The 57134-nt window shown below is 65.7% G+C and carries 57 protein-coding genes and 1 pseudogene (1 of these 58 running past the window's edge); 33 read left to right on the plus strand and 25 right to left on the minus strand.

Features of this window, described 5'->3' with window-relative positions; genetic code table 11:
- The 3 genes from HQ354_RS19740 to HQ354_RS19750 all read left to right on the plus strand — a co-directional run.
- On the plus strand, positions 1-950 hold a 950-nt coding region (locus HQ354_RS19740; protein WP_222635396.1), incomplete at its 5' end, for a biotin/lipoyl-containing protein.
- A 43-nt stretch (positions 951-993) separates the two neighbouring features.
- Positions 994-1422 carry a DUF1707 domain-containing protein gene (locus tag HQ354_RS19745; RefSeq protein ID WP_222635397.1) on the plus strand — a complete coding sequence of 143 codons (429 nt, stop codon included), beginning with the start codon at positions 994-996 and terminating at the stop codon, positions 1420-1422.
- Positions 1419-2114, plus strand: coding sequence for a haloacid dehalogenase type II (locus HQ354_RS19750; RefSeq protein ID WP_114332414.1), 696 nt, complete (start codon positions 1419-1421; stop codon positions 2112-2114). Before HQ354_RS19745 ends, HQ354_RS19750 begins: the two co-directional genes overlap by 4 nt.
- 4 nt (positions 2115-2118) lie before the next feature.
- Here HQ354_RS19750 and HQ354_RS19755 read toward each other — a convergent pair whose 3' ends face one another.
- Positions 2119-2682, minus strand: coding sequence for an AAA family ATPase (locus HQ354_RS19755; RefSeq protein WP_308115278.1), 564 nt, complete (start codon positions 2680-2682; stop codon positions 2119-2121).
- Between the two features lie 101 nt (positions 2683-2783).
- A complete protein-coding gene (locus HQ354_RS19760; RefSeq protein ID WP_068431918.1) occupies positions 2784-3326 on the minus strand; it encodes an NTP transferase domain-containing protein in 543 nt (180 codons plus the stop codon).
- Positions 3327-3454: 128 nt separating this feature from the next.
- On the opposite strand from HQ354_RS19760, the gene uraD (HQ354_RS19765) reads away from it, so the two are divergent.
- The 4 genes from uraD (HQ354_RS19765) to pucL are packed head-to-tail and all read left to right on the plus strand — an operon-like array spanning position 3455 to position 7143.
- Entirely contained in the window at positions 3455-5359 is a 1905-nt protein-coding gene (gene uraD, locus HQ354_RS19765; RefSeq protein WP_068431921.1) for a 2-oxo-4-hydroxy-4-carboxy-5-ureidoimidazoline decarboxylase, read from the plus strand.
- A gap of 22 nt (positions 5360-5381) precedes the next feature.
- Positions 5382-5885 (plus strand): 2-oxo-4-hydroxy-4-carboxy-5-ureidoimidazoline decarboxylase, encoded by a 504-nt coding sequence (gene uraD / locus HQ354_RS19770; RefSeq protein WP_084424102.1) that lies wholly within the window; start codon positions 5382-5384, stop codon positions 5883-5885.
- Positions 5882-6205, plus strand: coding sequence for a hydroxyisourate hydrolase (gene uraH, locus HQ354_RS19775; RefSeq protein WP_068431924.1), 324 nt, complete (start codon positions 5882-5884; stop codon positions 6203-6205). The genes uraD (HQ354_RS19770) and uraH overlap by 4 nt, the downstream gene beginning before the upstream one ends.
- Before the next feature lie 17 nt (positions 6206-6222).
- Positions 6223-7143 (plus strand): factor-independent urate hydroxylase, encoded by a 921-nt coding sequence (pucL, locus tag HQ354_RS19780; protein WP_222635398.1) that lies wholly within the window; start codon positions 6223-6225, stop codon positions 7141-7143.
- 26 nt (positions 7144-7169) lie between these two features.
- Here pucL and HQ354_RS19785 read toward each other — a convergent pair whose 3' ends face one another.
- Complete coding sequence (locus HQ354_RS19785) at positions 7170-7799, minus strand: DUF2461 domain-containing protein (protein ID WP_222635399.1); 630 nt, start codon at positions 7797-7799, stop codon at positions 7170-7172.
- Between the two features lie 191 nt (positions 7800-7990).
- On the opposite strand from HQ354_RS19785, the gene HQ354_RS19790 reads away from it, so the two are divergent.
- Positions 7991-8818: a xanthine dehydrogenase family protein subunit M gene (locus tag HQ354_RS19790; protein WP_222635400.1), complete on the plus strand. Its 828-nt coding sequence runs from the start codon at positions 7991-7993 to the stop codon at positions 8816-8818.
- A complete protein-coding gene (locus HQ354_RS19795; protein ID WP_222635401.1) occupies positions 8815-11526 on the plus strand; it encodes a molybdopterin-dependent oxidoreductase in 2712 nt (903 codons plus the stop codon). Before HQ354_RS19790 ends, HQ354_RS19795 begins: the two co-directional genes overlap by 4 nt.
- Here the strand turns inward: HQ354_RS19795 and HQ354_RS19800 are convergent.
- Both HQ354_RS19800 and HQ354_RS19805 read right to left on the minus strand, forming a co-directional pair.
- Positions 11460-12554, minus strand: a complete 1095-nt coding sequence (locus HQ354_RS19800) for a YbhN family protein (RefSeq protein ID WP_222635402.1) — start codon at positions 12552-12554, stop codon at positions 11460-11462. The two genes, HQ354_RS19795 and HQ354_RS19800, sit on opposite strands and share 67 nt — an antisense overlap.
- Positions 12551-12988 (minus strand): Lrp/AsnC family transcriptional regulator, encoded by a 438-nt coding sequence (locus HQ354_RS19805; RefSeq protein WP_222635403.1) that lies wholly within the window; start codon positions 12986-12988, stop codon positions 12551-12553. The genes HQ354_RS19800 and HQ354_RS19805 overlap by 4 nt, the downstream gene beginning before the upstream one ends.
- 47 nt (positions 12989-13035) lie before the next feature.
- On the opposite strand from HQ354_RS19805, the gene HQ354_RS19810 reads away from it, so the two are divergent.
- The gene (locus tag HQ354_RS19810) at positions 13036-14079 is read left to right on the plus strand and encodes an acyl-CoA dehydrogenase family protein (RefSeq protein ID WP_068431944.1); all 1044 of its coding nucleotides are present in this window, start codon (positions 13036-13038) and stop codon (positions 14077-14079) included.
- Here the strand turns inward: HQ354_RS19810 and HQ354_RS19815 are convergent.
- Both HQ354_RS19815 and HQ354_RS19820 read right to left on the minus strand, forming a co-directional pair.
- Entirely contained in the window at positions 14059-14769 is a 711-nt protein-coding gene (locus HQ354_RS19815; protein WP_068431946.1) for a CPBP family intramembrane glutamic endopeptidase, read from the minus strand. The genes HQ354_RS19810 and HQ354_RS19815 overlap by 21 nt on opposite strands.
- Entirely contained in the window at positions 14769-15986 is a 1218-nt protein-coding gene (locus HQ354_RS19820) for an NAD(P)H-binding protein (RefSeq protein ID WP_222635404.1), read from the minus strand. Before HQ354_RS19820 ends, HQ354_RS19815 begins: the two co-directional genes overlap by 1 nt.
- A 96-nt stretch (positions 15987-16082) precedes the next feature.
- Between HQ354_RS19820 and HQ354_RS19825 the strand changes: the two genes are divergently transcribed.
- Positions 16083-16724, plus strand: coding sequence for a ribulose 1,5-bisphosphate carboxylase large subunit (locus tag HQ354_RS19825; protein ID WP_068431952.1), 642 nt, complete (start codon positions 16083-16085; stop codon positions 16722-16724).
- 6 nt (positions 16725-16730) lie between these two features.
- Here HQ354_RS19825 and HQ354_RS19830 read toward each other — a convergent pair whose 3' ends face one another.
- A complete protein-coding gene (locus HQ354_RS19830; protein ID WP_068431955.1) occupies positions 16731-17861 on the minus strand; it encodes an acyl-CoA dehydrogenase family protein in 1131 nt (376 codons plus the stop codon).
- Positions 17862-18210: 349 nt separating this feature from the next.
- On the opposite strand from HQ354_RS19830, the gene HQ354_RS19835 reads away from it, so the two are divergent.
- Together HQ354_RS19835 and HQ354_RS19840 are read left to right on the plus strand one after the other, a co-directional pair.
- On the plus strand, positions 18211-19452 hold the full coding sequence (locus HQ354_RS19835) for an aminotransferase class I/II-fold pyridoxal phosphate-dependent enzyme (RefSeq protein WP_222635405.1): 1242 nt from the start codon (positions 18211-18213) through the stop codon (positions 19450-19452).
- On the plus strand, positions 19449-21167 hold the full coding sequence (locus HQ354_RS19840; protein ID WP_308115279.1) for an NAD-dependent epimerase/dehydratase family protein: 1719 nt from the start codon (positions 19449-19451) through the stop codon (positions 21165-21167). Before HQ354_RS19835 ends, HQ354_RS19840 begins: the two co-directional genes overlap by 4 nt.
- 27 nt (positions 21168-21194) lie before the next feature.
- Here HQ354_RS19840 and HQ354_RS25935 read toward each other — a convergent pair.
- Positions 21195-21455, minus strand: a pseudogene (locus HQ354_RS25935) (DUF1992 domain-containing protein); the annotation flags it as partial.
- 7 nt (positions 21456-21462) lie between these two features.
- The gene (locus HQ354_RS19850) at positions 21463-21708 is read right to left on the minus strand and encodes a modification methylase HgiDII (RefSeq protein WP_068431965.1); all 246 of its coding nucleotides are present in this window, start codon (positions 21706-21708) and stop codon (positions 21463-21465) included.
- A gap of 77 nt (positions 21709-21785) precedes the next feature.
- Here HQ354_RS19850 and HQ354_RS19855 point away from each other — a divergent pair, with 77 nt between their 5' ends.
- From HQ354_RS19855 to HQ354_RS19865, 4 genes are read left to right on the plus strand one after another with little or no spacing between them, the layout of a single operon-like run.
- Positions 21786-26324 carry an ATP-dependent helicase gene (locus HQ354_RS19855; RefSeq protein WP_222635406.1) on the plus strand — a complete coding sequence of 1513 codons (4539 nt, stop codon included), beginning with the start codon at positions 21786-21788 and terminating at the stop codon, positions 26322-26324.
- 2 nt (positions 26325-26326) lie between these two features.
- The gene (locus HQ354_RS19860) at positions 26327-27109 is read left to right on the plus strand and encodes a DNA-formamidopyrimidine glycosylase family protein (RefSeq protein ID WP_222635407.1); all 783 of its coding nucleotides are present in this window, start codon (positions 26327-26329) and stop codon (positions 27107-27109) included.
- 29 nt (positions 27110-27138) lie between these two features.
- Positions 27139-27261, plus strand: a complete 123-nt coding sequence (locus HQ354_RS25670) for a hypothetical protein (protein WP_261769047.1) — start codon at positions 27139-27141, stop codon at positions 27259-27261.
- Between the two features lie 11 nt (positions 27262-27272).
- The gene (locus HQ354_RS19865) at positions 27273-27815 is read left to right on the plus strand and encodes a hypothetical protein (RefSeq protein ID WP_068431974.1); all 543 of its coding nucleotides are present in this window, start codon (positions 27273-27275) and stop codon (positions 27813-27815) included.
- Positions 27816-27828: 13 nt separating this feature from the next.
- Here the strand turns inward: HQ354_RS19865 and HQ354_RS19870 are convergent, their stop codons facing one another.
- Positions 27829-29565, minus strand: coding sequence for a glycerol-3-phosphate dehydrogenase/oxidase (locus HQ354_RS19870; RefSeq protein ID WP_068431977.1), 1737 nt, complete (start codon positions 29563-29565; stop codon positions 27829-27831).
- Between the two features lie 145 nt (positions 29566-29710).
- On the opposite strand from HQ354_RS19870, the gene glpK reads away from it, so the two are divergent.
- On the plus strand, positions 29711-31216 hold the full coding sequence (glpK, locus tag HQ354_RS19875) for a glycerol kinase GlpK (RefSeq protein ID WP_068431981.1): 1506 nt from the start codon (positions 29711-29713) through the stop codon (positions 31214-31216).
- Here the strand turns inward: glpK and HQ354_RS19880 are convergent.
- A complete protein-coding gene (locus tag HQ354_RS19880) occupies positions 31201-32394 on the minus strand; it encodes a PLP-dependent aminotransferase family protein (RefSeq protein WP_068431984.1) in 1194 nt (397 codons plus the stop codon). The two genes, glpK and HQ354_RS19880, sit on opposite strands and share 16 nt — an antisense overlap.
- 184 nt (positions 32395-32578) lie before the next feature.
- On the minus strand, positions 32579-33982 hold the full coding sequence (locus tag HQ354_RS19885) for an NAD(P)H-quinone dehydrogenase (RefSeq protein WP_068431986.1): 1404 nt from the start codon (positions 33980-33982) through the stop codon (positions 32579-32581).
- A 171-nt stretch (positions 33983-34153) separates the two neighbouring features.
- On the opposite strand from HQ354_RS19885, the gene HQ354_RS19890 reads away from it, so the two are divergent.
- Positions 34154-34615: a gamma-glutamylcyclotransferase gene (locus HQ354_RS19890; RefSeq protein ID WP_068431989.1), complete on the plus strand. Its 462-nt coding sequence runs from the start codon at positions 34154-34156 to the stop codon at positions 34613-34615.
- Positions 34616-34638: 23 nt separating this feature from the next.
- Here HQ354_RS19890 and HQ354_RS19895 read toward each other — a convergent pair whose 3' ends face one another.
- The 3 genes from HQ354_RS19895 to HQ354_RS19905 are packed head-to-tail and all read right to left on the minus strand — an operon-like array spanning position 34639 to position 37694.
- Positions 34639-35802, minus strand: a complete 1164-nt coding sequence (locus tag HQ354_RS19895) for a M20 family metallopeptidase (protein WP_222635408.1) — start codon at positions 35800-35802, stop codon at positions 34639-34641.
- Entirely contained in the window at positions 35799-36971 is a 1173-nt protein-coding gene (locus tag HQ354_RS19900) for a M20 family metallopeptidase (RefSeq protein ID WP_222635409.1), read from the minus strand. Before HQ354_RS19900 ends, HQ354_RS19895 begins: the two co-directional genes overlap by 4 nt.
- A gap of 15 nt (positions 36972-36986) precedes the next feature.
- On the minus strand, positions 36987-37694 hold the full coding sequence (locus HQ354_RS19905; RefSeq protein ID WP_068431997.1) for an enoyl-CoA hydratase/isomerase family protein: 708 nt from the start codon (positions 37692-37694) through the stop codon (positions 36987-36989).
- A gap of 165 nt (positions 37695-37859) precedes the next feature.
- Here HQ354_RS19905 and HQ354_RS19910 point away from each other — a divergent pair, with 165 nt between their 5' ends.
- Positions 37860-38687, plus strand: coding sequence for a purine-nucleoside phosphorylase (locus HQ354_RS19910; protein ID WP_068432000.1), 828 nt, complete (start codon positions 37860-37862; stop codon positions 38685-38687).
- Between the two features lie 17 nt (positions 38688-38704).
- Positions 38705-40309, plus strand: a complete 1605-nt coding sequence (locus HQ354_RS19915) for a phospho-sugar mutase (protein ID WP_157105442.1) — start codon at positions 38705-38707, stop codon at positions 40307-40309.
- Between the two features lie 23 nt (positions 40310-40332).
- Here HQ354_RS19915 and HQ354_RS25675 read toward each other — a convergent pair whose 3' ends face one another.
- Both HQ354_RS25675 and upp read right to left on the minus strand, forming a co-directional pair.
- Positions 40333-41154, minus strand: a complete 822-nt coding sequence (locus HQ354_RS25675) for a DUF2797 domain-containing protein (RefSeq protein ID WP_308115280.1) — start codon at positions 41152-41154, stop codon at positions 40333-40335.
- 68 nt (positions 41155-41222) lie between these two features.
- On the minus strand, positions 41223-41846 hold the full coding sequence (gene upp / locus HQ354_RS19925; RefSeq protein ID WP_222635410.1) for a uracil phosphoribosyltransferase: 624 nt from the start codon (positions 41844-41846) through the stop codon (positions 41223-41225).
- 91 nt (positions 41847-41937) lie between these two features.
- On the opposite strand from upp, the gene HQ354_RS19930 reads away from it, so the two are divergent.
- The 5 genes from HQ354_RS19930 to HQ354_RS19950 are packed head-to-tail and all read left to right on the plus strand — an operon-like array spanning position 41938 to position 45261.
- Entirely contained in the window at positions 41938-42237 is a 300-nt protein-coding gene (locus HQ354_RS19930) for a type VII secretion target (protein ID WP_222635411.1), read from the plus strand.
- Positions 42234-43361: a C40 family peptidase gene (locus HQ354_RS19935; RefSeq protein ID WP_222635412.1), complete on the plus strand. Its 1128-nt coding sequence runs from the start codon at positions 42234-42236 to the stop codon at positions 43359-43361. The genes HQ354_RS19930 and HQ354_RS19935 overlap by 4 nt, the downstream gene beginning before the upstream one ends.
- On the plus strand, positions 43358-43684 hold the full coding sequence (locus tag HQ354_RS19940; protein ID WP_222635413.1) for a hypothetical protein: 327 nt from the start codon (positions 43358-43360) through the stop codon (positions 43682-43684). The genes HQ354_RS19935 and HQ354_RS19940 overlap by 4 nt, the downstream gene beginning before the upstream one ends.
- Positions 43681-43983 carry a YbaB/EbfC family nucleoid-associated protein gene (locus tag HQ354_RS19945; protein WP_222635414.1) on the plus strand — a complete coding sequence of 101 codons (303 nt, stop codon included), beginning with the start codon at positions 43681-43683 and terminating at the stop codon, positions 43981-43983. Before HQ354_RS19940 ends, HQ354_RS19945 begins: the two co-directional genes overlap by 4 nt.
- A 15-nt stretch (positions 43984-43998) precedes the next feature.
- A complete protein-coding gene (locus HQ354_RS19950) occupies positions 43999-45261 on the plus strand; it encodes a primosomal protein (RefSeq protein WP_068428266.1) in 1263 nt (420 codons plus the stop codon).
- A gap of 22 nt (positions 45262-45283) precedes the next feature.
- On the opposite strand, the gene HQ354_RS19955 is transcribed toward HQ354_RS19950, so the two are convergent.
- From HQ354_RS19955 to HQ354_RS19965, 3 genes are read right to left on the minus strand one after another with little or no spacing between them, the layout of a single operon-like run.
- The gene (locus tag HQ354_RS19955; RefSeq protein WP_222635415.1) at positions 45284-46408 is read right to left on the minus strand and encodes an adenosine deaminase; all 1125 of its coding nucleotides are present in this window, start codon (positions 46406-46408) and stop codon (positions 45284-45286) included.
- A 37-nt stretch (positions 46409-46445) separates the two neighbouring features.
- Complete coding sequence (locus HQ354_RS19960) at positions 46446-47732, minus strand: thymidine phosphorylase (protein WP_222635416.1); 1287 nt, start codon at positions 47730-47732, stop codon at positions 46446-46448.
- Entirely contained in the window at positions 47725-48138 is a 414-nt protein-coding gene (locus tag HQ354_RS19965) for a cytidine deaminase (protein ID WP_222635417.1), read from the minus strand. The genes HQ354_RS19960 and HQ354_RS19965 overlap by 8 nt, the downstream gene beginning before the upstream one ends.
- Before the next feature lie 264 nt (positions 48139-48402).
- Here HQ354_RS19965 and sdhC point away from each other — a divergent pair, with 264 nt between their 5' ends.
- The 7 genes from sdhC (at position 48403) to HQ354_RS20000 (ending at position 54372) form a co-directional block, all read left to right on the plus strand.
- Positions 48403-48813: a succinate dehydrogenase, cytochrome b556 subunit gene (gene sdhC / locus HQ354_RS19970; protein WP_222635418.1), complete on the plus strand. Its 411-nt coding sequence runs from the start codon at positions 48403-48405 to the stop codon at positions 48811-48813.
- The gene (locus tag HQ354_RS19975; RefSeq protein WP_068428273.1) at positions 48813-49268 is read left to right on the plus strand and encodes a succinate dehydrogenase hydrophobic membrane anchor subunit; all 456 of its coding nucleotides are present in this window, start codon (positions 48813-48815) and stop codon (positions 49266-49268) included. The genes sdhC and HQ354_RS19975 overlap by 1 nt, the downstream gene beginning before the upstream one ends.
- A 16-nt stretch (positions 49269-49284) precedes the next feature.
- Positions 49285-51036, plus strand: coding sequence for a succinate dehydrogenase flavoprotein subunit (sdhA, locus tag HQ354_RS19980; protein ID WP_068428275.1), 1752 nt, complete (start codon positions 49285-49287; stop codon positions 51034-51036).
- Positions 51036-51818 (plus strand): succinate dehydrogenase iron-sulfur subunit, encoded by a 783-nt coding sequence (locus HQ354_RS19985; RefSeq protein ID WP_068428278.1) that lies wholly within the window; start codon positions 51036-51038, stop codon positions 51816-51818. Before sdhA ends, HQ354_RS19985 begins: the two co-directional genes overlap by 1 nt.
- Positions 51819-51964: 146 nt before the next feature.
- Complete coding sequence (locus tag HQ354_RS19990; RefSeq protein WP_222635419.1) at positions 51965-52267, plus strand: hypothetical protein; 303 nt, start codon at positions 51965-51967, stop codon at positions 52265-52267.
- A 6-nt stretch (positions 52268-52273) separates the two neighbouring features.
- Positions 52274-53716, plus strand: coding sequence for a HAMP domain-containing sensor histidine kinase (locus tag HQ354_RS19995; protein ID WP_222635420.1), 1443 nt, complete (start codon positions 52274-52276; stop codon positions 53714-53716).
- A complete protein-coding gene (locus tag HQ354_RS20000; RefSeq protein ID WP_222635421.1) occupies positions 53716-54372 on the plus strand; it encodes a response regulator transcription factor in 657 nt (218 codons plus the stop codon). The genes HQ354_RS19995 and HQ354_RS20000 overlap by 1 nt, the downstream gene beginning before the upstream one ends.
- 61 nt (positions 54373-54433) lie before the next feature.
- Here the strand turns inward: HQ354_RS20000 and HQ354_RS20005 are convergent, their stop codons facing one another.
- From HQ354_RS20005 to HQ354_RS20020, 4 genes are all read right to left on the minus strand, one after another.
- A complete protein-coding gene (locus tag HQ354_RS20005) occupies positions 54434-54757 on the minus strand; it encodes a hypothetical protein (RefSeq protein WP_222635422.1) in 324 nt (107 codons plus the stop codon).
- Positions 54758-54883: 126 nt separating this feature from the next.
- Positions 54884-56281: an MFS transporter gene (locus tag HQ354_RS20010; RefSeq protein ID WP_308115290.1), complete on the minus strand. Its 1398-nt coding sequence runs from the start codon at positions 56279-56281 to the stop codon at positions 54884-54886.
- Between the two features lie 8 nt (positions 56282-56289).
- On the minus strand, positions 56290-57117 hold the full coding sequence (locus HQ354_RS20015) for an aldo/keto reductase (RefSeq protein WP_222635423.1): 828 nt from the start codon (positions 57115-57117) through the stop codon (positions 56290-56292).
- A gap of 14 nt (positions 57118-57131) precedes the next feature.
- Positions 57132-57134, minus strand: partial view of a Gfo/Idh/MocA family oxidoreductase gene (locus HQ354_RS20020; RefSeq protein WP_222635424.1) — the end only. The gene runs 975 nt beyond the window's last position; only the last 3 of its 978 coding nucleotides appear in the window; its start codon lies off the right edge, out of view; it ends in the stop codon at positions 57132-57134.

Raw genomic sequence — 57134 nt, forward strand, 5'->3', positions numbered from 1 at the left:
TCGAATACCTCGTCGGCCAAGACGGCCTCGTGTCCTTCCTCGAGGTCAACACCCGCCTGCAGGTCGAGCACCCCGTCACCGAGGAAACCTCCGGCATCGACCTCGTGCTGCAGCAGTTCCGCATCGCCAACGGCGAAGAGTTGTCGATCACCGAAGATCCCGAACCGCGCGGACACTCCTTCGAGTTCCGCATCAACGGTGAAGACGCCGGCCGCGGCTTCCTGCCCGCACCCGGACCGGTCACCACCTTCATCGCCCCCGAAGGCCCCGGCGTCCGCGTCGATTCCGGTGTCGAGTCCGGCTCGGTGATCGGTGGCCAATTCGACTCCATGCTCGCCAAGCTCATCGTCACCGGCGCCACCCGCGAGGAAGCACTCGCCCGCAGCCGCCGCGCGCTGGCCGAGTTCAAGGTCGAAGGCCTCGCCACCGTCATCCCGTTCCACGCCGCAGTGGTCTCCGACCCCGCGTTCATCGGCGACGGAGAATCCTTCGACGTCCACACCCGGTGGATCGAAACCGAATGGGACAACCAAGTTCCCCCGTTCACCGCAGCAGACGCACTCGACGACGACGAAGCACTGCCGCGCCAGAACGTGGTCGTCGAGGTCGGCGGCAGGCGCATCGAGGTGTCCCTGCCCGGCCAGTTCTCCCTCGGCGGCGGCGCAGCATCCGATGGTGCGATCCGCCGCAAGCCCAAGCCGCGCAAGCGTGGCGGCGGCGGCGCCGGTGCCGCATCCGGTGACGCCGTCACCGCACCCATGCAGGGCACCGTCGTCAAGGTCGCCGTCGAAGAAGGACAAGAAGTCGCCGAAGGCGACCTCATCGCCGTCCTCGAAGCAATGAAAATGGAAAACCCCGTCAACGCCCACAAAGCAGGCGTCGTCACCGGCCTCGCCGTCACTCCCGGCTCGGCGATCACCCAAGGCACCGTCCTCGCAGAGCTGAAGTAAGAACCCCTCTGGGACCACGAACGTCCGGGTTAGTCTGTCTCTCATGGCAGACAACCCGGACGTTCGCATCGGTACGGCCGAGCGCGAGCAAGCACTCGAAGCGTTGAGCAGACATCTCGGCGACGGGCGCCTGACGTTGCCGGAGTTCGACGAACGTAGTTCCGTCGTCTCTTCCGCCACGACGCGCGGCCAACTCGACGCGGTATTCGCGGATCTGCCATCCACGACGGTCACTCCTTCCGTCTCGAAGCCGTTGGAGAGGACCGCGTCGCAAACACCTGCCGCGGAGTCGTCCGACGACGACGGCTGGGACTGGCGCAAAGCGGTCATGGCTGCGACGCCGATCGTTGCGCTCGTTCTGTTCTTCGTCGTTCCCGTGTCGAACAGTTGGTTGTTCTTCCTGTTGATTCCTTTGGTCGGTGCCGTGATCTTCGGCGGAGACCGGTCGAACCGGAAGCGGGATCGACGGTGACGGCGCCGAAGGCCCTGTTGTTCGACGTGTTCGGCACGGTCGTCGACTGGCGCACGAGTGTGGCTGCCGCAGTCTCGTCGGCGCTGCCCGAGCTGCAGGATCCATATTCGTTCGCCGATCGGTGGCGCAGCCTCTATCAACCGTCGATGGAAGAGGTCAGATCCGGGTCACGCGAGTTCGTCCGGCTGGATGAACTGCACCGTGAAAGTTTGCGAACAGTGTTGTCGGAGCAGGACATCGAGCTACCCGACGCCGCTGTCGACGACCTCAACCTTGCGTGGCATCGCCTCGATCCCTGGCCGGATTCGGTCGACGGCATCACGCGGTTGAAGGAGCATTTCGTCGTCGCGCCACTGTCCAACGGCAACATCTCTCTGCTGCTGGACATGGCGAAGAATGCGGGTATTCCGTGGGACGCGATCCTCGGAGCCGAACCGGTGCGCGCGTACAAGCCCACGCCCGACGCCTATCTTCGTACCGCCGACATCCTCGGATTGCGGCCCGACGAGTGCATGATGGTCGCTGCACACAACAGCGACCTCGACGCCGCTCGCAACTGCGGTTTCCGCACCGCGTTCGTCTGCAGGCCGAGTGAGCATGGGCCGCAACAAAATTCGGATATGCGGCCCGAATCCGATTGGTCGTACAGCGTCGAATCGATCACCGAGTTGGCGACGGCATTGCACTGCTGACTCGTCAGTTCACCTCGGTCAGTGCTCCCCCGACCCACTGTTCGACGGCAGCGCGAGACTGCAATTGGACTATCGAAAGTTCCGGCCTGCGCTCGGCCACCGCGAGGACACGTTCGCCCGTGAGCGAGTGCGTCCTCCAGGCCCAGCGGATGATGTGGTCTTCCTCCCGGAAGATGCTGCGCAGCGGCGGTTCGATGTTGCCGTTCCACAACACTTCTCGACGCAGCCGCCGCCCGATCGTGCGCTGCGACACCTGGCGCATGACCGTAGTTCGCGGTAAGTCGAGCCAGACGAGCAGATCGGCGCGGTCCGCCAGCTTGTCTCGAACCGAACCGTACTGCCACTCGGTCACCCACGACGGTCTCGACGAGAACTCGTCCACTTCGGCCTCGAACGACGGGCGGGGCGTCCAGCCTGGACCGTGGAACAAGCCGTCGATCTCGATGTGCTCGGTGCCGAGGACTCGAGCAATCCGTGAGGCCAACGTCGTTTTCCCGGAACCCGACGTGCCGGCGACTATTACTCTCGACGGTCTGCCGGTCAGCGTGTCGGCGGGTCCGAGGATCACCGAAACACCCTACCCGTGCGTGCGAATGTATAGCCCGCTATACATTCGCACGCACGACCGGCAGTAGCGTAGGAGCGCGCCGCCCGGCCGAGCCAGTTCGGTCACTGACGGTAATCCTGATCCACACCCGTCGCCCAGCGCGAACATTCGACAGCGACGACATCCGTCCGCCCACGGAGAAAGTCACGCGCACCGGAATCCCCGACGGCCGTGGAGATGACGTCGTCCCAGTGTTCGCGTCCGAACACGACCGGATGACCGGGTACGCCGTCGAATACTGCTCGTGCAAGGTGCGACGGCGCATCGCGAGCAGCGTCCAAGACTGCACCGACGACGTCGCTCCCCACATCCGGCGTGTCGACGACGTGGACGACCGCGAAGGAAGCGTCACCGGCTGCACCCAACCCCGCGCGCAACGATGCGCTCAGCCCCTCACGCCATTTCGGGGCGTGGACCGCCTCCGCGCCGAGAGGCACCGGCACCGACGCAGCCCCGAGTACGACGAGCACTCGGCCGCAGCCGCCGTCGACCAGCGCACGAACGGCCGCGTTCAGCCACGCCCCGTCGTGCGCGAGTACTTTCGGTGAGCCGTACCGAGTTCCAGCACCGGCGGCGAGAAGCACTCCGACCGCGTCAGACGTCATTCACCAGTCCTTTCCGACTGCACCATTCTGCCCGCTCGAGTCGCGGTAACGGCCGTCATGGTCGATCCTGTTACCACTCGCCTGCAGCGTCGCAGGACCCATTACCTGCTGCCACCTGCGAGGTACCCATGTCCGTTCTTCCCACGAAGCGTCGCCGTGTTCATCCCGTCGACGAGGTTCTCCCCGTCCCGAAACTCGCCGCGTACGGATTTCAGCACGTCGTTGCCTTCTATGCGGGCGCAGTGCTGGTTCCGATCATCATCGGCAGCGCGATCGGACTGACCGACGAACAACTGATTCACCTGATCAACGCGGATCTGTTCACGTGTGGGATCGCGTCGATCATCCAGTCGGTGGGCTTCTGGAAAATCGGCGTGCGACTTCCGTTGCTGCAGGGCGTGACCTTCGCGGGCGTGTCACCCGTCATCGCGATCGCCATGGCAAACGGCGGCGGGACCGAAGGCCTTCTGTACGTCTACGGCTCCGTCATCGTCGCAGGTCTCGTCACGTTCTTCATGGCCCCGTACTTCAGTAGACTCCTCAGATTCTTCCCGCCGGTCGTGACTGGAACGGTGATCACGATCATCGGCGTCGCGTTGCTGCCCGTCGCTGTCAACGACGCAGTGACGAATCCTGCTACGCACGAACAAGATCCGACCAACGGCCGCTGGATGGCCTACGCCATCGGAACGCTCCTCGTCATCGTGTTGATCCAACGATTCTTCAAGGGCTTCATGGCGACGATCGCCGTCCTGCTCGGGCTCGTCGCGGGCAGCGCAGTCGCATTCGTGCTCGGAGACATGAACTTCGACCGTACGGGCGAGGCGTCGTGGGTCGGCTTCACCCAGCCGTTCCTGTTCGGCGTACCGAAATTCAGTGTCGTCGCGATCATCTCGATGATCGTCGTCATGCTGATCATCGCGGTCGAGACCACCGGCAGCGTCTACGCGACGGGTGAGATCGTCGGCAAGCGCATCAAGAAGGACGACATCGCCGCGACGCTTCGGGCAGACGGCGTCGCCACGGTCGTCGGCGGCACGTTCAATTCGTTTCCGTACACGGCATTTTCGGAGAACGTCGGACTGGTGCGCCTCACCGGAGTGCGAAGCCGGTGGGTGGTGGCGTCGGCCGGCGTCATCATGATGCTGCTGGGATTGCTTCCGAAAACGGCCGCCGTCGTCGCGTCCATTCCACCACCGGTTCTCGGTGGGGCCGCTCTGGCGCTGTTCGCGACCGTCGCCGTCGTCGGCATTCAGACGCTGTCGGCCGTCGATTTCACCGACCATCGCAACTTGATCGTCGTGGCGACCAGCCTCGGACTGGCAATGCTGGTCACCATTCAACCGAGCGTCGCCGACGGCGTCCCGGACTGGCTGGAGATGCTGTTCGGAAGCGGCATCGTTCTCGGAGCCGTCACCGCGATCGTGTTGAACATCGTGTTCTTCCACATCGGCAATCGTGGTCAGACCGTCGCCGGCGGTCCGGGCGACGGCATCACGCTGGATCGTGTCAACACGATGACCCACGACGACTTCGCCTCGACGTTCGGAGGCCTCGTCCAGGGGACACCGTGGGTGGTCGATCGTGCATACCAGCAACGACCGTTTGCCGACGCGCACAGCCTGCGCGAGGCTTTCCAGGAGGCCCTGCTGGCAGGCACGACCGAGGAACAGCTCGAGCTCATCAACAGCTACCCGGACCTCGGGAGCGAAGATGACACCGGCATGCCCGAGGCGGCCGATCACACGGGCCTGTCGAATCTCGACGAGGACGAGCACGACGACATCGTCGAACTCGCCACCGAGTATCGCCGGCACTTCGGATTTCCCTTGGTCATCTGCGCCCGCGAAACGGAACGGTACGACCGAGTGCTGGCGAACGGCTGGTCTCGTATCGAGAACGCGCCCGCCGCCGAGCGTTCGTTTGCGATGATCGAAATCGCCAAGATCGCCAACTATCGTTTCGACGACCTCGTCGCCGACGCCAACCCCATCGCCGCAGCCAGGTTCGGACGGTTGACCGACCGTACGTAGCGAGATACGAAAGAGACACGCGGTGTTACACGAGAACACAGGCCTGGAGGGTTTCAACAGGCTGACCGACCGACAGGCGATGCATGCGCTGTTCGAATGCTGCTCCTCGTCGATCTGGGCGCGACGTGTCGCGTCCGGCCGACCGTTCGCCAGCCGGGAAATGCTGTTGGACAGAGCCGATCGTGTGTTGGCCGAACTCCCCGAAGCCGAGATCGACAGGGCGCTCGACGGCCACCCGCGCATCGGAGCACAGGCCGACAATCCGTCGTCGCGGCGGGAACAGGCGGCGGTGCAGACCGCGGGCTCGGACGTTCTCGACGTGCTGGCGAAAGCCAACCGGGCGTACGAGGACAAGTTCGGGCACGTGTATCTCGTCTGCGCGACTGGCAGGTCGGCCACCGAGTTGCTCGCTATTCTCGAGGAACGACTGGGCAACGATCCCGAAACCGAACGACGGGTGATGCGCGTGGAACTGGCCAAGATCAACCGGATTCGTCTGCATCGCTTGCTGGGAGAAGACACATGACCGGCATCAGCACCCATGTTCTCGACGCCGTGCGCGGCACACCCGCCGTGGGAGTTCGCGTCGAGCTGTTCACCAACGGAGTCGAGATCGCGTCGGCTCTCACCGACACCGACGGCCGTGTGCCCGAACTACTTCCGGGTCCCGTCGACGAGGGCACGTACCGCCTGTCGTTCGACACCGGAACGTATTTCGACACACTCGGCACTCGGACCTTCTACCCGGAGGTGTCGATCTCGTTCGCAGTCGCCGATTCCGGTGCGCACTATCACGTGCCGTTGTTGTTGTCTCCGTTCGCCTATTCCACCTACCGCGGCAGCTGAAAAGAGGATTTCGCACGATGACCGACCTCGACGGCAAGATCGTCCTCGGCGCCAACCAGTACGGGAAGGCAGAGAACCGCGTCGTACGCATCTACCGGGACAGCCCGCGTCACGAGATCCACGACATCAACGTCTCGAGCGCTCTGCGCGGGGATTTCGCACCGGCACACCTGGTGGGCGATCAATCGACCGTCCTCCCCACCGACACGCAGAAGCAGACGGCGTACACGTACGCGAAGACGAAAGGTCTTCTCCATCTCGAAAGTTACGGCCTTGACCTCGCGCGGCATTACGTCGACGACGTCGAACCCGTCGACGGCGCTCGCATCGAACTGGAGGAGTACGCGTGGCAGCGTGTCGTGATCGACGGCGTCGAACACGACCACACGTGGACTCGTAAGGGCGAGGAGACGCGCACGTCGGCGGTGACGGTCGAGGGAAAGGGTGACAGCCAGAAGACGTGGGTGATCAGCGGTTTCAAGGACCTGGTCATCCTCAAGTCGACCGGTTCGGAGTTCGCCGGTTTCCTCGAGGACGAGTTGACCGTGCTCGAGCCGACGCACGACCGCGTCATGGCCACGTCGTTGATCGCGCAGTGGCGCTACACCCACATCGACGTCGACTGGGACGGCGTGTATGCGGGTGTCAAGGCCGCGATGATCGAACGCTTCGCCAACCTGCAGTCGTTGGCGCTGCAGCAGACCCTGTTCGCGATGGGGGAGGCAGTATTGCAGAAGTATCCGTTCATCGCCGAGATCCGGATGTCGGCGCCCAACAAACATCACTTCCTGTACGACATCGGCCGGTTCGGGGTCACGAACGACAACGAGGTGTTCAACGCCGAAGACCGCCCCTACGGACTCATCCAGGCCACCGTCGAGCGAGAGGACGCACCCGACGCCGGTAGCGCCTGGCGGACCTACTCGGTCGTGGGTTGACGGCTCTCGCGGGCGATGCCTCCGCGCTATCGCATCACCTGCTCCGCCCATTCGACGAGCGGGACGAGCGTCCGCCACGCCGTGCGCACGTGGTCGGCCGCCGCAGCCGTTTCGAGCCACGGCGGTGAACCGAAGTGCGTGCTCGCCGTCAGCGACTTGTGGCGCAGCAGGTCGATGCGCGGGTGGTCGAGTTCGTAGCCTCGCGGCTTGGTCTTCAGTTTGTCCCCGCCGATGTCGAATCCGGCCTCGGTCAGCGTCGACACCAGCCCTTCGAGTTCGGTGCCGCGTACCTCGTTGTCGACGGCGTCGCGAAACAGTGCGATGCCGTCGGTCGTCGCACCGTAGAAACCACCCGCGACGAACAGTCCTGCAGGATCGATCTGCACGTAGAAACCCAGGCTCGGACCGCGGGCGACGAAGCCTCCCTGATGCGTCTTGTACGGCGTCTTGTCCTTGGAGAACCGGACGTCACGGTACGGCCGAAATACCTTGCCGCTGCCGAACTCGCCTTCCAACTCGGCCAACAATTCGACCATCGGCACCTTGACCGAATCCTCGTAGACATCCTTGTGCGCGTTCCACCACGGCTTGCTGTTGTCCGCTTCGAGATCCTCGTAGAAGTCGAGCGCCGCGAACGGGAATCCGGTGAAAGCCATGCGGCGAGTCTAGGTGGCACGGTGAGCCGGTCCAGATTCACTCCGCAGGCTCCGCTCCTGATGTTTCGTGCGAGTTTCCACTCGATCGACGAAGAACCCTTCGTTCGTAACACGAGCTGACTACTGTTCGGCACAGACAGTCGTGCAGGTGAACCACACCGGCAAACCGCAGCGCCGAGAGCAGGTGCGTCATGGACTTGGGAACCATCGAGGACGTCGTGATCCCCACCGATCGTTCCGGCCTGCCTCCCGGCGCGCCCGACACGGCCGTCATCGCAGGTGGCACGTGGTTGATGTCCGAGAAGCAGGATCACCTGACGCGGTTGGTGGACATCACGGCACTCGGCTGGCCTGCTCTCGACGCCGGGTACGACGAACATGCGAGCGACGGCCTCGAGATCGCCGCAACCTGCACCATCGGTGAGCTCGCGGAGGCACGTTTCGACCGCGACTGGCCCGCAACCGCCCTGTTCTCGCAGTGCGCGACCGCCCTGCTCGCGTCGTTCAAGATCTGGAGGGTCGCGACGGTCGGCGGCAACATCTGCATGTCGCTGCCCGCGGGCTCGATGATCTCCATGGCGGTCTCGTTGGACGCCGTAGCGACGGTGTGGTCGTCGGACGGTTCCGATTACCGAATCCCCGTGGTCGATCTCGTCACGGGACCGCACGAGAACGCACTGAACGTCGGCGACGTCGTACGCAGCATCCATGTCCCCCGTCACGCGCTCGAAGCGACAACGGCATTCAGGAAGACGGCGCTGTCGCCGCTCGGCCGTTCGGCGGCGGTCGTGATCGGGCGAGTAGACCGCGACGGCCAGTTCGTTCTGTCGGTGACGGCCGCTACGGTACGCCCCCATGTGGTTCGCTTCCCGACGACGCCGTCCCCATCCGAACTCGAAGCGGCACTGCGACAGTCGATTCCGGACGACTCCTGGTACGACGACCCGCACGGCGCACCGGATTGGCGTCGGCACATCAGCATTCTTTCGGCACTGGACATCCTCGGGGAGCTGTCGTGAGATTCACACTGAACGGCATCGACGCCGACCACACACCGCGCCCGGGACAGTGCCTGCGCACACTGCTGCGCGAGAACGCACACTTCGAGGTCAAGAAAGGCTGCGACGCAGGCGATTGCGGTGCGTGTTCGGTGCTCGTCGACGGCCACCCCGTCCACTCCTGCATCTACCCGGCCTATCGCGCCGCAGGCCGACGCGTCGTGACGGTGGCCGGTCTCGGCACACCGGACGACCTTCACCCGATGCAGCGACGGTTCGTCGACGCGGGCGGTTTCCAATGCGGATTCTGCACTGCGGGAATGGTTCTCACGGCATCGACACTCGACGACGACGCCATCGCCGAACTACCGCAGCGTCTGAAGGGAAACCTGTGCCGCTGCACCGGATATCGGTCGATCGACGACGCAGTCCACGGCGTCGTCAACACCGAGAAACCTCAGGGTGGTCCGTCGTGCGGTCGTTCGCTTGCTGCTCCGGCCGGAACACGCATCGTCACCGGCACCGAGCCGTACACGATGGACTTCGCTCCCCCTGGCCTTCTGCATGCCAGCGTGCTCGGAAGTCCCCATCCCCACGCTCGAGTGGTGGCGATCGATACTTCCGCAGCCGAGGCGATCGCGGGTGTCCGGTTGGTTCTGACAGCGGCGGACAGCCCCGATCGACTGTTCTCGACGGCCCGTCACGATCAACGAAACGACGACCCCGACGACACTCGCGTCATCGACACGGTGATGCGGTTCAAAGGTCAGCGTGTCGCCGTGGTGGTCGCCGAAACTCTCGCTGCTGCCGAGGCCGGATGCCGTGCCCTCGTCGTCGACTACGAGATACTGCCCGCGGTGTTCGACACCGAGGCCGCGTCGGCACCCGGGGCACCGAAGATCCACGGCGACAAGAAACACGACGCGAGGATCGCGGACGCGTCGCGCAACCTCGTTGCCGAAGTGCACGGCGGCACAGGCGATGTCGAGGAAGCTGTCGCAGCAGCCGATACCGTCGTGACCGGGCGATGGCGAACGGGCCGGATTCAACACGTACACCTCGAGACACACGGCACCATCGGCTGGCGCGCCGACGACGGTCGCCTGAATCTCCGTACCAGCACTCAGGTCCCGTTCCTCGTCCGCGACGAGGTCTGCGAGATCTTCGGCCTCGATCGCGACGAGGTCCGTGTGTTCACCGCCCGCGTCGGCGGGGGCTTCGGCGGCAAGCAAGAACTTCTGACCGAAGACATCGTGGCACTGGCCGTTCTGCGCACCGGTTCGCCCGTGCAGTTCGAATTCACACGCCGAGACGAGTTCACGGTGTCGCCGTGCCGCCACCCGTTCCAGGTCGACGTCACGGCTGCGGCGTCCGCGGACGGCACCCTGACGGCACTGGCGATCGACGTCGTCACGGACGCGGGCGCGTACGGCAACCACAGTCCAGGCGTGATGTTCCACGGCTGCGGCGAATCGATCGCCGTGTATCGGTGCGCGAACAAGCGCGTCGACGCGAAGAGCGTGTACACCAACAACATTCCGTCGGGTGCGTTCCGCGGCTACGGGCTCGGGCAGGTCATCTTCGCGGTCGAATCGGCGTTGGACGATCTCGCCCGCGACCTCGACATCGACCCGTTCGAGTTCCGTCGCCGCAACGTCGTCGTACCCGGTGACCCGCTCGTCGCAGCCCACGTCGAGGGCGACGACCTGGTCTACGGCAGTTACGGTCTCGACCAGTGCCTCGACCTGGCCGAACAGGCTCTCCGGCGAGGCAACGGAGTGGAACCGCCGGAGGGGTGGAAGGTCGGGGAGGGCATGGCCGTCGCGATGATCGCGACGATCCCGCCCCGAGGCCACCATTCCGAGGCGTCCGTCGCGTTGCAGCCGGACGGACGCTACGAGGTGCGCATCGGCACAGCCGAATTCGGCAACGGCACGACGACCGTGCACACCCAGATTGCCGCCACCGCACTCGGAACGTCACCGGACCGCATCGTCGTCCGCCAATCCGACACGGACGCCACGACGTACGACACCGGAGCCTTCGGATCCGCGGGAACCGTCGTCGCAGGCAAGGCACTGCACGCGGCGGCGACGCGTATGGCCGACCGCGTCGTGGACATCGGTGCGTCTGTGTCCGGTTGCCCTCGCGAGACGTGCACGCTCGGGCCGCAGGGCGTGCAGTGCGGTGACCGATTCGTCTCGCTCGACGACATTCTCGCCGCGTCGGGCGGAACCCTCGTCGCCGACGGTGACAGCGGCGGCGTCCCCCGATCACTCGCCTTCAACGTGCACGCATTCCGTGTCGCCGTCGACGAAGGGACCGGCACCGTCCGCATCCTGCAGTCCGTTCAGAGCGCCGACGCAGGCACCGTCATGAATCCGCAGCAATGCCGCGGGCAGGTCGAAGGCGGTGTGGCTCAGGGCATCGGAACCGCGATGTACGAGGAAATGAAGACCGACGGCGCCGGAACGGTCGTCACCGATTCGATTCGCAGCTACCACGTTCCGCAGTTCGCCGACATCCCGCGCACCGAGGTCTATTTCGCCGACACGTACGACACTCTTGGTCCGTTCGGCGCCAAATCGATGAGCGAATCGCCGTACAACCCGGTGGCCCCTGCCCTCGCGAACGCGATCAAGGACGCCGTCGGCTCCAGACTCTACGAGCTACCGTTGTCGTCCGATCGTGTCTGGAGGTCGCTCGGCGAGATGTCGACGGACGACTGAGCCGCGGGAACTTTCCAGTTCTTCGTCACCCTCCAGTACAGGTACGAGATCAGTCCGATCGGAATGGGCAGCAACCACGTCGCACATCGGAACAGTAGGACCGCGGCCACGAGTTGCGCCTGATCGCTCGCGACCAGTCCTGCGCCGAGCACCGCGACCAGCGCGGCTTCGGCGATTCCGAGTCCGCCCGGCGTCGGCGCGACGAACGCCGCGAGCCACATCGCACCGAACGCGACGACGATTCGATCCCACCCGACCACGTCCTGGCCGATGCCGCACATCCGTACCGCCACCCCGAGCACGAGTGCACCGAGCAGTTGGGACAGCAGCATCGTCGCAGTCAGCGACCGCCAGCAGGTGCGCACCCGATTGTTGACGTGCGCACGGAAATCCGACACGGCCTGTTCCATGTCTCTCGGATGTACCCGCGACAGGTGTCTGGCCGCGGCGTTGCGCATCCGCGTCAGCAGTCGACCTACTCGACGCGCGAATCCGTCGTCGACGATGATCGCCGCGATCAACAGGCACACGGCTGCCACGACGACGCACGACGCCACGGCGACCCATACAAGGGAACCGGACCCGGTACCGAACACCACGAGGATCACGAGCGCGATCGACATCAACACGTAGCGGGTGAGGTTCGTCCAGATGCCGACGGTGATGATCGACGTCGTGCTGTCGACGGCGCGAAAGCCCCACGACCGATACATGGCGAATGTCAAACCCGTTGCGACAGTGCCACCTTCGGGCACGGTGTTGGCCAGAGCAAGCGACGCGGTGCGAGCGACGCCGGCTTGCGCCGTCGTCAGTCCGGGGAGTGTGTACGCCATCGGCCGCAGCATCGACGCCAGGTACAGCAGCCCGAGCGCACACACGACGACCACCTCGGTCACGGTGATCCCGCCCACGGCCTCGGAAACCGCGCCTGTCTTGCCGACCGAGCGATAGAGCAGCCACATGACCAGCGCCACGACGCCGTACGACAATCCGGCCGACGCGATCTTTCGGACACCGATGCGGTTCATCGGGCGTAGAACGTCTGCAGAATGATCGTGCTGCGGGTCTGCACGTTGGCCGTCGCTCTGATCTCCTGCAGCAGGTGTTCGAGACTGCGCGGCGAGTCGACGCGCACCAACAACACGTAGCTCTCCTCGCCCGCCACGGAGTGGCACGAGTAGATCGCCGGGATGTGCTTCAGCCGCGCGGGAGCGTCGTCGGGCTGGGCAGGATCGATCGGCGTGATGGCCACGAACGCGGACAACGGTCGTCCCAACGCCTCGTCGTCGACCTGGGCCGTATAGCCGCGAATGACGCCGCGCGATTCGAGACGACGCACCCGCGACTGCACCGCGGACACCGACAGACTCGCTTTCTCCGCCAACGTCGCGAGGGTGGCACGGCCGTCGGCGACGAGTTCGTCGACGATCAATCGGTCGACCCGATCGAGATTTTCGCTCACCTGCGCAAATCTAGCTCAGAACGCGCAGTTCGGTTTACGATGCGTCGGTGACGTCCTGGCCGGAGCGAGCCCGAGACCTCGCCGACACGGTGCTCTTTCCCGCCGCCGACGCAGTCGACGCAGCGGGAGAAATTCCGCGCAGCCATTTCGATGCTCTTGCCGCCGCGGGCTTCTACGGCTTGGCGGCGCGCGACGACGGCCCCGACATGTCCGAACTGCCGGACATCTTCGAAACACTGTGCGGCGCCTGCCTTTCCACCGCGTTCACGTGGATGCAGCACGGCGGAGTCGTGATGTCCCTCGCGAACAGCCCGAACGAGGGGCTCAGAAACAAGTACTTCGACGAGCTCGTCGACGGCTCCATGACAGCAGGCGTCGCATTCGCCGGTGCCATTCCGAGGCCGCCCAAGTTGTACGCGCGCCGTGAGGCTTCCGGATACGTCCTCGACGGATCGGCACCTTTCGTATCCGGATGGGGCATCGTCGACGTGGTCCAGTTGTCGGCGCGCGACGAGTTCGACGATTCGATCGTCCATGCCATCGTTTCCGCACAGGCAGTCGACGGCACCGACACCGGTAGCCTGACCGTCGAGCCGCTGACGTTGATCGCCGCCGACGCGAGCAACACCGTGCGTCTGCGCTTCGAGAACTTCCACGTCGACGACGCGTCTGTCGTGTCGGTCGTCACGGACTCGCAGTTCCAGGCAGGTCAGCTCTACGGATCGTGGATCAACGGATGCATGGCGATGGGCATCGCACGACGCTGCATCCAGCAGATGGAGGAGTTGGGCGTCGACGTCGACGCGTACCGGCGGCTGCATGCCGGCGCTCGCGCGAACTTCGACGACGCGCTCGCGGGCCGGTACGACATGTTCTGCGCGCGGGCAGACGCGTCGGAACTGGCGGTGCGCACCGCGGCCGCGCTCGTCGCGGCTACCGGCAGCAGCGCGTTGGTCGGCCACGGGACCGCCGAACGACTGATGCGGGAGGCGACGTTCACGCTCGTCGCCGCGAGCAGGCCGCAGATGAAGACGGCGCTGCTGAAAGGGTTGTCAGGCGAACGGACGGGGTCAGGCGAAGAGCGGGGGTAGCACGAACACCATCACGGTCGACCAGGTGACATGCGTGATGATCGGCGCCAGGATGCCACCGGATGCACGCCGCTGCAGCGCGAGAACGAACCCGAGTGTGATGGCCGCGAACGCCAACATCGGATTGCCGCTGGCGAGCGTGACGACGGTGTAGACGAGCGTCGTGATGACGACGGCCTTGTTCCTGCCGATGGCGGCGTACAGCGCGCCGCGGAAGAAGATTTCCTCGGCGACGCCGTTGAGCAGCGTGATGAACACGATCAGCGCCAGCGAACCGAATCTGGCGTGGGCCAGGACGTTCTCGGTGAAGTCGGCCAACGGCGGAATCTCCCGCACGATCAGCGCGCCGACGACGAACACCGCGCCTGCCAGCAATCCGATGACGATCGGCGTGATGATCGGACGTCTCATCGATTCGTTGAAGCGAATCCGTCCGAGATGGAGCGGTCCGGACGCGAACCCTCCCACGATCCATGCAGCCGCGAGACCGAGCGTCAACGGGTAGAACGCGCTGTCTCCCGGCCTGACCGACAGTGAAACACCCAGAAGCGTCGCACCGACCACGAGAGTCACGACCACCACGATGCGTCGCCGCAGGAAGGCCTTGTCGGTTTCGTCGTGGTTTCTGTCGACCTTGTCGACGAGTGCGGATCGCATCACGTCGACGACGCTGGACTGCCAGCCCGGCATCAGACCTCCCCTGTTCGATCGTGACTCGCTCGGTCCTTCGTCGTGCGTCGCGCTGTCATCATGCGTCGCATTGCCGATCGTGCCCGTTCGGAAACGTCCTGCGCGACATCGAGGTGAGTGCGCACGACCGCCGCGACCGGCCACGAGTAGAGCAGCGTACGCGCGCCGAGGGCCTCGAGCAGGCTCCATGTCCGCCGTGACGACGCCGCGACGCCGTACCGGCGAATGCCGAGGGCGTCACCTCCGCTCCACGCCGCATCGGTGTTCGCGAGGCGTAACGGATCCTTGAGCGCCGCCACCCCAGGTGGCGTGCCGACACTGCCGCGAACGCTGCGGCGCATCGCGTCCTCGATCGTGGTCAGTCCACCGTCGGGCTCGCCTGCGATGTCGCGGATTCTGTTCTCGGACGTCGTCATCGTGTTGTGCAGCGACTCGACGAGATCTTCGGCCAACCCGTCGGGAACCGGAATGATCTTTCCGATGACGCGCCCTGCGAGGCTGGTCGGCACGCCGGGCGTCGGCACCCCGATGCGCGTCAGTCCGGCGGCATCGACGTAGGCGAACAACAGATCGCGGTACGGCACCGTGTCGGGGCCGCCGATGTCGTACGCGCCGGCCGGCACGGTGGATCGAGAGGCGAGCAGGTAGAACAACACGTCGTCGACCGCGATCGGTTGCACGGGGTGGTCCAGCCAGTCCGGCAACGGCAGGATCGGAAGTCGGTCGGCGAGGTACCGCAACATCTCGTACGACGTCGACCCTGCGCCGATGACGATCGCGGCTTTCAGCCAGACCACCTCGACATCGTCGACGGCGAGCGCTCGCCCCACGTCGGCGCGACCGGCGAGGTGTTCCGACAGCTCTTCGTCGTCGGGAACGAATCCGCCCAGATACACGATGCGCCGAACACCCGCTGCGGATGCGGCCTCTCCGAAGTGACGAGCCGCGCTCGTGTCCTGGGTACGGTAGTCGGCCTCACCGATGCCGTGGACGAGGTAGTAGGCGACGTCGACGGGTCCGGCTTCTCGAAACGCGGATTTCAGCGACACGGGGTCGCCTGCATCGAGTTCGACGGTGTCCACCCGGTCGCGCCAGTCGAACGCGTCGAGCGTTTCCGGGGTACGGGACGCCGCGCACACCGAGTCACCGGCCGCCAACAACGACGCGATCAACCGGGAACCGATGTAGCCACTCGCTCCGGTGACGAGAATGTTCATGACTCGAGGCTAGCGTCGAATGCGCGCGGAGGCCGTGGCGTTGCAGGCCGTCGCGTCGTCGGCTGCGGCGTTGTCGGCTGTGGCATTGTCGTGTGCATGGCACTGGTGCTGGCAGGCGTCCGACTCCCCGACCCCGTCGACGGAAAGTCGGCGGTCGGCTTCGGGATCGGCGTGGTGAAAGCGAGCGCCCGATGGGCCCGCGAGTCGGTGACGTTCGCGGTCGAACTGCCGGGACGCATCAGTGCGCTGCTCGACGAAGCCGCCGTGCTCGTCGCCCGGATAGACGCCGTCGTCGACGCCGCGCAGCGCCTGATCGACCGAACGGGAGGTGTCATCGATCGCGTGGACAGCGTCGTCGACGGGGCTGCGTCGACCACCCGAGCAGCGAACGACGTGGTGCTGACGGCCGGGGCGACCTCCACCACCGCACTCGAATTGGTGGAATTGTTCGATCCGATTGCTCAACAGTCCGCCCCGTTCGCCAAGAAATTCGTCGACCATCTGTCCGAGGACGAGGTCGACGCGGCCATCGAGATGGTCGACCAACTCCCCGGGCTCGTGAAACACATGGAAGCGGTCATTCCCATTCTGGCCACGCTCGACACCGTGTCGCCGGAAATTCACGAACTGCTCGCCGTCACGAAAGATGTTCGACGCGCAGTCATCGGCATCCCCGGGTTCAAGTTCTTCCGCAACCGAGGCGAGGAGAAGCTCGCCGACGAGGAAGACCACCACTAGATCCCCTCACACGAACGCGAATTCGTCACCGCCGTGATACTTGGTCAGCGTCTCGGAGATGGTACGGCGTGACGGCGGATGAAACGCGTACGCCTGAATGGCAGCCGCGAGGTACCCGATCTCGGGCGACTTGATGAATCCGATGCCGCCGAGCGACTCCATCGCAGCAGAGCTCGCACGCACCAGAGCGTCGCGAATCGCGATGCGGCAGAACAGAAGTCGGGCGGACAAATCCTGCCCCCGCGCCCCGGAATCGAATTCCCACGCCACGGATTCGATTGCAGCCATGCCGTTCTCGATATCGGCCGCCGCCCTGGTGTAGCCCTCGAAGTCGCCCTTGTCCGCCGCGAGGAGTTTCTCCAGCAGCATCGACGCGGCGCCGAGGTAGTTGGCCGTGATCAGCATGCCGAACCACAGGTAGCCCGTCATCTCGTGAATGCCGTCGGGATCGTCGTCGATGTTGAGCAGCACGAAACTTGCCGGCACCTCGACGTCGTCGAGCTTCACCTCGTCGCTCTGCGCGCCGGCGAGGATGTCGGTGTCCCAGAACCGGTTCACGGTCACCCCGTCCAGATTGGACGGAATCAACGCGACTGCACGCTCGCCGTCCTTGTCGCCGACGCCTTCGACCTCGACACTCGCGGTCAACAGATCCATCGAACCCGACAAGCTACAGGGCTTCTTGCTGCCGTTGATGATGTACGTATCCCCCCGCTTCGTCGCCTTCATCGTGGGGATGAACACGCTGCCGCCCGGATTTCCCTCGGAGAAGCCCGATGCGATGACGGCTCGCTGCTCGACGAGCGCCGCGATCAACGCACGGTCGTCGTCGGACGCCTCCTGCGCGAATTCGTTCAGCGACGCAATGGACAGATGATGCATGGTCGTCGCCGCACCGAGCGACGGCGACCGCGACCCGATGGCCCGCTGCGCGCGGACCGCGTCGAGTGCCGTCGCACCCAACCCCCCGAGATTCTTCGGAACGATGAGGGCGGTACCCCCGGCTTCTCGGAATTTTGCAATGGCATCACCGCTACGACCTTCGAGATCGGCCAAGGGCGTTTCGTCCAAATAGTCCAGAAGACCCGGAAGATATTTCTCCAGAATTTCGCGTTCTCGAACCATCAATGCAGTCATGTTTCTCCTTCGATGAATACAAGAGTGATATGCACACGAGCGGTTCGCACCGTGGGCATGACTGAACAGCGACAATCGAATTCGCAACCGGACGGCGATCTACCCGCAGTCTCACCTGCCGAAACCTCCGGTTCGAGGTTTTTTGTGTCGATGGAAACCGGGTTGCGAGTTTGTTTTGTCCGTAAAAAGAGTTTCGATCTGCGGAAATGGAAATTTCCGCTCCGAATTCGTTCTCCACACCCATCCGATTACGCACCCGCGCCGAACTACTTCTCGAGTTCGCGACCATCGAATCTACGTAGTGCTCGACTTCCGTGCACCCGACGATGCCCTAGGAGACCAGGGACAGATGACCGTAAACCGATTGATCAAGAGACTCGACGGCGACGACCGCGTCGAATTGCTTCGCTCCGTTCGTGACGCCGACGTCAGCCCCTATTTCCGCGTCATGGAATCGGCAACCGCGCCCGTCGTACAGGTCGAAGGCGTGGACAAGATCATGTTGGGTTCCAACAACTATCTGGGACTCGCCGATCACCCCGACATCAAACGCGGCGCCCGAGAGGCGCTGGACACCTTCGGCTCCGCCATCACCGGGAGCCGACTGCTCAACGGCACGATGGATCTCCACCTCGAATTGGAGAACGAGATCGCCGAATGGCATGGCACCGAGGGGGCCATGGTGTTCACCACCGGCTATCAGACGAACGTCGGCACGATCAGCGCTGTCGTCGGCAAACAGGACGTCATCGTCGTCGACTCCGCAGCGCACGCGTCGATTCGCGACGGAAGCCAGCTGTCCGGTGCCCGAATTCGCAAGTTCGCACACAACGACCTGCAGGATCTCGAAGCCAAGCTGCAGGAACCGGTCGACGGCGACGGTGCCGTCCTGGTCATCGTCGACGGTCTGTATTCGATGGAAGGTGATCTCGCTCCGCTCGACGAGATCACCGCCCTGTGCACGAAATACGGTGCAGCACTGATGGTCGACGAGGCACACAGTCTCGGCGTATACGGCGACCGACTGACCGGCGCCGCCGAACTGTTCGGAACCGAGAACGACACCGACATCCGTATGGCCTCGCTGTCGAAGAGTCCCAGTTCCACCGGCGGATTCATCGCAGGCTCGAACGACCTGCTCGACACACTGCGCATCCACGCCCGCGCCTTTCTGTTCACGACGTCGGGGGTGCCGGCAGCAGTGGGCGCTTCCCTCGCGTCGGTCAAACTCATCCGCAGCGACGAAGGTCGTCAACGCGCCGACCGCGTACTGCACAACGCAGAAACACTACGAAAAGGACTGGCCGACGCCGGTCTCGACGTCGGCGCGCGATCGAGGACACCGGGCGGTGACGCCGCGTCTCCGATCGTGTCACTGCACGTCGGCGACGATCTCGTCGCAATGAGCCTGTGGCGCACACTGTTCGACCGAGGCATCTTCACCAGCGCGGCTCTGCACCCTGCAGTCCCACGCGACGGGGCCCTGTTGCGGCTGTGCGCGATGGCGTCGCACACGGATTCGCACATCAGGACCGCGATCGAGACCATCACCGACACGGTCGCCGAAAGCCGCGCGGAGCTGCCGTCGTGACACTTCGCATCGCGGTGACCGGAGCGACGAGCGACTTCGCTCGGGCGATACTCCCTGGCTTGCTCGACGACGACGACGTCGAGTCGGTCGTGGGAATCGCGCGTCGACGGACCCCCCTCGTGCACCCCAAATTGCAGTCCGTTCGGTCCGACATCCGATCTCCGGAGATGGAACACATCTTTCGGGGGTGCGACGTCGTCGTCCATCTCGCGTTCGTCGTGGAGGAGCTGCGCGACAAACGAACGACACACGACATCAACCAGCGCGGATCGCGCAACGTGCTCGACAGCGCGTACCGCGCAGGCGTACGACGCATGGTCATCGCGTCGAGCATCAACGCGTACGGCCCGGACATCCACGACGAGCCTCTGACCGAGAAGGACTATCCCGCAGGCGATCCCGACCGGTACTACTTCCACGACAAGGCCGAGGTCGAGCACTACGCGGAATGGTGGCTGCGGCGACACCCGGGCGAGATGGCTGTCAGCATGCTCCGGCCGACGTACATCATCGGTCCCGACTTCTCCAACGACGGCATCGATCAGTTCACGTCCACGATCGGCGCATTCCCACAGGCTGATCGCGCGTCGTACCAGTTCCTGCATCAACACGACCTCGCCGACGCGTTCCACCGGGCGGTGAAACAGAATCTCGACGGACCGTACAACGTCGGGCCACGCGACTGGACAGGCGTGCGTGAACTCGCTGCGATGCAGGGTCAGAGGCTGTTCGACGTGCCTGAACGTGCGGCCGTCGTCGCCGCGAACATCGCCTTCCGTCTGGGCCTCACGCCGTTCTCGGGCCAATGGGTGACGGCAGGCGAACCCGTCGTCGACTCTACGGCCCTGCACACGGCCACCGGATGGTCGCCGACGCTGACGTCGCGAGAATGCGCGGCAATCATGATCCTGCTGCAGGGACGGCCGATTCTCCTGCCCGAATACGCTCTCGAACGCGACGCCGCGTGTGAGGCAGCCCTGGCACCGGCATCGGCAGTCGTGGGCGTCGCCGCAGGTGAACACGTTCAACTGCGGACACCCGACGGAAGTGTGCACTGCGAAGTGCATCGTGGGGGTGGGCGCAGGACGATCGTCCTGCCTGCCCGACCTGGCTCACACGCTCGCTATTGCACTCCGCTGGCCGTGGAACTGCGAGAGCGCGGGTACGACGTCGTCGCGGTCGATCCACCGGGGCACGGGCTCAGCACCGGCCCTCGCGGCCGCGTCGACCAGGCGCAGTTCGACAGGGCTGTCACCGAAGCCGTCGAATATGCGCGGCGCACGTTCGGTGGACCGATATCCATCGTCGTCGACGAGGGCACCCGCTCGCCGTCACCCGACGACCCCTTGGTCCCGACGCGTGTGCGGGGCCGCGTGTCCGTCGCGACCTACAGACGGCACGCACGATCGACGACGTCATCGCGCACATCGGGCCCGCAGGCGCTGCCACCAGCCAGGCCGCGCCGTCGGCGCCGCAGACGATTCGGGGCTAGACGCACGGGAGGCCCGGGCAGCGGCGTCGACTGCGGCCCGGTTCACCCGCCACTGCTCGACCCACGCGTCGACGTCGACCGGAGAGATGGGAATCAACGGAGGCGACGGCACCCGAATCCAGGCGACGACGCGGGCGTTCAGATCGCGCAGATGGCTGCGGACCGACTCCTCGAGCCGCATGTCGATCAGGACGGCCGGAAGTTTCTCGATTTCCTTGCGTAGCTGCAACGATTCGGGCAGGAGCGCATCGGTGGACAGGTTCTCTCGTTTCAGATAGCCCTTGATCCACCACAACTCGTCGTGCGGACCGGTCCCCTTCGGGATCGGCTTGCCTGCGCCCTCGAGGTTCTCGAACGCGCCCTGCTCCTGCGCTTCTCGAATCTGCTTGTCGACGAACGACTCGAAAGTGACGCCGTGCTTCTTTCTTTCCGTCACACATCGATGATGCCTGTCGGGCGCCTTCGGCGCACGTGAGTACTTATGTAGAGCAGGCTCTACATAAGTACTCACATGGGGCTCAGCCGTACTGCTCGACCAGGCGATCGAACTCGGCCCGGTCGATCAGCTGCGGCTCGCCGATGGCCAGTGCCTGCGCGTACTTCGCGGCCAGGTGGTAGTCCCGCCCGAGGGGACCCCGCTCACCGTCGTCTTCCTGAACGCTGGCCCCCGGCGGAACTTCGTTCTGCAGGCCGTTGGTTTCCTTGCCCAGTCGAGCGTCGAGTTCTGCGGTGATCTTCTGCATGATCTCTTGGTCGTCGGTCATGGCTGGTCCAGTACCCAGCGAGCGCCGTCCCCACACGTTCGAGGTTCGTTGTCGGTGCCTCGGGGCATCATGGTCGAATGGCCCGAAAAGTAGAGACCGACGCGACGGCGGCACTCGCGCGTTTCTCCGCGCCGACGCAGGAGTGGTTCGCCGGCGCGTTCCACAGTCCGACGTCCGCGCAGGCAGGGGCCTGGGAAGCAATCTCGAGCGGTCGCCACACGTTGGTCGTCGCGCCGACCGGTTCGGGCAAGACGCTGTCGGCGTTCCTGTGGTCCATCGATCAGCTGGCCACCCGGGACGTTCAGGCCGAACGCAAGACGAAAGTTCTCTACATCTCGCCGCTGAAGGCCCTTGCGGTCGACGTCGAACGCAACCTGCGCGCACCGCTCGTCGGTGTCACGCAGACGGCCAAGCGTCTCGGCCTCGAACCGCCGGACATCTCCGTCGGTGTCCGATCGGGCGACACGAGTCAGGCAGACCGCCGCACCATGATCAAGACTCCCCCGGACATCCTCATCACCACCCCGGAGTCACTGTTTTTGATGCTGACGTCGTCGGCGCGCGAGGCTCTGACGCTCGTCGACACCGTCATCGTCGACGAGGTCCATGCCGTCGCAGGCACGAAGCGCGGGTCGCACCTCGCGCTCTCGCTCGAACGCCTCGACCTGATGCTGCCGAAACCCGCGCAACGCATCGGCCTGTCCGCGACGGTCCGGCCGCACGAGGAGGTCGGCCGATTCCTCACCGGCGCTGCGCCGATCGAGATCGTCGCCCCGCCTGCGCCGAAGACGTTCGACCTCACGGTGCAGGTGCCGGTCGAGGACATGACCGAGCTCGGTGTCACCACGCCCGCCGAAGGAGACGCGTCGGCCGCGCCGCAGCAGGGGTCCATCTGGCCACACGTCGAGGAGAAGATGGTCGATCTGATCCTCGACCACAAGTCGTGCATCGTCTTCGCCAACTCGCGTCGCCTGGCCGAACGTCTGACGGCCCGACTCAACGAGGTGTACGCCGAGCGACTCGGCGACGGAATCGACACCGCACACGGGCCCGCATCGCAGCTCGGCAGCTCGGGCGAGGTCAATCACGGGGCCGAGCCGCTTCTCGCACGCGCCCATCACGGCAGCGTCAGCAAGGATCAGCGCGCCCTCATCGAGGACGACCTCAAATCCGGCCGACTGCGATGCGTCGTCGCCACCAGCAGTCTCGAGCTCGGAATCGACATGGGCGCAGTCGATCTCGTCGTCCAGGTCGAAGCACCCCCGTCCGTGGCGAGCGGACTCCAGCGCGTCGGACGCGCCGGCCACCAGGTGGGTGAGATCTCGAAAGGCGTGCTCTTCCCGAAGCATCGCACCGATCTGATCCACTGCGCCGTCACCGTCGAGCGGATGACGACCGGCAAGATCGAAGCGCTTGCCGTACCGGCCAATCCGTTGGACATCCTCGCGCAGCAGACCGTTGCGGCGTGTGCACTCGAGCCCATCGACGCACACGACTGGTTCGACGCGGTCCGGCGCACCGGCAGCTTCGCGACCCTGCCGCGCTCGGCCTACGAGTCGACGCTCGACCTGCTGTCCGGTCGCTATCCGTCGGACGAATTCGCCGAACTACGTCCTCGCCTGGTGTGGGATCGCGACGCCAACACCCTCACCGGCCGTCCCGGGTCGCAGCGGCTTGCCGTCACGTCCGGCGGTTCGATCCCCGACCGCGGACTGTTCACGGTGTACATGGTCGGCGAAAAGGCCTCTCGCGTAGGCGAACTCGACGAGGAAATGGTCTACGAATCGCGCGTCGGGGATGTGTTCGCACTCGGCGCCACCAGTTGGCGCATCGAGGAGATCACCCACGACCGCGTGCTCGTCAGCCCCGCGTACGGTCAGCCCGGGCGTCTGCCGTTCTGGCACGGCGACGGCCTCGGCCGTCCCGCCGAACTGGGTCGGGCTCTCGGCGAGTTCCTCCGCAGTACGTCCGAACGCGAGGGCCTCGACGCGCGACTGAGCGGCGACGGTCTCGACGCCAACGCGGTCACCAACCTGATCTCGCTTCTCGACGAACAGAAGGAGACGACCGGGCAACTTCCCACGGACCGCACGATGATCGTCGAACGGTTCCGCGACGAACTGGGCGATTGGCGCCTCGTGCTGCACTCGACCTACGGCCAGCAAGTGCATGCCCCGTGGGCACTCGCGATCGGCGCGCGGCTGATCGAGCGCTACGGCATCGACGCGGCACCGACGGCGTCCGACGACGGCATCATCGTCCGACTCCCCGACACCGACGACAATCCGCCCGGCGCCGACCTGTTCGTGTTCGACAGCGACGAGATCGCCGACATCGTCACCGAGCAGGTCGGTGGTTCGGCGCTGTTCGCATCGCGCTTCCGTGAATGTGCCGCGCGCGCACTGCTTCTTCCCCGACGCAATCCGGGAAAGCGTGCACCCCTGTGGCAGCAGCGACAGCGCGCGTCGCAACTGCTCGATGTCGCCCGCCGCTATCCGACATTCCCGATCCTGCTCGAGACCGTGCGCGAATGCCTGCAGGACGTGTACGACCTCCCTGCTCTCGAAGAGATCCTTGCGCAGATCGGGCGTCGGCAGATCCGGATCGTCGAGGTCGAGACACCGTCGCCGTCGCCGTTCGCCAACTCGTTGCTGTTCAACTACGTCGGCGCATTCATGTACGAGGGCGACAGTCCGCTCGCCGAACGTCGTGCGCAGGCATTGTCGCTGGACTCCGCGCTGCTCGCCGAGTTGCTCGGACGCGTCGAACTGCGGGAACTGCTCGATCAGTCGGTCATCGAGACCACCGAACTCGAACTGCAACGCCTCGTGCCCGATCGGCGCGCGAAGGACATCGAAGGCGTCGCCGACCTCCTGCGTTTGCTCGGCCCGCTCACCGCCGACGAGGTCGATGCCAGGACCCACGGCGACGAGTCGCGACTCTGGCTGGACGAACTGGTCTCGGCCAGACGAGCGTTGGAGGTCACGTACGCCGGGAACACGTGGTGGGCCGCGATCGAAGACGCCAGCCGCCTGCGCGACGCGCTCGGTGTACCCCTTCCGATCGGAACGCCCAACGCGTTCATCGAACCGGTCGACGACCCGATGACCGATCTGATCAGCCGCTACGCCCGTACGCACGGACCGTTCTCGGTCGACGACGTCGCAGCACGGTTCGGTATCGGAACCGCCGTCGTACGTGGTGTATTGGCAACCCTCGGCGCCGACAAGCGCGTCGTCGAAGGCGAGTTCCGGCCCGAGAAGACCGGAAGTGAGTGGTGCGACGCCGAGGTGCTGCGCAGGCTCCGCCGACGGTCTCTCGCGGCCGCTCGACAGGAAGTGGAACCTGTCGGCACCGCGACCCTCGGACGCTTCCTCCCGGCGTGGCAACACGTCGACAGTCGCCAGCTCAGTGGCATCGACGGAGTGGCGTCGGTCGTGGAACAGCTTGCGGGAGTGCCCATTCCGGCGTCGGCGTGGGAGTCGCTCGTTCTGTCGTCGCGCGTGCGCGACTACTCCCCCGCGATGCTCGACGAACTGACCTCCACCGGTGAGGTGGTCTGGTCCGGCCACGGGTCCATCAGCTCGAAGGACGGCTGGGTCTGTCTGCACATGGCCGACACGGCGCCCCTGACATTGGCGCCGCCTGCCGAAGCCGACCTGTCGGAGTTGCAGATCAACGTGCTCGACGCCGTCGCGGCAGGCGGCGCGTACTTCTTCCGCCAACTGTCCGACACCGTCGGCAGCACCGACGACGACAGCCTGGTCGCAGCATTGTGGGAGCTCGTCTGGGCCGGCCGCCTCAGCAACGACACGTTCGCGCCGTTGCGCGCCCTGCTGAACGCCACCACCACCAGGTCGGCGCCGAGCCACCGGGCGCCCAGACGCACACCGCGTCTGCGGTCGTATCGGCGATTCGAACGTCCGACGCTGCCGTCACGCAGCGGTCCGCCGACGGCAGGCGGACGCTGGTCCCGTGTCCCCGAACTCGAACCGGATCCGACCGTTCGCGCGCACGCGACCGCCGACGTGCTGCTCGAACGGTACGGCGTCGTGACGCGGGGTTCCGTCATGAACGAGGGAATCCCGGGCGGGTTCGCGACGATGTACAAGGTGCTGACGACATTCGAGGATTCCGGTCGCAGCCGACGCGGCTACTTCGTGGATTCGCTCGGCGGCGCACAGTTCTCGACATCCGAGGTCGTCGACCGGTTGCGCAGCTACGACGAGCGGGAGAAGACGGGCGCCGTCGTTCTGGCTGCGTGTGATCCCGCCAACCCGTACGGCGCCGCGCTGCCGTGGCCGAAGCCCGACGACGACGTCGACACCCCGCGACACCGACCGGGGCGCAAAGCAGGTGCACTCGTTGTCCTGCACGAGGGCGAACTCACTCTGTTCGTCGAACGAGGAGGAAAGACCGTGTTGACGTTTTCCGACGACGAGGAGGTCACCGCGACGGCCGCACAGGCATTGGCCGCGACGGTGAAGCGCGGCGGCGTCGACAAGCTGCTCGTCGAACGCGTCGACGGACACGACATCCACGGCACCGACTTCTCGAAAACGCTTGTCGCAGCAGGTTTCTCTGCGACGCCGCGCGGCCTCAGGCTGCGGGGGTAGCCGTGCCCGAGGGCGACACCGTCTATCGTGCTGCGAACAAACTTCGCGCCGCACTCGAAGGAAAAGTGCTCACTCGCTGCGACATTCGTGTGCCGCGTTATGCCACAGTCGACTTCACCGGTCAGACCGTCGACTCGGTCGCATCGCGCGGCAAGCATCTGTTGATCCGTGTGGCAGGTCATTCGGTTCACAGCCATCTGAAGATGGAAGGGACGTGGCAGGTCTATCCCCACGGCGCGAAGTGGCGGCGACCCGCATTCCAGGCGCGGGCGATTCTCGAGAACGACGACGCGACGGCAGTGGGCTTCGAACTCGGCGTTCTCGAGATTCTCGAGAACGAGGACGAGGCCGTCGGCTACCTCGGTCCCGATCTGCTCGGCGACGACTGGGATGCAGGCACAGCCGTCGCGAACATCTCCGCCGATCCCGACCGCGCCGTCGGTCTCGCGCTGCTCGATCAACGCAACCTCGCCGGCTTGGGCAACGTGTACCGCAACGAGATCTGCTTCCTTCGCGGCGTCGACCCACGTACCCCGGTGCGCGAGGCAGGCAACATCGGCAAGATGGTCGACCTGTCGTATCGAACGATCTGGGCCAACAAGGACCGCAACCAGCGCGTTACCACCGGCGACCGTCGGGCGGGCCGCCACTTCTGGGTGTACGGCCGAGAAGGAAAACCGTGCAGGCGATGTGGCACGACGATCGAGTTCGGGCTCCTCGGCGACAATCCGATGGAAGAGCGGCAGATCTATTACTGCCCGTACTGCCAGCCCAGTCCCAGCTGATCCACAGGAAGTCGCGCCAGGATCGAATCATGATCTTCTTGGCGATACTCACCCTCGTCGCGATGGCCGCGTCGGGCCCGATGGCAGCACGTGCTCCTCGGTCGCTCGTCCGTACCCGAGAACAGCAGATGGTCCGCGCCGCGCCGCACTAGGCTCCCTCACCATGGCGCCGAATCTGCGACACCTGCTGCATCGCCCGCTGCTGTCGCGCACCGACCCGCTCGACCGCGAGAACGCGGCCAGCCGGATCAGCGCCTACGTGTACGGCAACATCCTGATTCTCGCTGCGCTGATTCCCCTTACGTCACCGGAGGAACACACGTTTCAGGGAGTCGCGATCGTCGTGGGCACCGGAGTGTCGACCTTCGTGGCGCACGCGTTCGCCGAAGGGGTAGGGCAGACCGTGCGCACCGGCTCGCATCTGTCGCGCGCGGGACGGTGGGAGCAACTACGCGACTCGGTGCCGATCCTCAGCGCAACGGTCCTGCCCGCAGCTCTGCTCGCCGTCGGCTGGTGGGGACTGCTCGACCCGGCGATCGGTCAGATCGCCGCCGAGGTCGTCATCATCGCGCGCATCGCGTCGACCAATTTCGTCATCGGCCGCTTGCGCGGCGAGAAACCAACGCGCGGAACGCTGCTCGGATCCATCGCGTTGGCCGTCGCGGCTGCGCTCATCGTGTCCGTCAAGATAGTGCTGACGCACTGACGGAAGGCACAGGTCAGTGCGTTCCGGGCTGCACCGGTTCGAGGATCTCCTGACGCGCCTCCGGGGCGACGACGCGCAGTGCATCCGCAGAATCGTCGTCCGGTTGCATCTGTGATTTGATCTCAGCCTCCACGCGCGCCGTGTAGGTGGTCACCTCTCGATCGACGTCCGACGCATCCCATCCGAGAATGGGCGCCACCAGTCCCGCGACCTGCTCGGCACAGTTGACGCCGCGGTGCGAGTATTCGATGGAGATGCGTGTGCGACGCGCCAGGATGTCCTCGAGGTGCAACGCGCCCTCGGCCACCGCCGCGTAAACGACCTCGACCTGCAGGTAGCTGGGCGCGTCGGTGATGGGCTGCAGCAGATACGGCTTGTCGGCTGCCAGCGCGAGAACGTCGTCGATCAGCGAACCGTACCGATCGAGCAGATGCGTGACCCGATAGGGATGCAGACCGTACATCTGGGCGAGGTGGTGGGTCTGGTTGACCAGCGCGAAGTAGCCGTCGGCACCGAGCAGCGGCACCTTCTCGGTGATCGACGACGCGACGCGCGCCGGAATGTCGTCGGACGCGAGGTCGACGGCGTCCTTGGCCATGACCCGGTACGTCGTGTACTTGCCGCCCGCGATGGCGACGAGTCCGGGCGCAACGCGCGCGACGGCGTGTTCACGGGACAACTTCGACGTCTCGTCGCTCTCCCCCGCCAGCAGCGGCCGCAATCCGGCGTAGACACCGTCGATGTCCTCGTGCGTCAACGGCGTCACCAGAACCGTGTTGACCTCGCCGAGGATGTAGTCGATGTCGGCTTTCGTCGCCGCCGGATGGGCGAGATCGAGCTTCCAGTCGGTGTCGGTGGTGCCGATGATCCAATGAGCACCCCACGGGATGATGAACAGCACGGACTTCTCGGTGCGCAGAATGATGGCCGCCTCGCTGACGATGCGATCGCGCGGGACGACGATGTGCACGCCCTTGGATGCGCGAACACGGAACCTACCGCGTTGCGACGACAACGCCTGGATCTCGTCGGTCCACACACCCGTCGCGTTGATGACGACGTGGCCGCGTACCTCGGTGGTGGCACCGTTCTCCGAGTCCCGCACCCGCACGCCCGACACTCGATCGGCTTCGCGCAGGAATCCGACGACCTGCGTCGACGTCCGAACGACGGCCCCGTACTGAGCCGCCGTCCGCGCGACGGTCATCGTGTGCCTCGCGTCGTCGACGACGGTGTCGTAGTAGCGAATTCCGCCGATCAGCGACTTGCGCTTCATGCCGGGAGCCATCCGCAGCGCGCCGGAGCGCGTCAGATGTTTCTGCGCGGGAACGGACTTGGCGCCGCCCATTCGGTCGTACAGAAAGATTCCCGACGCGATGTAGGGACGTTCCCAGACACGATGCGTCAGCGGGAACAGGAATTTCAGCGGTTTGACCAGGTGGGGAGCAAGTGTCGACAGCGACAGCTCGCGCTCGTGCAGAGCCTCACGCACCAGCCCGAACTCGAGCTGCTCGAGGTAGCGCAGACCGCCGTGGAACATCTTCGACGAGCGACTCGACGTACCGGACGCGAAGTCACGTGCCTCGACGAGCGCCACCTTGAGCCCACGCGTCGCCGCGTCGAGTGCCGCTCCGGCTCCGACCACGCCACCGCCGACGACCACGACGTCGAACTGTTCGGATCCCAGCTGCTCCCACGCGTCGTCGCGCGCCTGTGGCCCGAGGGATGTGGTGTTCGACTTGTTGCTCAAGAACTCGCTCCCGTGTCGCGTGGATTCGAAGCAGCCGTGCTCTACCCGGATGTCGTGCTTCTCCGAGATTCACCGCAAGGCTACCGTTCGTCACGTATACCCGCGCGACCCGAAACGATAGATCCGGCCGAACAAGGGAGCTTTGGTGACGTCCGACACCTTCATCGCATCGATCGACCAGGGAACCACCTCGAGCAGGTGCATCATCTTCGGACACGACGGCAAACCCGTCGGCTCGGCGCAGAAGGAGCACCGGCAGATCTTCCCTCGCGCAGGCTGGGTCGAGCACGACGCGGAGGAAATCTGGGTGGGCGTGCGTGAGGTCGTCGGCGCCGCGCTCGGAAACGCCGACGTCAAGGCGCAGGACATCGCCGCCGTCGGCATCACCAACCAACGCGAGACCGCGCTCGTCTGGGACAGGGCAACGGGCAAACCCGTGTACAACGCCATCGTGTGGCAGGACACGCGCACCGACGAACTGTGCAGGAAGCTCGCGGGCGACGCGGGTGCGGACCGATACCAGAGCGTCACCGGGCTTCCCCTGTCGACGTACTTCGCCGGCCCGAAGGTGCGGTGGATTCTCGACAACGTGGACGGGGCACGCGAGCGTGCCGATGCGGGAGAACTGTGTTTCGGCACGATGGACTCGTGGGTGCTGTGGAACCTGACCGGCGGCACGAACGGCGGCAAGCACATCACCGACGTCACGAACGCGTCGCGCACGTTGCTGATGGACATCGAGACGCTGCAGTGGCGCGAGGACATCTGCGCGGACTTCGAGATCCCGATGTCGATGCTGCCCGAGATCAAGACGTCGTCGGAGATCTACGGTGAGGTTCGGCCGCGAGGCGTGCTGGCAGGAGTGCCCATCTCGGGGATCCTGGGTGATCAGCAGGCCGCGACCTTCGGGCAGGCGTGTCTGTCTCCCGGCGAAGCGAAGAACACCTACGGCACCGGAAACTTCTTGTTGCTCAACACGGGAACGACACCGGTCCGCAGCGAGCACGGACTGCTCACCACCGTCTGCTACAAACTCGGCGACGCGGACACCGTCTACGCGCTCGAAGGATCCGTCGCGGTGACGGGCTCGCTCGTGCAGTGGTTGCGCGACAATCTCGGCATCATCCGCGACGCCCGAGAAATCGAAGAATTGGCGGACACCGTCGACGACAACGGCGGTGTCTACTTCGTGCCTGCGTTCTCCGGTCTGTTCGCGCCGCGGTGGCGTCCGGATGCCCGCGGCGTCATCTCCGGACTCACTCGTTTCGCGAACAAGGGGCACATCGCCCGAGCAGCATTGGAGGCCACTGCATTTCAGACCCGCGAGGTCATCGACGCGATGAACGCGGATTCCGACGTGACGCTGACGACGCTCAAGGTCGACGGCGGCATGGTCGTCAACGAGCTCCTCATGCAGTTCCAATCCGACGTGCTCGGCGTTCCCGTCGTGCGACCGGTCGTCAACGAGACCACCGCGCTGGGCGCAGCCTATGCCGCGGGCCTCGCCGTCGGCTACTGGAACGGCGAGGACGACATCCGCGCCAATTGGGCCGCCGACAAGACGTGGGAACCCGATCTCGACGAGGATGTCCGCGAAGAGATGTACCGAACCTGGAACCGCGCCGTCGAACGCACCTACGACAGCGTGTGAGCCGTGTCGGCGTGAGCCGACTTCAGACGTCGAACTGCTTCCTGCAGAACGGGTTCCGCTGAACTCGCGAAACAGAGCCGCGCCGCACCGGAGTACTGCGGCGCGTCGGCGAACGCTCGACCGGGCACGAACGCCACCCCGTTCTCCAGCGCCGTGGGGAGCAGTGCGGTCGTGTCCGTGCCGTCACGGAACGTCAGCCAGACGAACATTCCGCCGTCGGCGGGCGAGATGTGCACTCGATCGTCGAACTCTGCTTCCACTGCAGTCCGCAGCGCGGTCGCGCGCTGTCCGTACGCACTGCGCAGACGTTCCAGATGCATCCCGAGCCACGATGTGTCCGACAGCATCTCGGCCGTCATCTGCTGCGTCATCGACGAGCCGCACAGGTCCGCACCCTGCTTGAGCAGTTCGACAGCGTCGCACACTCTCTTCGGCGCGACCATCCAGCCGACCCGTAGCGCCGGTGCCAGGATCTTCGACGCACTCGACAGTCGGACGACACGGTCCGAGTGCGCCGCGATCGGCGGCGACGGCGGCGCGTCGAACCAGATCTCGCCGTAGGGGTCGTCCTCGAGAATCCAGAATCCGTAGCGATCGGCCAACGCCGCGAGATGCGCTCGCTTGTCGTGCGACATCGTGACGCCACGAGGATTGTGGAAGTTGGCGACCGTATGGACCAGGGCTGGGCGCAGACCGGCCGCGAGACGGCGCTCGAGCTCGTACGTGTCCATGCCGTCGGCCGCGATCGGAATTGCGTGGATGTCGGCACCGGCGATCGAAAACACTTGCAGCGCACCGGTATACGCGGGTTCGTCGACCACGACCACTGTGCCGGGGTCCACCAGAGCCTGCGCCACCAGAGTCAGCGCCTGTTGCGAGCCGTGCGTCACGACGACGTTCGATGGATCGACGACGCGTCCGATCGCGTCGGACTCACGTCCGGCGATGACCTCGCGCAGCCCCCGCCATCCCGGGGTCTCGCCGTACTGAACGGCCTGAGGTTCGGACAGCACCGCAGCCGCGGCTTCTCGAACCCGTTGCGCTGGAATGAGTTCCGTGGCCGGAAGCCCACCGGCGAGCGAGATGACATCGTCGCGCGCAGTCAACGCGAGCAGGTCGCGAATCGCCGAACTCTGCACGGAATCGAGGCGACGAGCCAACGACGGAATGGTTGTCATGGATTTCTCCCAGCAGCGAAATACGGATGTACGAGCTACCCGAGGATCGACTGGGGTGCGAAGTGTGCCGGATGGTGGTCGGCACACGCCAGTATGTCATGACAACTCGACGTGCGGCTACGCCACCCGTGCCTGGATAGTTGCAACCCGGGCCAACTTTCCGCGCACGGGTGGCGAAGCCGCACTAGTCCAGATCGTCGTGACGCATGAGCTGCCGCGCCGCCTCGGTGATCGACCCCGTCAGCGACGGGTACACCGAGAAGGTCGCAGCCAAGTCGTTGACCGACAGGTTGTTCTGCACGGCCATCGCGATCGGGAGGATCAGCTCGGACGCGGTCGGCGCGACGACGACGCCACCGATGACGACGCCGGTGGCCGGACGGCAGAAAATCTTCACGAAACCGCGCTTGAGACCGGACATCTTGGCGCGCGGGTTGGTGGCGAGCGGCAACATGACCGTGCGCGCCGGAACCTCGCCCTTGTCGATGGCCGATTGACTGACGCCGACCGACGCGATCTCGGGGCGCGTGAACACCGCCGACGCGACGGTCTTGAGCTTGATCGGCGTGACGCCCTCACCGAGTGCGTGGTACATCGCGATGCGTCCCTGCATCGCCGCAACCGATGCCAGCGGCAGGAGGCCGGTGCAGTCACCGGCGGCGTAGATACCCGACACGGACGTTCGCGAGACGCGGTCGACGCGCAGGTATCCGCCGCGGTCGAGTTCGATGCCGACCTTCTCGAGACCGAGGCCCGACGTGTTCGGGACCGAGCCGACCGTCATCAACGCGTGGCTGCCCTCGACGGTTCGGCCGTCGGCGAGCGTGACGATCACGCCGGAGTCGGTGCGCTGAACGGACTCGGCTCGGGCGTGCTTGACCAGCGTGACACCACGCTCGTTGAACGCCTCCTCCAGCACGAGCGCTGCATCCTCGTCCTCGTGCGGCAGCACGCGGTCGCGGCTCGACACGGCGGTCACCTTGACGCCCATCTCTGTGTACGCCGACACGAACTCGGCACCGGTGACACCGGATCCGACGACGATCAGGTGCTCGGGTAGCGCGTCGAGGTCGTACAGCTGACGCCAGTTGAGGATGCGCTCACCGTCCGGTTCGGCACCCTTCAGAACCCGCGGGCTCGCACCCGTCGAGATCAGGACGACGTCGGCGTCGAGGATGCGTTCGCTGCCGTCGGCGAGGGTGGCACGCACCTGGTGGGCAGCCATTCCGACCTGGCTGTCGATCATCTCGCCGCGTCCGGACAGCAGTTCGACGCCGACCGAGCGCACGCGCGCCGCGATGTCCGCCGACTGGGCCTGCGCCAAGCTCTTCACACGCTCGTTGATCTGCGGGAGCGCGACGGTGGCCTTCGACGGATCGAGCGAGATACCGAGATCGGTCGCGCGTCGCATCTCCGTCCTGATGCCGGTCGACGCGATGAACGTCTTCGACGGCACGCAGTCCCACAGAACGCAGGCGCCACCCACTCCTTCCGAATCGACGAGAGTGACGGTGCCCCCGTGTTGTGCTGCCACCAGCGCTGCCTCGTACCCTGCGGGTCCGCCACCGATGATCACGATCCGGGTCATTGAGCCTCTTCCTTGTGGGAGTGAGTTCGAGCGCCTGTGGGTTCAAACTTATTCCCTTCGCGAAGTCTCTGCATCGGTAAGGATTACTTCACTTGCCCTCGACCTGCCGAAACGCCCGATTCGGGGCTTCCGACGCATGGCAGACACACCCGACGGTTTAGGCTTGCCGACGTGCCGATCTATGCCGCTTACGGATCCAACATGCATCCGGAGCAGATGTTGCAGCGTTGCCCGCACTCTCCGATCTCCGGAACCGGGTGGCTGCACGGCTGGCGATTGACGTTCGCCGGTGGCGACATCGGCTGGGAAGGTGCACTGGCCACCGTCGTCGAGGACGCCGATTCCAAGGTCTTCGTCGTGCTCTACGACGTTCCGGTCGAGGACGAAGAGCGCCTCGACCGCTGGGAGGGATCCGAACTCGGCTTCCACCGCAAGATCCGCCTGCGCATCGACACCGAGGACGGTCCCGTCCTGGCCTGGCTGTATGTGGTCGACGCGTACGAGGGTGGCCTGCCGTCGGCTCGCTACCTCGGCGTCATGGCCGACGCCGCCGAAATCGCCGGTGCGCCCGCCGACTACGTGCGCGGACTCCGCACCCGCAACAGCCGTAACGTCGGGCCGGGGACTACCTGACGTGTACGGAAGTACATAGCCCGCTAGTTCGGGTCGAGCGCGATGCTCGTCATCACCTTGACGCCGACGGCGAGGGCTCGCTCGTCGAGATCGAACGTCGGCTGGTGAATGTCGAGCTGCGGACCTGATCCGGACCACACACCGAGCCTCGCCATGGATCCCGGGATGTCCTCGAGGTACCACGAGAAATCCTCCCCGCCACCGGATTGCGCGGTGTCGGCGAGCGCCGCGGGTCCGACCCGGTGAATCGCCTTCTCGAAGACGCGCGTCGCGGCCTCGTCGTTGACGACGGGTGGGACCCCGCGCCGGTAGTGCAGCTCGTACTGCACACCCGTCGGCGCAAGTAATCCGGCGACGATCTCGTGCACCATCGGTTCGAGCAACGCCCACGTGTCGTGATCGCCGGTACGGACCGTTCCGGTCAGCATGCCGGTCTGCGGGATCGCGTTGGGTGCCTGGCCCGCGACGACCGCTCCCCACACCATGACGGTGCTGGTCCTGGGGTCGATTCGGCGACTGAGCATCCCGGGCAATCCGGTGATGACCGTGCCGAGCGCGTACACGAGGTCGGTCGTCAGGTGCGGCCGCGACGTGTGCCCACCCGGTGAGTCCAACCGCAGCTCGACGGTATCGGCGGCCGACGTGATCGCGCCGACGCGCACACCGACCTTGCCGACCTCCAGTCGCGGATCGCAGTGCAGCGCGAAGATCTTCGTCAGGTCCTTCAGCGCACCTGCCGCAACGACGTCGAGCGCACCTCCCGGCATGACCTCCTCCGCCGGCTGGAAGATCAGTCGAACACCGAACGGCAGAGCGGGAAGCGACGCGAGCGCGAGCGCGGTACCGAGCAGAACCGTCGTATGCGCGTCGTGGCCGCACGCGTGCGAGACGCCGGGGACCGTCGACGAATACGCCGCGCCGGTGAATTCCTGCAACGGCAACGCATCCATGTCGGCACGCAGCCCGACGCGCGGGCCGTCCGGGCCGATGTCGCACGTCAGGCCGGTGCCTCCCGGCAACAGCTTGGGCGTCAATCCGGCGGATTCGAGCTGTTCGACGACGAACGCCGTCGTGGCGAATTCACGCCGTGCCAGTTCGGGATTCGCGTGGATGTGACGACGCCACTGCGACAGCTCGTCCGCGTGCTCGAGAATCCATTTGTCGACGAGCGCGAAGTTCTCGATCATCGTGCAGCCGCCCGCGCTTCGACGCCGCCGAGCAGACGTGCACGCACCTCGGCATCGGTCACCGCGCGAACCGTCGTCCGCGAGAGGAGCTGTGCGCCGTCGAGCACCGCCCTGTCCGCGGACTCGGTGACGCAGGCCGCGGCGAACTCCGGTTGATGCGTCACGGCCCCACCGGAATCGAGTCCGATGATCGGGTGGATGCCGGGTAGAACATTCGTCACGTTTCCCATGTCCGTACTGCCCAGTGGGCGAAATCCTTCCAACTCCGGTGCGAGCGGTGTGCGTCCGATCGACTCCGCTTCGCGGCGATAGGCGGCCGAGAGCCACGGATCCGGCGTCAACTCCGCATAGGTCGGCGAGACCGTTCTGATCTCGTGCGTGCACCCGGTCGCGATCGCGCCTGCCTCGAAACAGGCGTACGCCTTCTTCGTGAGCGCCTCGAGCGACTCCGACGTCGTGGCCCGCAGGTAGTAGAGCAGCTCGGCGTGGCCGGGCACGATGTTGGGCGCGAGGCCGCCGTCGCTGACGATGCCGTGCACCTGCTGACCCGGTGACAGATGCTGGCGCATCAGACCGAGCGCCACCTGGCTCACGGTGACGGCGTCAGCAGCGTTGATGCCCCACTCGGGCGCAGCCGACGCGTGTGCCGCGCGTCCGGTGAACGACACGGCGATGTCCGACAATGCCAGCGACGTCGCGCCGACGATGTCGAACGGGCCCGGGTGAACCATGATCGCCGTTGCGACGTCGTCGAACACGCCTCGCTCCAGCATGAGGACCTTGCCGCCACCGGTCTCCTCGGCGGGCGTCCCCAGAACCCGAACAGTGATGCCGAGCCGGTCGGCGACGGGTGCGAGCGCCAACGCCGCGCCTACCGCCGACGCCGCGATGATGTTGTGGCCACACGCGTGCCCGATCTCCGGCAACGCGTCGTACTCGGCACAGATTCCGACGACCAGTTCGCCACTGCCGAAGCTCGCCGTGAACGCGGTCGGCATGTCCGCGACACCGACCTCGACGTCGAAATCGGCCGCTCGCAGAAGCTCCATCACCTTCGCGGCACTCTTGTGCTCTTCGAACGCCAGTTCCGGCTCGGAATGAATCGAGTGCGAGAGCTCTATCAGGTCGGTTGCAGCGCTGTGCACACCTGCATCGGTCTCATCGATCACCGACCCAGTCTGTCACTACTGGTTTCCGAAGCTGAAGTTGCTCTCGCCCGTCGGAGTGTTCAGTGCTGCGAGGACGTCGGCGTGAATGCCCCGTTTGATGCCCGCGAGGTTCGGTCCGCGGGTGCCGGTCAGCGCCGCCGCACGCGCGACGGCGTCCGGCAGTACACGATCCACGTCGGCCACCGCGTCGGCGATTCCGGCGGCAACCGCGTCGGGACCGCCGTAGCGCTTGCCCGTGGTCATGGCCTCGACGGCCGTCTGCTTCGGCAGCCTGCCGGTGATCAGGGCGGACATGCCGATCGTGAACGGCATGTTCAGCGACACCTCGGGGAGGCAGTAGAAGCCACGATCGGCGCGCACGACGCGGAAGTCGTGGGCCGTCGCGAGCATCGCGCCTGCACCGAATGCGTGCCCCTGCACCGCGGCGACGGTCGCCATCGGGAACGTGAGCAGCCGCGTGTACAGGGTGTGGACGCGGTCGAGGTACGAAGTGATCTTGTCGAGGTTCGCGAACAGCCAATCGGTGTCGAGGCCGTTGGTGAAGAACTTGCCGGTCGCCGACGTCACCAACGCAGACGGACCCGAGATCGCCTCGACCTCGTCGAGCAGCGAGTGGACGCTGTCGATCCAGTCGGGGTGAAACCGATTCTCGGAGTCCTCGGTCGACCCCTCGGGACCGAGAAACAGGATGTGCACGTCGCCGTCGCGTTCGAGGTAAGGCATGAGCCGGATACTACCCGGCAGTAACTTATTCGGTAGTGGGCATGGTGTACCAGTCTCGGCGCCGACGATGCGGGATCCCGCGTGCCGGACATCGACAGTGGAACACCATGCCCACCCGCGGTGTAGCTGAGACGGGAACGGCCCTATCTCCTAGGGTTGAACCCCGTGGGAACTACAGACGAGCAGCGACCCGACCCGACCACCGACCCGACCGGCGCAGCGTCCGCCGCTGCCGCCGCGATCGCAGACGCCACCGGAGTCTCCTCGCATTCGGTCGCGATCGTGCTCGGGTCCGGATGGCAGGCTGCGGCAGAACCTTTCGGCACTCCGACGGCAACGCTCCGGATGGCCGACCTGCCCGGGTTCGCAGCGCCGTCCGCGTCGGGTCATTCGGGCACCATCACGTCGGTGAACGTCGGCGGCACCCACACCCTGCTACTGCAGGGCCGCACCCACGCGTACGAGGGCCACGATCTGCGACGCGTCGTGCATCCGGTCCGGTCGGCCATCGCGACCGGAGTGAAGACGGTCGTGTTGACGAACGCCGCGGGCGGCATCCGGGAGGGCATGAGCGTCGGACAACCCGTGCTGATCTCGGACCACCTCAATCTCACGGCTCGGTCGCCGCTCGTCGGTGCCGAATTCGTCGATCTGGTCGACGCGTACTCCTCCGATCTGCGCGATCTCGCCCGCGAGATCGACCCGTCGCTCGAAGACGGCGTGTACGCCGGTCTGCCCGGTCCGCACTACGAGACGCCCGCCGAAATTCGCATGCTGCGCACGCTCGGTGCCGATCTCGTCGGTATGTCGACCGTCCACGAGACCATCGCTGCCCGCGCACAGGGCGCACGCGTGCTCGGTATCTCGCTCGTGACCAATCTGGCCGCGGGCATGACGGGTGAGCACCTGAACCACGCCGAAGTTCTCGAGGCGGGCAAGGCATCCGCGTCGCGGATGGGTGATCTGCTGCACCGCCTGGTGACGTCGCTGTGACGTCCGAGCCATCGGCGCTGGCCGAGCAGGTTGCCGCGTGGATCGCCGGCGACCCGGACCCGTCGACGCGCGAGGAACTGTCCGAGCTGACGGACGACGAACTGGCCGAACGCTTTCGCGCTCCTCTCTCGTTCGGCACCGCAGGCCTGCGCGGCGAGGTGCGTGCGGGACCGAACGGGATGAACGTCGCCGTCGTCGTTCGGACGTCGGCAGGCATCGGTGCGTGGTTGCAGAAGAAGTGCCTGGGCGGATCGACGGTCGTCGTCGGTCGCGACGCGCGGCACGGCTCCGAGACGTTCGCGACCGCGGCGGCGGAAACCTTGGCCGCTCAGGGGTTTTCGGTCGTTCTCCTGCCCCGGCCGCTGCCGACGCCTGTGCTCGCGTTCGCGGTGCGAGCGTTGGGCGCCGATCTCGGCGTGCAGATCACCGCGTCGCACAATCCGGCGGCGGACAACGGGTACAAGGTCTATCTCCGCGGCGGCGCACAACTCGTTCCGCCCGCCGACAAGGAGATCGAAGCGGAGATCGCGGCTGTCGGCCCCGCAGTCGACGTACCCCGGACACAGGTGTCGCCCGGTGGATCCGACGTCGCGGCCCGCTATCTCGACACGTTGCCCGCGCTCGTCCGTTCCCCGCGTCGCGCGATCAGAATTGCCCTGACGCCCTTGCACGGCGTCGGCGGCGAGCTCGCGCTGACGGCGTTGCGGGGACTCGGTTTTCGAGACATCCACGTCGTCGAGAGTCAATTCGCGCCCGACCCCGAGTTTCCGACCGTCGCGTTCCCCAACCCCGAGGAATCGGGCGCGGCCGATGCCGTGCTCGCACTCGCCGCGGAGGTGAACGCCGACCTCGCGATCGCACTCGATCCCGACGCCGACCGATGTGCGATCGGCATTCCCGGACCGACGGGATGGCGCATGCTCACCGGCGACGAGACCGGCGCACTGCTGGCCGATCACATTCTGACGACGGCACCGCCGAACTCGTTGGTGGCCAACACGATCGTGTCGTCGCAGTTGTTGGCAGCGCTCGCTCCCGCCCGCGGTGCGCGGTACGCCCGGACCTTGACCGGGTTCAAATGGCTCGTCCGAGCCGGGCAGGGCCTGGTCTACGCCTACGAGGAAGCGATCGGCCACTGCGTGGACCCAGAGCACGTCCTGGACAAGGACGGCATCTCCGGCGCCGTCGTTCTCGCCGACCTCACGGCGCTGTGCGCGGCGGACGGGCGGACCCTGCAGAACATGCTCGACGACCTGGCCGTCGAATTCGGTGTCCACGCGGGAGCTCAGGTGTCGAAGCGCGTGACCGACCTGGACGACATCGCGTCGATGATGAAGGCGCTGCGTGCGACGCCTCCCACGGAGCTCGCGGGCATCGATGTCACCGTCACCGACTTCCTCTCCCAACGCGGACCCCTGCGTACCGACGCCGTCGAACTCGCCGGGGACGGCATTCGCGTCGTCGTGCGACCGTCCGGCACCGAGCCGAAGGTGAAGGCCTACCTCGAAGCCGTGGTGCCCGTCGCCGATCGAGCCGGGTTGGCGGACGCCCGCGCCGCCGCCGAGTCGACGCTGGAGGCGTTGAAGAAGGCGACTTCGTCACTCGTGCGCGCGAATGTATAGCCCGCTACATATTCGCGCGCACGTCAGAAGAGTGCAGACTGCACGGCGGGCAGCGTCGAGTCGTAGTCACCGAACCGCACCCGACGACCGGTGAGCTCGTGGAGGTCGACGACGTAGGACTCGCCGTCGATGTCGACGACGGCCGTCTGGCCGATACAGGCATCGACGGTGAATCCGTGTGTGCCCGAGTCAAGTCGGCTGGGATAGGCAACCCGATTGCCGGACGCCAGATCCCGGAAGCCCGCGACACGCCACGCCTCGTCGACGGTGTGGAAGCTGTCGTCGCCGGGACCGAGAATGTCGCGGACCCTCCCTGCCAACGCAGCCGTCGCCGCGTCGAGGCGAGCGGTGTCGACCGGCAACGCCAGCGCCGCAGCCTTGGCCGACGACCGCACCGACTGCCGCACCTGCAGCACCTCGGTGACCTTGTCTTCGAGCACACGGATCACCTTGCCGTCCGTGGCCCAGGCGACGTACTGCGCACAGATCGCGCCCTGCTCGGCGAGCCGACCCCACTTACGCGTGTTCGCCGCGGTGCCGACCTTGTGCACACCGTTCGCGAACGTCGCGATGTACAACCAATGTGGTTGCATCACATGCGCTTCGAGGTCACGCGAGACGAAACCTCCACGGTGCACGGTGTGGACGAACCGAAACGGGTCCTTCGATTCGCACACCTCGCACTGCGCACCGACCTCGGCGGGCGATTGCGTCGGGCAGGGAACGTATTCGGAGCCCTTCGGCGAGAACGCAACTCGGCCCGTACACCATCGACCGTCCCCGAGAGACTCGAATCCGATTCTCGCACCACGTAGTTCGACGTACGCGACGTCTCGCGTCTCCACGTCGACGACGCGGAGCCGCGGATCGCCTTCACCGGCAGGCCACGTGACGCCGAGGACGAGCGAGACGTTCAGCGTGGGCCGAACTGCCGGTCGCCCGCGTCACCGAGGCCGGGGACGATGAAGGCGTTCTCGTTGAGTCCGTCGTCGATGCTCGCAGCCACCAGACGTACCGGCAGACCCGAGCTCTCGAGCGCCGAGACACCCTCGGGCGCGGCGACGACGCAGATGACCGTCACGTCGGCAGCACCGCGACCCATCAGAATCTCGATCGTGTGCACCATCGACCCACCCGTCGCGAGCATCGGGTCGAGGACGTAGACGGGGGTCTGCGACAGGTCGTCCGGCAGCGATTCCATGTACGGCACCGGCTGGTGCGTCTCCTCGTCGCGAGCCATGCCGACGAACCCGACGCGAGACTGCGGAATCAATCCGCTCGCCTTCTCGACCATGCCGAGGCCTGCGCGCAGGACCGGAACCAGCAGCGGCGGACGGGAGAGTCGAGTGCCCTGAGTGACGGCGACCGGAGTCTTGACGTCGAAGTTCTCGATCTCGGCATCGCGGGTGGCCTCGTACACCAGCATGTGGGTGAGCTGGCGAAGGGCGGACCGAAATGTTGCGTTGTCGCTGCGCTCGTCGCGCATCGTCGTCAGCAAGGAGGCGGCCAGTGGATGTTCGACCACGTGAATTTCCATGGGCACAAGGATAGGTGTGGGAACCGTTCGAGCCGAACGTGCGTCGAAACGGGGTGTAGTCACTTTCCACGCGCAGGGAGTTCGAGGAACCATGGCGGAACTAGCGACGTCCACGGCCGAGCTACAGCGATACTCGGCCACCGCGGGTTCTCTCGCTGCACAGGTGGCAGGCGCGGCGGCAGCGTCGACGGCAGCGGGGCCGGCCCTGCTCGCCCCGATCCTCGGGCCGATCGGCTCCGAGTTCCTCGGCGCAGCCGCTGGCGTGCATGCGGCTCACACGACGGCAGTGGCACGCCTCGCCGAGGTCGTCGCCGGCCTCGGCGTTCAGGCGGCTGCGTCGGGCGTCGGATACGAGACGACGGACATCGCCACCGCCGGGAGTCTTACGTGATCGAACTTCTTTCCAAGCCGATCGTCGATCTACTCGGGGCGTTCGGCTCCGGCCATGTCCCGACGGGCAGTCCCGCCGACGTACTTCGAGCATCGTCCCGCACGTTGGACACAGTGCAGCGCATCGGGCAGACCGCGGTCTCCGAACTCGCCACGACGTGGAGCGGCCCAGCTGCAGCCGCGGCTGTCGACCTCGCCGAGGAGGCTCACGGCAGCGCGACGCGCCTCGCCCGACACGGTGACGAGATGGCCGTGATCATCGACCGAGCATGCGAGAAGGTACAGGCGGGAGTCGTCGAGCTGCAGGGCATCGTGCAGTCGTTCACCTCGATCGCCGTGTCGTCCGCGCCGGTTCTGCTGACACCTCCGGGGCAGACGATGATCATCGCCGCCGCGGTCGAACACCTCCAGCGTGCGCTCGCCGTCGTCGCGCGGGTGCGGGCCGAACTGGCCGTGCATGCGGGCGAGATGGCGGCATTGGCGTCGCCACCCCCGGTACCGGCGCCGCCGGGCGCTCCCCCGGCACCCACCGTTCCGACGGCAGTGCCCGCGGCAACCGGCGCAGATCCGAGCAACCTATTCCTGCGGAACTTCGCGCAGTCGGTTTCCGTGCCGTCGCTCCCCGAGCCGCAGACCTACGCGTCGACGTCGCCCGCGGCGGCCGTATCGGACAGCGGCATGTCGACCTTCGCCCCGCAGCGGGAGTCTGCTGCCGTGGGCGCGCGAGGCCGCGGCGTCGAGGTCGCGCTTCCCGACGGGACCGTCGCGGTCGCTCCCAACGAGCGGGCGGCGGGCGCGGTGCGGAGCGCGCTGAGCCAGCAGGGCGTTCCCTACGTGTGGGGCGGCACCGAACCGGGCCGCGGACTCGACTGCAGCGGGCTGACTCAGTGGGCGTACGGCGAGCAGGGCGTCCAACTTCCCCGCCTCGCCCAGGAGCAGGACATCGGTCCGCAGGTGAGCGAGGACGAGCTGATGCCGGGCGACCTCGCGGTCTGGGACGGTCACGTCGCCATGGTCATCGGAAACGGCCAGTTCGTCGAAGCGGGAGATCCTGTGCAGGTCAGCGCAATTCGGACGACCAACAGCGGTATGGGCTTCCAGGGCTTCTACAGGCCGACCGCATGACGCAGGACGTCACCGCGGTCGCCGGTACACGCAGCGACTCCGTGCGCGTCCGAGCCACGGAACACGGACGGCCCATCGACATCTACATCGACCCGAACGAATTGCGTTTCGGCGGCGCCGAATTGGCAGCGACCATCCTGCAGTTGTGTCGGCGCGCCACCGAGTCGGCCAAGGCGCACCGACGCGATCTCCTCGCCGACGACGGAGTGCCCACCGACGTTCTCGACCGTCTCGGCCTACCCACCCGGGCAGCCGTCGCCGACGCGGAGAACCGACACCTCGCCGACGACGCGGAACCGACCAGTTGGTTGCGGTCGGTATGACCGAACCGTTGGAGCGCTTGATCTCCCGCGGGCAGCGGGCCCTGGACTCGATGCAGGGAGCAGCGGAGACGCTCGCCGGGCTCCGCATCGTGCATCGTTCCCCGGACGGTGTCGTCGAAGTCGAAGTGGACAGCCACGGCGCCGTCGTCGGACTCGACCTGGCACCCGATCTGACACGCGAATCCGCTTCACGCCTCGGTTCGGTCATCGTCGCGACCGCGGAGGCCGCCGCCCGAGATGCGCTGGCACGGCGAGAGGTGATCCTGCGCGACATGCAAAGTTCTCTCACGGAAACCTGAGATAGGCTTCCGGCCATGGCTGGCGACATCATCCCGATCGAACTAGGTCTCACCCGCGGCGACTTCGTCACCCTCTGGGCGCCGGAATGGCGCGAAGGCGACGACGAATGGGAAGCGTTCCTCGGTCACGAGGACGATCTGTACGGTTTCGAGGCGGTGGCGCACCTGGCCGCGTTCATCCGGAACGACGACGACAACGATCTGGTCGACCATCCGTCGTGGACGGTCGTGTCCGCGCTCGCCGCGAACGAGCTCGAGCCCGACGACCTGCACCGGTTCGACCTCGTGGGCGTTCCCGAACTCGTCGCCGAGGAACCCGACTCGGATGTTCTGGCCGAACTGAACGCGACGTTCGAGATGGTGCAGACACTCGGCGATGTCTGCGAACTGGGTTCCGTCACTTCGTTTTTCGCGAACAACCCACACCTCGGTGCGGTCGGCGTCGGCGTCGAGGCATTCCTCGGCAAGGACGGCGAGGCGCTCTGGGACCGGATCGGGTCCGCGGTCGCCAAAAGCTGGGACGACGTCGTCGACGCGATCGACTCCGTCGTGAAGACACCGGACGTCGACGCGTCCGCCGTCGAAGTCGCCGAGGCCGAACTACTCGCCGCTGCCGAGAACATCGTCGACGCCGACGACCTGTCGGAAGACGAGGACGAAACCGACGAGGACGAGACGGACGAGGAAGCCGAAGAAGACGTCGACCCCGTCGCCCGAGCTGCGTCGGACGACGGTTTCTGGACCGACGTCGGTATCGATCCCATCCGCATCATCACGTCCGACGACACGCTGTACACGCTGCGGTGCTACATCGACGACGAGCCGATCTTCCTCGGCCGCGCGGGCAGCATCACCGTCTTCGGGTCGGAGCGGTCGCTGGCCCGCTACCTCGCCGACGACCACGACCACGATCTGGCGAAAGTGAGCACGTTCACCGACGTGCAGACCGCAGCCGTCGACGGATCGCTCGAGATCGAGGTGACCGACGAGAACGTCTACGTGCTTCCGGGTCTCGCGGACGACCTCGCAGAGGGGCCTTCTGCCGTCGACGTCGACCAACTCGACCTGGCCGTCGAGTTGTTCACCGATGCCGCCGACTTCGCCGGGGACGAGTCCGTCGAAACCGCACTCGCGACGTCGACTCCGCTCGGGTGGTACGTCTCGTACACGCTGGAACCGGACCCGAACCGTCTCGCTCCGAGCGCGCCGTTCGACGCCGAAGCCGAGGCGTGGCGAGCACTCGAGCGTGAGTTCGAGGCCCGCCTCCGCAAGCAGTAGGAACAGCCGACACCAGCGAAAGCTAACCCAGGAGTACCGCGTATCCCGGCTTGACGACGTCGTCGATGAGTTCGAGTCGCTCGTCGAACGGGATGAACGCGGACTTCATCGCGTTGATCGTGAACCGTTCCAGGTCGGTCCAGCCGTAGCCGAACGCACCTACCAGCTTGTGCATCTCACGGCTCATCGTCGTGTCGCTCATCAGCCGGTTGTCGGTGTTGACGGTGACGCGGAAGCGCAGCCGCGCGAGCAGATCGAAGGGGTGCTTCTCGAGACTGTCGACGGCCCCGGTCTGCACGTTCGAACTCGGGCACAGCTCGAGCGGCATGCGGGTGTCGCGGATGTAGGCGGCCAACAGTCCCAGCGACGCATCACCGTCCGACCCGACGGTGATGTCGTCGACGATCCGGACACCGTGTCCGAGGCGATCCGTGCCGCAGAAGGCGACCGCCTCCTGGATGGACGGCAGACCGAAGGCTTCACCGGCATGAATGGTGAAGTGCGCGTTGGACGCTCGCATGTACTCGAACGCGTCGAGATGCCGGCTCGGAGGGAACCCGGCCTCGGCGCCCGCGATGTCGAACCCGACGACCCCTCGATCACGGAATCGGACGGCGAGTTCGGCGATCTCACGAGACCGGGCTGCATGACGCATCGCCGTCAACAGGCACCCGACCCGAATTCGCTTGCCCCGCACCCGCGCAGCCGACTCACCCGCCCGGAATCCCTCGAGCACGTGTTCGACGACCTGATCCAACGTCAGTCCGCGTTCGAGGTGCTGTTCGGGCGCGAACCGCACCTCCGCGTAGACGACGCCGTCGTCGGCGAGATCCTCTGCGCACTCCTGCGCGACGCGAATCAGACCCTCGGGCGTCTGCATCACGGCCACGGTGTGCGCGAACGTCTCCAGATACCGTTCGAGCGAACCACTGTCGGCCGCGTTGCGGAACCACTGCGCCAGCGCAGCACCGTCCGATTCGGGCAGACCGTCGTACCCGCACCGATCGGCGAGCTCGAGCACGGTCTGCGGCCGCAGACCACCGTCGAGATGGTCGTGGAGCAACGCTTTCGGCGCGGTCGTGATGGACGGGAGATCGAGCGGCGTCGCGCCGCTGTTCGATGGGGAGACAGGATCGGCGGTACTCATGTCCGAACGGTATCGCGCCGATCCTGCCGCCGCCGGGTTACTGATCCCCGACCCGCCCGAGCACGAGGGCAGACGCCTCGAACGGCGAGTCGCCGATCGTCCAGGCCCCCGAGATGGCGTCGGTCGCGTAGTCGAACTTCTCCGGCGTGTCCGTGTACAGGGTGGCGACCGGTTGGCCGACGGCGACGCGGTCTCCCGGCTTCGCGTGCAGCCGCACTCCCGCGGCGGCCTGCACCGGTTCTCCCTGCCGTTCACGACCGGCGCCGAGACGCCATGCTGCACGGCCCACCGACAGCGCGTCGAGGCCGCTGATCACGCCGCTCCGCTCGGCGGTGACCGTCAGGGACTCCTTCGCGACGGGAAGCGCAGCCGTCGGATCGCCGCCCTGAGCGGCGACCATGGCACGCCAACGGTCCATCGCCGAACCGTCGGCGAGCGCATCCGCCGGATCGACGCCTTCGATGCCTGCCGCGACGAGCATGGTCCGTGCGAGCGTGACCGTCAGCTCGACCACGTCGGCCGGACCTCCGCCCGCGAGGACCTCGAGCGATTCCTCGACCTCGAGAGCGTTGCCCGCCGTGAGGCCGAGCGGAGAATCCATGGCGGTCAGCAGCGCGATCGTGCGGACACCGGCGTCGGCGCCGAGATCGACCATCGCAGAGGCGAGCTCGCGGGCGTCGTCGATGTTCTTCATGAACGCACCGGATCCGACCTTGACGTCGAGCACCAACGCCCCGGTGCCCTCGGCGATCTTCTTGCTCATGATCGAACTTGCGATCAGAGGAATCGATTCGACCGTGCCGGTGACGTCGCGCAGCGCGTACAGCCGCTTGTCCGCAGGCGCGAGATCCGCACCGGCCGCGCACACGACGGCACCGACGGCCGGGTCGGCCAGTATCGAGTGAATCTCGTCGGCGCTCAGATCCGCCCGCCACCCGGGAATCGACTCGAGCTTGTCCAGGGTGCCCCCGGTGTGTCCGAGTCCGCGTCCCGACAGTTGCGGAACCGCGGCGCCACAGGCTGCGACGACGGGGGCCAGCGGCAGCGTGATCTTGTCCCCGACACCGCCGGTCGAGTGCTTGTCGACGGTCGGTTTCGACAACGTCGAGAAGTCCATTCGACTGCCCGAGGCGATCATCGCCGACGTCCATGCGCTCAGTTCGGCGCGGGACATACCCCTCCACAGGATGGCCATGGCCAGCGCGGACATCTGCTCGTCGGCGACGCGGCCGTGCGTGAATGCGTCGACGACCCAGTCGATCTGAGCGGTCGAGAGTTCGTGGCCGTCACGCTTGGAGGTGATGACGGAAACGGCGTCAGACATGCCCGTCCACCCGTCCTGTCTCGAGGTCGTCGGGACCGAAAGCAGCAGGGAGAAGCCGCGCCAACGGAGTCGGGCCGTCGTCGGTATCGACGAGGAGATCGCCGCCGCCGAACTCGTACAGCAACTGTCGACAGCGCCCGCACGGCATCAACCGCGCTCCGCGGCTGTCGCAGCAGGCGAATGCAACCAGCCGGCCACCGCCGGTGGAATGCAGGTTGGACACCAGGCCGCACTCGGCGCACAGGCCCAAACCATATGAGACATTTTCCACATTGCATCCGGTGACTATTCGGCCATCGTCCACGACAGCGGCCGCGCCGACGGGATAGTTCGAGTACGGTGCGTAGGCTTGCCTCATAGCGCCATGGGCTTTGTCGCGCAACGTTTTCCAGTCGATTTCCGGCATACGCACCATCCAATCACGCCACGAGGGACGCCGCATCGCACTCCACTGAACCGATCACGAAGAATTGGGAAGGCATACCTAAGTCATATTTCGATCTCGGTACGAATCTCGAGTCGAATTAGTTCCGGCTTTCCAATGGGTTTACAGTTCAAAGACGGCGGCTCTTTGAATACCGGTGGAGCCGGAGTTCGACAAATCGAGCCAGGGTCAGCCCGGCAACCAGGCTCGACGCGTCCACCAATGACGTTGGAGGCTTTGCACTCGATGAGTAGCACGACGGAAGTCGCTCCGGCCAAGGAGCGTAAGCGGTCGTTGTACCGCGGAGATCCGGGAATGTGGTCCTGGGTTCTTCACCGAATCACTGGCGTGTTGACGTTCTTCTTCCTGTTCGTCCACGTCTTGGACACTGCCATGGTGCGTGTCAACCCCCAGACCTACGACGCGATCATCGACACCTACAAGACGCCGCTCGTCGGCCTCATGGAGATCGGCCTCGTCGGCGCAGTTCTGTATCACGCTCTGAACGGCATCCGCGTCATGCTGGTCGACTTCTGGTCCCAGGGACCGAAGTACCAGAGGCTGATGCTGTGGATCGTCGCTGCGATCTGGTTCGTGGTCGTGATCCCCGGAGCGGGTCGAATCTTCTACAACATGTTCACGGCGGGCGGTCACTGATGGCAACGACACAAGGATCCGAGGCCAAGTCCCTCGGCAAGACCTACGACCGTCCGGCCAGCCTGGACAACCCGCGCTCGCCGCGGCGTTCGTCGCGCGGCAACTTCGAGCTGTACGCGTGGCTGTTCATGCGCTTCTCGGGCCTCGCCCTCGTCGTCCTCGTCCTGGGCCACATGTTCATCATGCTGATGCTCGACGACGGCGTGCACCGCATCAACTTCGCGTTCGTCGCCGGACGCTGGTCCAGCCCCTTCTGGCAGTTCTGGGATCTGACGATGCTCTGGCTGGCTCAGCTGCACGGCGGCAACGGCCTGCGGACGATCATCGCGGACTACTCGCGCAAGGACTCGACCCGATTCTGGCTGACGACGCTGCTCGTCCTGTCGATGATTCTCATCATGGGCCTGGGCACGTACGTCATCTTCACCTTCGATCCGAACATTTCGGCAAGCTAAGGGAACTGAAGCATTCATGCAGGAACATCGTTATGACGTGCTCATCGTCGGCGCAGGTGGCGCAGGCATGCGCGCGGCCATCGAAGCGGGGCCCCGCGCCCGCACCGCCGTACTGACCAAGCTCTACCCGACGCGTTCGCACACCGGTGCGGCGCAGGGCGGCATGTGCGCCGCTCTCGCGAACGTCGAGGAAGACAACTGGGAGTGGCACACCTTCGACACCGTCAAGGGTGGCGACTACCTCGCCGACCAGGACGCGGTCGAGATCATGGCCAAGGAAGCCATCGACGCCGTTCTCGACCTCGAGAAGATGGGCCTGCCGTTCAACCGGACGCCCGAGGGCAAGATCGACCAGCGTCGATTCGGTGGCCACACCCGCGACCACGGCAAAGCTCCCGTTCGCCGTGCCTGTTACGCAGCCGACCGCACGGGCCACATGATCCTGCAGACGCTGTACCAGAACTGCGTCAAGCACGACGTCGAGTTCTTCAACGAGTTCTACGCGCTCGATCTCTGCCTCACCGAGACCGACAACGGACCCGTTGCCACCGGCATCATCGCCTACGAGCTGGCGACCGGTGAACTGCACATCTTCCACGCCAAGTCGATCGTCTTCGCGACCGGCGGCTCGGGACGCATGTACAAGACGACGTCCAACGCCCACACCCTCACCGGTGACGGCATGGGCATCGTCTTCCGCAAGGGACTTCCCTTGGAGGACATGGAGTTCCACCAGTTCCATCCGACAGGTCTCGCAGGCCTCGGCATTCTCATCTCCGAAGCCGTTCGCGGTGAGGGCGGCATCCTGCGTAACGAGTCCGGCGAGCGTTTCATGGAGCGCTACGCCCCCACCATCAAGGACCTCGCGCCTCGCGACATCGTCGCGCGTTCGATGGTTCTCGAGGTGCTGGAGGGACGTGGCGGCGGTCCGAACAAGGACTACGTCTACATCGACGTGACGCACATCCCCGAGGAAGTTCTCGACGAGAAGCTCCCCGACATCATGGAGTTCTCGCGCACCTATCTCGGCGTCGACCCCGTCAAGGAGCCGGTCCCCGTCTACCCGACGTGTCACTACGTCATGGGCGGCATCCCGACCAAGATCAACGGCGAGGTCCTGCGCAACAACGACGACATCGTTCCCGGTCTGTACGCAGCCGGTGAGTGCGCATGCGTGTCGGTGCACGGCGCGAACCGCCTCGGCACCAACTCTTTGCTCGACATCAACGTCTTCGGACGTCGCTCGGGCATCGCGGCCGCGAAGTACGCCAACTCCGTCGACTTCACCCCGCTGCCCGACGAACCGGCCAAGATGGTCGAGGAGTGGCTGGAGCTGGTGCTGTCCGATCACGGACACGAGCGCGTCGCCGACATCCGCAGCGAGCTGCAGCAGTCGATGGACAACAACGCGTCGGTGTTCCGTACCGAGGAGCGCCTCGAAACCGCACTGAAGGACGTTCGTGCCCTCAAGGAGCGGTACAACCACATCACCGTGCAGGACAAGGGGAAGCGCTACAACAGCGACCTCCTCGAGGCCGTCGAACTCGGCTTCCTGCTGGAGATGGCGGAGGTCACCGTCGTCGGAGCCCTCAACCGGAAGGAATCGCGCGGCGGACACGCCCGCGAGGACTACCCGAACCGTAACGACGACGAGTACATGAAGCACACCATGGCCTACAAGGAAGGCACTGGCCTGCTCACCGACATCCGTCTGGACTACAAGCCGGTCGTCCAGACCCGTTACGAGCCGATGGAGCGGAAGTACTGATGAGCGCACCAGCGATCGACAAGAGCGAAGACAAGTCCGACCTTCCTCCCATGCCCGACGGCGCGGTGATCGTCAACCTGAAGATCGCCCGCTTCGACCCGGAGAACGGCGACGGACAGCGCTGGGACACCTTCCAGGTCCCGACGCTGCCGACCGACCGTCTGCTCAACCTGCTGCTGTACGTGAAGGGCTACCTCGACGGCACCCTGACGTTCCGCCGCTCGTGCGCGCACGGCGTCTGCGGATCCGACGCGATGCGCATCAACGGTGTCAACCGTCTCGCCTGCAAGGTGCTGATGCGCGACATGCTGCCGAAGGACTCGTCGAAGACGCTGACCATCACGATCGAGCCCATCAAGGGTCTGCCGGTCGAGAAGGACCTCGTCGTCGACATGGAGCCGTTCTTCGACGCGTTCCGTGCCGTCAAGCCGTTCCTCATCACGTCCGGCAACGAGCCGACGCGTGAGCGCATCCAGAGCCAGGCCGACCGCGCCCGGTTCGACGACACGACCAAGTGCATCCTCTGCGCATGCTGCACCACGTCGTGCCCCGTCTTCTGGAGCGACGGCAGCTACTTCGGACCGGCCGCGATCGTCAACGCGCACCGCTTCATCTTCGACAGCCGTGACGAGGGCGCTTCCGAGCGTCTCGACATCCTCAACGACGTCGAAGGTGTGTGGCGCTGCCGCACGACGTTCAACTGCACCGACGCGTGCCCTCGTGGCATCCAGGTGACCAAGGCGATCCAGGAGGTCAAGCGGGCGTTGCTCTTCGCTCGCTAGATCCCGCACTTTTCGCGCATCGATGGCCCGTGGCAGCTGATGGACAGCTGCGACGGGCCATCGATGTTTTCGGGGTCAGCGCGCAGATGAGAGTTCTCTCATCCCCTTCTCATGTCGGTCCCATCCGTCGACGGCACGGTGAAACGGTGAAGATCCTTGTGGCGGCTGCCCTGACACTTGCCTTCCTCGGGGCGGTGTTCACCGGTGTGTTCCTGGTGACCAGACAGTCCGATGCCGGCGGCCCGGCCCCAGCCCCCATCACGGCACCTGCCGTTCCGTCGGCTCCCGTTCGACCGCCCGCAGACCCGTCGTCAGCGCCTCCCCCACCAGCCCCGGCGCCTCCCCCAGCCGCCGACGGCTCGGTCCAACCACCGCCGCTTCCGAGCGACGACGATGACGACTGGGACGACGGTTTCGACGACGACGGATACGACGACAATGACGATTGATCTTCGATGACAGGTCGTACTGCCTGGCTACAACCGAAAAGCGCTCGTGCGCGCATCGTCGCGTGGGTTCTACCTCTGGTCCTGGGTTCGCTGGCGATCGTGACCGTCACGACATGGCTGCTGATGATCAGGTCCGCCGACAATCGCATGCGCGAATCGCTGCGCACCGAGATCGCGGAATTCACCACGCTCACCGAAGCCGGCGTCGATCCGGCCACCGGGGCACCGTTCGCCAGCGTCACCGACGTGCTCCGCGTCGTGATCACGTACAACCTCGCGCGCCCGAACGAGAAATTCCTGGGGTACGTCGACGGAGCGTTCGCACTGCAGAGCCGTCAGCAAGCTCCGATCCGGCTGTCCGAGGACGCCGCGTTCACCACGCTGGTCGGGTCGACGACACAACCGACCGAGGGTGGCTACGACAGCGCAGCCGGTGAGGTCTTCTACCTCGCGGTACCGGTCGCGCTCGACGGAGATCCGACGCCCGCCGTCGTCGTCGCCGCGTACTTCGCCGATCAGGAACGGCAACCGGCCGACGACGTCGCCGCGTTGATGCTGCTGGTCGGCGCGGGCGCATCCGTGGTGGCCGCGATAGGGGCGTGGATCGTGGCCGGCCGAATCCTCAAGCCGATCAAGAACATCGCGGACACAGCCACGGCGATCACCGACAGCAATCTGTCCAGACGCATCACGCACGAAGGTTCAGGGAGCCGTACCGACGAGATCGGCATCCTCGTCGACAGCATCAACGCGATGCTCGGTCGCCTCGAGGCAGGCGCGGCGGCTCAGCGGCGGTTCCTGGACGATGCCGGTCACGAGTTACGAACGCCGATCACGATCGTGCGTGGCCACCTCGACGTTCTCGACGCCTCGGACCCCGACGACGTGCGTGACACCGTGACGCTCGTCGACGACGAGCTCGAACGCATGAATCGCTTGGTCGCCGATCTGCTGTTGCTGATGCGGACCGAGCAGACGTCGTTCGTGAAGCCGACCGATGTGGACGTCGACGAATTGACGCGCACGATATTCGACAAGGTGCGCCGACTCGCCGACCGCGACTGGGTCCTGGAAACCACGGCACCGGTCCGCGCACGACTCGACGAGCAGCGCATGACGCAAGCTGTGGTCGCACTCGCCGAGAACGCGACACATCACACCGAACCGGGCGATCGCATCGGCATCGGATCCCAGTTGTCCGACAACGATATTCGCTTCTGGGTCACGGACACCGGAACAGGCATCGCCGACGCCGACCGAGCGCGCATCTTCGACCGCTTCGCCCGCGGTCGGGACGGAACGCGACGCAGCGAAGGCGCGGGCCTCGGACTGTCGATCGTGACCGCGATTGCGCGGGCGCACGGCGGACGAGTCGGCGTCGGTAGCGCACTCGGGCACGGATCCACCTTCACCATCACCGTTCCGGTCACTGCAGGGAAGGACCAGTAATGGCTCGTATTCTGATCGCGGAGGACGAACCCCGAATTTCGTCGTTCGTGCAGAAGGGTCTGCGCGCCAAGGGATTCACGACAACGGTCGTCGCCGACGGCGCCTCCGCCTACGACCTCGCCGGCAGCGGCGAGTTCGATCTCGTCGTGCTGGACATCGGCCTACCGCACATGGACGGATTCGAAGTTCTCGAGCGACTTCGTGGTGAGAACGTCATGATCCCGATCATCGTCCTCACTGCCCGAGACAGCGTCCGTGACGTCGTGTCCGGGCTGGAGAACGGTGCGGACGATTACATGCCGAAGCCGTTTCGTTTCGAGGAGTTGTTGGCGCGTATCCGTTTACGACTTGCCGGGGCGCGCGTGTCCGAGCAGATGGTGCTGTCGTCGGGTGACCTGTCGCTGGACCTCCGAACCCGCCGGGCGCAGGTCGGTGAACGGTCCGTCGACCTGTCCGCGCGGGAGTTCGCGTTGGCGGAGGCGTTCCTCCGCCACCCAGGGCAAGTACTCAGCCGCGAGCAGTTGCTGTCGCAGGTATGGGGATACGACTTCGATCCAGGGTCGAACGTCGTCGACGTCTACGTCCGATATCTCCGAGGCAAATTCGGTAGCGACCGCATCGAGACAGTCCGTGGCATGGGGTACCGACTGGCCTAGTCTCCAGACCCGAGAAAAGGCCCGGGACGAGCGTCACGTCGCTCGAACCGGGCCCGTCGAATCAGTCGTCGTGGTCGTCGCGGTCATCCCAGTCGTCGTCGTGCCGGTCGTCCCAGTCGTCGTGGTCGTCCCAGTCGTCGTCGTGCCGATCGTCCCAGTCGTCGCGATCGTCCCAGTCGTCGTCGAACGGCACCTGCGGTGCAGGGGCGGCAGGAGCTGCCGGAGCGGCCGGAGCCGGCGCCGGCGCTTGCTGCTGAACGGAGATGGGCGTGGGGCGCTGGGTGCGCTCGGTGTCGTCGTCGGCTATCGCGACGGCCCCGATACCTCCGAGGGTCAGGGCGGTGGCAGCTACTGCGGCTGCGGCGAATTTCGCGGCGATCTTCATGATGTCCCTTTCGTTCGTTCTTCGCTGACACCACAACGGTGACGGCCGAACGTGAGGCGAAGAGGAATTCAGGATGAGGCTGTTCTCATGGTTCCCAACCCACGCAAACGTATGCGTCGGTGGGGCTCAGCGCGCACCAGCCGTGACTGCGCGCCCCGCGTCCGTGCGCAGCCCGAGACCCCCGACCACGATGACGATCATGAGCACGCCCAGAGCGGCGAACGACATCGAGAACGCCTCCCCCGAGGGGCGCCCGAGAGCCTGGACGATGCCGGTGGACAGCGTCAGCGCAATGGCTCCGAGCGCAATGCCGAAGCCGGAGAACAGTTCCTGCGCGGTCGCGTTGAACGTGTTCGCATGGTTGAGCCGTTCGCTGTCGACGTCGGCGAACGCGAGACTGCTGTACGCGGTGAATCCGATCGACCGCAGGGCACCGCTGATCACGAGTACCGCGGCGATGACGACGGGCGACGTGTCGACGGCGAGGAGCGCGATCGCGCCGAAGCAGAGAATCGACAGTGCGCCGTCGGCGACGATGACCGTTCGGATTCCGAAGCGCCGCATGAGAGGCGTCGTCGCCGGCTTGATCGCGATGTTGCCGACGAACAGCGCGATGACCATCAGTCCCGACACGAACGGCGACCACCCGAACCGCAGTTGGAACATCAGCGGCAACAGGAACGGCACCGCGGTGATGACCATCCGATAGAACGATCCGTACGTCACGGTGTTCCGGAACGTGTCGACGCGTAACACGGTGAGATCCAGCAACGGATGCTCGGTGCGTCGCAGGTGCAGGACGGCGAACGTCAGAACCACCGCAGCCACCGCGAGGCCGATACCGACGGCCGCCCACGGTGTTCCGTCGGTCCGGATGCTGTCGAGGGACACGATCAGCGCGGCGATGCCGACCGCGGTGAGGACGAATCCACGCCAGTCCAGCGTTCGCGTCGGGACGTCACCGGCGACGCCGCGGACGACGCGCAGCCCGACCACGAAGCCCGCGATGCCGAGCGGAACGTTGATCAGAAAGATCCAGCGCCACGACGCGAACGTGACGAGTGCACCGCCCAGTGCAGGTGCGATCACCGGAGCGGTCAGTGCAGGCCACGTCAAATACGCGATGGCTCGGACCAATTCGGACTTCGAGGTTGCACGGAGCACCGCGAGCCTGCCGACCGGAACCATCATGGCCCCGCCCATACCCTGCAGTACTCGCATCGCGACCAGTACGGGAAGCGACGGGCTCAGCGCACATCCCACCGACGCGACGGTGAACACGACGATGGCGGCGAGGAATACGCGTCGAACACCGAAGCGGTCGGCCATCCAGCCGCTGACGGGAATCATGATCGCCAGCGTCAGGATGTACGCCGAGATCGCGATTCCGACATCGACGGCGTCGACCCCGAAGGACTCTGCCATCGCGGGCACTGCGGTCGCGATGACCGTCGCGTCGAGTATCTCCATGAAATATCCGCCCGCGACGAGTAGCGCGAGACCGCGTGGGAAGACCGGCGTCACAGACGTGTTCAGAACTCCTCGTACGTGTCGGGGTCCTGATCCCAGATCCGGCCGCGTTCGAGCGATGAGATGGCCGAGACCTCGGCGTCGGTCAGCTCGAATCCGAAGATGTCGAGGTTCTGACGCTGACGATCCGGGTTCGACGACTTGGGCAGCGGCACTGCACCGAGCTGATGATGCCAGCGCAGCACCACCTGTCCGGCCGAGACGTCGTGCGCTGCAGCAGCATCCGCGATGGGTGCCAGTTTCAGCAGCTCCGATCCACGACCGAGCGGACTCCAACTCTCGGTGACGATGCCGTGCTCGGCGTGGTAAGACCGCAGGTCGGCCTGCGGGAAGTACGGATGCAGTTCGACCTGGTTGACGACGGGCAGCACTCCGGTCTCCTGCGCGATCCGGTCCAGGTGGGCCTCGGTGAAGTTGGAGACGCCGATCGACTTGACCAGTCCGTCTTTCTGCATGTCGATCATGGACCGCCACGTGTCGACGTACTTGTCGACCTTCGGCAGCGGCCAGTGGATCAGCAGAAGATCGATCTGTTCGAGCCCCAGGTTGGCCAGAGAGAGTCTCACCGACTCCTTCGCCTCGTCGTAACCGTGGTACCGGCCTGGAATCTTCGTCGTCACGAGGATGTCGTCGCGTGAGACGCTCGACGCGCGCACGGCATCACCGACACCACCCTCGGTCTCGTACCTGAGCGCCGTGTCGATCAGACGGTAACCGGCGTCCAACGCCGACCCGACGGTAGCCGTCATGTCCTCCCCGTCGGCCTTGACGGTGCCGAGACCTACTGCAGGGAGGGATGTTCCGTCGGCGAGGGTGAATGTCGGTGTCATGAGACCTCTTTCGATCA

The sequence above is a fragment of the Rhodococcus sp. BP-261 genome (genome assembly GCF_019835205.1).
Classification (GTDB): Bacteria; Actinomycetota; Actinomycetes; order Mycobacteriales; family Mycobacteriaceae; genus Rhodococcoides; species Rhodococcoides kyotonensis_B.

Bases quoted from the DNA above. Each gene is read 5' to 3' on its own strand.
- HQ354_RS19930 (WP_222635411.1), top strand. From the start codon at position 41,938: ATGGCGGAACTAGCGACGTCCACGGCCGAGCTACAGCGATACTCGGCC.
- HQ354_RS19835 (WP_222635405.1), top strand. From the start codon at position 18,211: ATGACCGTAAACCGATTGATCAAGAGACTCGACGGCGACGACCGCGTC.
- HQ354_RS19825 (WP_068431952.1), top strand. From the start codon at position 16,083: ATGGCACTGGTGCTGGCAGGCGTCCGACTCCCCGACCCCGTCGACGGA.
- HQ354_RS19850 (WP_068431965.1), bottom strand. From the start codon at position 21,708: ATGACCGACGACCAAGAGATCATGCAGAAGATCACCGCAGAACTCGAC.
- upp (WP_222635410.1), bottom strand. From the start codon at position 41,846: ATGGAAATTCACGTGGTCGAACATCCACTGGCCGCCTCCTTGCTGACG.
- HQ354_RS19855 (WP_222635406.1), top strand. From the start codon at position 21,786: ATGGCCCGAAAAGTAGAGACCGACGCGACGGCGGCACTCGCGCGTTTC.
- HQ354_RS19880 (WP_068431984.1), bottom strand. From the start codon at position 32,394: ATGACAACCATTCCGTCGTTGGCTCGTCGCCTCGATTCCGTGCAGAGT.
- HQ354_RS19905 (WP_068431997.1), bottom strand. From the start codon at position 37,694: ATGCCTTACCTCGAACGCGACGGCGACGTGCACATCCTGTTTCTCGGT.
- uraD (WP_068431921.1), top strand. From the start codon at position 3,455: ATGTCCGTTCTTCCCACGAAGCGTCGCCGTGTTCATCCCGTCGACGAG.
- HQ354_RS19950 (WP_068428266.1), top strand. From the start codon at position 43,999: ATGGCTGGCGACATCATCCCGATCGAACTAGGTCTCACCCGCGGCGAC.
- HQ354_RS19975 (WP_068428273.1), top strand. From the start codon at position 48,813: ATGGCAACGACACAAGGATCCGAGGCCAAGTCCCTCGGCAAGACCTAC.
- HQ354_RS20005 (WP_222635422.1), bottom strand. From the start codon at position 54,757: ATGAAGATCGCCGCGAAATTCGCCGCAGCCGCAGTAGCTGCCACCGCC.
- HQ354_RS19745 (WP_222635397.1), top strand. From the start codon at position 994: ATGGCAGACAACCCGGACGTTCGCATCGGTACGGCCGAGCGCGAGCAA.
- HQ354_RS19985 (WP_068428278.1), top strand. From the start codon at position 51,036: ATGAGCGCACCAGCGATCGACAAGAGCGAAGACAAGTCCGACCTTCCT.
- HQ354_RS19865 (WP_068431974.1), top strand. From the start codon at position 27,273: ATGGCGCCGAATCTGCGACACCTGCTGCATCGCCCGCTGCTGTCGCGC.
- HQ354_RS19800 (WP_222635402.1), bottom strand. From the start codon at position 12,554: ATGAACCGCATCGGTGTCCGAAAGATCGCGTCGGCCGGATTGTCGTAC.
- HQ354_RS19895 (WP_222635408.1), bottom strand. From the start codon at position 35,802: ATGATCGAGAACTTCGCGCTCGTCGACAAATGGATTCTCGAGCACGCG.
- HQ354_RS20000 (WP_222635421.1), top strand. From the start codon at position 53,716: ATGGCTCGTATTCTGATCGCGGAGGACGAACCCCGAATTTCGTCGTTC.
- HQ354_RS20015 (WP_222635423.1), bottom strand. From the start codon at position 57,117: ATGACACCGACATTCACCCTCGCCGACGGAACATCCCTCCCTGCAGTA.
- uraH (WP_068431924.1), top strand. From the start codon at position 5,882: ATGACCGGCATCAGCACCCATGTTCTCGACGCCGTGCGCGGCACACCC.
- sdhA (WP_068428275.1), top strand. From the start codon at position 49,285: ATGCAGGAACATCGTTATGACGTGCTCATCGTCGGCGCAGGTGGCGCA.
- HQ354_RS19965 (WP_222635417.1), bottom strand. From the start codon at position 48,138: ATGCCGGAAATCGACTGGAAAACGTTGCGCGACAAAGCCCATGGCGCT.
- HQ354_RS19820 (WP_222635404.1), bottom strand. From the start codon at position 15,986: ATGAACATTCTCGTCACCGGAGCGAGTGGCTACATCGGTTCCCGGTTG.
- HQ354_RS19815 (WP_068431946.1), bottom strand. From the start codon at position 14,769: ATGCCGGGCTGGCAGTCCAGCGTCGTCGACGTGATGCGATCCGCACTC.
- HQ354_RS19960 (WP_222635416.1), bottom strand. From the start codon at position 47,732: ATGTCTGACGCCGTTTCCGTCATCACCTCCAAGCGTGACGGCCACGAA.
- HQ354_RS19760 (WP_068431918.1), bottom strand. From the start codon at position 3,326: ATGACGTCTGACGCGGTCGGAGTGCTTCTCGCCGCCGGTGCTGGAACT.
- pucL (WP_222635398.1), top strand. From the start codon at position 6,223: ATGACCGACCTCGACGGCAAGATCGTCCTCGGCGCCAACCAGTACGGG.
- HQ354_RS19995 (WP_222635420.1), top strand. From the start codon at position 52,274: ATGACAGGTCGTACTGCCTGGCTACAACCGAAAAGCGCTCGTGCGCGC.
- HQ354_RS19885 (WP_068431986.1), bottom strand. From the start codon at position 33,982: ATGACCCGGATCGTGATCATCGGTGGCGGACCCGCAGGGTACGAGGCA.
- HQ354_RS19940 (WP_222635413.1), top strand. From the start codon at position 43,358: ATGACGCAGGACGTCACCGCGGTCGCCGGTACACGCAGCGACTCCGTG.
- HQ354_RS19790 (WP_222635400.1), top strand. From the start codon at position 7,991: ATGGACTTGGGAACCATCGAGGACGTCGTGATCCCCACCGATCGTTCC.
- HQ354_RS19830 (WP_068431955.1), bottom strand. From the start codon at position 17,861: ATGACTGCATTGATGGTTCGAGAACGCGAAATTCTGGAGAAATATCTT.
- HQ354_RS19945 (WP_222635414.1), top strand. From the start codon at position 43,681: ATGACCGAACCGTTGGAGCGCTTGATCTCCCGCGGGCAGCGGGCCCTG.
- HQ354_RS19955 (WP_222635415.1), bottom strand. From the start codon at position 46,408: ATGAGTACCGCCGATCCTGTCTCCCCATCGAACAGCGGCGCGACGCCG.
- HQ354_RS19785 (WP_222635399.1), bottom strand. From the start codon at position 7,799: ATGGCTTTCACCGGATTCCCGTTCGCGGCGCTCGACTTCTACGAGGAT.
- sdhC (WP_222635418.1), top strand. From the start codon at position 48,403: ATGAGTAGCACGACGGAAGTCGCTCCGGCCAAGGAGCGTAAGCGGTCG.
- HQ354_RS25670 (WP_261769047.1), top strand. From the start codon at position 27,139: ATGATCTTCTTGGCGATACTCACCCTCGTCGCGATGGCCGCGTCGGGC.